We start from the raw sequence: 56,076 nt of genomic DNA, 5'->3' as shown, positions 1-56,076 counted from the left end.
GGTGGTCGTGGCGCTTGCCGGCCACGCCGTCCTTGGCGGCGTCGAAGCGATCTACATTCTGAACCTCGTCGATCATCCGCCGCATCCGGTATCGCCGACATCGCCTCATATCGCGCGTCGGGCGATGTTCCTCAAGCAGCCGCCGGCGGCTGCGCGCCGGGCAAATCTCGTTGTCGTCCGCGCCAACGGTTCATCCCTGCATCCGCGCTGGTTCGACGGGCTCGACGACAATACGCGCACCTGGGATCTCTGCGTAAGCTGGTACGGCGACGAAACCCCCGACGCATCGGTTTCGCCGGAATACCTGACCCATGCGCCGAACCAACGGAAATTCAAACCGATCTTCGATCTGTTTTACGAAGGCAGCCCGCTTTGGGATTACGATCGCATCTGGTTGCCCGATGACGATCTGCTATGCAGCGGATCGGATTTGAACAAGATGTTCCATTTGTCGCGCAAATACGGGCTCGATCTGGCTCAGCCATCGCTTCGCCAGGAGCCCGGTTGCCACATCAATCATCCGATAACCGCTCAGCGCCAAGGGGGCGACGTCCGCTTCGAACCCTTCGTCGAGATCATGTGCCCGCTCTTTTCGCGCCGGGCACTGCGCATTTGCGTCGGCAGCATCAAGGATGCGGTTTCGGGCTATGGCCTGGATCATTTGTGGCCTTCATTCCTTGGCCGGCCCGCGGCGCGCATGGGCATCATCGATGCGGTCGGTATCGTTCATACCCGGCCGATCGGCGCGAGCTATGACGTCCGGTCTGCAATTGCCGAGCAGGCGGCGCTCTGGAATGCCTATGGGTTTACCTACACGAGAATTCCAGGCGTGAACTGATGCGCCCAGCTGTGTGGCCATGTGTCGTGGGCGCAGCCGAGCCAGCAAGCTGATTTCCTTTCCAATCCCGGGGACCTGAAAGTTTCATGATCGATTTTTCCAACATTGACCTGCTGATCGTCGGCGCAGGTTTCTATGGCGCGACGATTGCCGAGCGGGTTGCGAACCAACTGCAAAAGAATGTTCTTCTGATCGATCGCCGCAGTCATATCGGCGGTAATGCCTATAGCGAATTCGACAGCGAGACCGGGATTGAGGTTCACCGTTACGGTGCGCATCTTTTCCATACGCCGAACGAAACGGTCTGGACCTATCTGAATAGGTTCACCGGATTTACCGATTACAAGCATCGGGTCTATTCGACCTATCGGGATCAGGTTTATTCGATGCCGATCAATCTCGGCACCATCTCCCAGTTCTTCAACCGGCGTCTTTCTCCGGCCGAAGCGCGGACGCTGATCGCGGACCAAGCGGCCGAGATGGCAGGGCGCAACCCGGCGAATCTGGAAGAGAAGGCGATTTCCCTGATCGGTCGGCCCTTATACGAGGCGTTCATCCGCGGCTACACCGCAAAGCAGTGGCAGACCGACCCCCGCGATCTGCCGGAGCATATCATCACGCGGCTGCCGGTCCGCTACACCTACGACAACAGATATTTCAACGACAAATACGAGGGTCTGCCGGTCGACGGATATACGGCGATCTTCGAGCGGATGCTGAAGCATCCCAAGATCAATATCGCCCTTGGTGTTGATTTCTTTTCGCTGAAATCCTCGCTGCCGCCGAATCTACCGATCGTCTATACAGGGCCGATCGATCGGTATTTCGACTATTCGGAAGGGGAATTGGGCTGGCGCACGATCGATTTCGAACAGGAGACCGTCAACACCGGCGATTTCCAGGGCATGGCGGTCATGAACTATGCCGATGAGACCATCCCCTATACGCGCATCCTCGAGTTCCGCCACTTCAATCCCGAAAGAAGCTATCAGACGGAAAAGACCATCATCGTAAGGGAATATTCGCGCTCGGCGCAGCGAAAGGATGAGCCCTATTATCCGATCGACACCCGGCAGGATAAGGATGTCTTCCTGCGATACCGGGCACGCGCGGAAGCGGAAACCAACGTCCATTTCGGGGGACGGCTCGGCACCTACCGATATCTCGACATGCACCAGGCAATCGGCGCGGCCCTGAAGGCGTTCGAGAGCCGCGTCGTTCCGCATTTCACCGAGGGCCGTATCCTCGGCGGCGAAAAATAGGCTTTGAGCTGAACTCAGAGGATCAGCATGTACATCGTTTTCGGACGATGCCATCATTCGAGATGTGGGCGGAATGACCATCTAAAGGACATTCCGCCCGATTGTTTTTATCCCCGGCGACGGCGCTCGCGCGTCGGGGCGGCGCCACCTTCGTTGGCGGTCTTGTTGCGCAACGGGCCGATCCGCTCGACGATTGTTTCCAGCGTCGGGCGCGGACCGGGCGTATAGCTGTCGAGCGCCTCGCGCATGGCGGCGAGGTGGCCGCAGGAGGTGCCGCAGCAGCCGCCGATGATCTTTGCGCCGGCATCGCGGGCGAGGCGGGCGTAATCGGCCATCAGCGGCGGCGTGCCGGAATAGTGGATCTCGGCGCCGCGATATTCCGGAATGCCGCAATTGCCCTTGACGATCACGGCCGCAGCAGGATCGGCATCGGTCATGTCGAGCAGGCTCGAGAGGATATCCGATGCGCCGACGCCACAATTGGCGCCGACGGCGAGCGGGCCTTCGCCAACATCATTGGCGACACCGTGAATATCCTTCGGATGCAGGCCCATCATCGTCTTGCCGGCGGTGTCGAAGGAGCCGGTATAGGTGTAGGGCAGGCCGACCTTGACGGCGGCTTCGGCGGCGGCGCGGATTTCCTCCGGCGACGACATGGTCTCGATCCAGGCGACATCGACGCCGCCGGCCTTCAGGCCTTCGATCTGCTCGGCGAAGGCGGCAACGGCGTCCTCATAGGTCAGCGCACCAAGCGGCATTAACAATTCGCCGGTCGGGCCGACGGAGCCGGCGACGATGACCTTGCGGTTAGCCTTGTCGGCGACGGCGCGGGCGATCTCGGCTGCCTGCTTGTTCAAGCTGTGAACGCGGTCCTGCGCATGGTGCAGCTTCAGCCGGTGGCGGGTACCGCCGAAGGTGTTGGTGAGAATGATGTCGGCGCCAGCGTCGACGAAATCCTGGTGCAGTTTGGTGATCCGCTCGGGATGCTGCTCGTTCCAGAGTTCCGGCGCTTCACCGGCCTCCAGGCCCATGGCGAAAAGATTGGTACCGGTCGCGCCATCAGCGAGCAGCACGCCCTTTTCGGCAAGAAGATCGGTCAAGGGATTGGCTGTGACGGTCATGGCGTCTCCTCGAATGCGTCGGATAAGTCGGATTGAAATGCAGATATAAACATTTCTTTATATGAGTACAATGCCGGGATAAAGGCAGAGGTTACCCGATAATGCGATGGACAAGAAAAAAGCGCCCAGGGTAGGGCGCTTTTTCGCTTCACGATGGAGGTTCGTTTCAGGCGGCTGCCATCTGCGCCGCTTCATGTGTCGTCGGCGTCACCATGGCGGCAATGATGGTTTGCAGGTCGATTGCGCCGATCGGCCGGCCACCGGCATCGGTGACGACGGCAGCGGTCTGTCCGCCGTCGGTCATCTGTTTGGCCGCCATTTCCAGCGTCATGTCGCCGGATATGCGTACGCCGTGCGCCTCGCCAACAATCGGCTTCATGATCGTCTGAGCCTGGATAACGCGGCCGCGATTCACTTCCTTGACGAAGGCGGTGATGTAGTCGTCGGCAGGTTTCAGCACGATTTCCTGGCCGCTGCCCTGCTGCACGACCTTGCCGTCCCTAAGAATGGCGATCTTGTCGCCGAGGCGCAGTGCTTCGTCGAGATCGTGGGTGATGAAGACGACGGTTTTCTTCAACTCCTTCTGCAAGTCGAGAAGCACGGTCTGCATGTCGACACGGATCAGCGGGTCAAGTGCTGAATAGGCTTCATCCATCAACAGGATGTCGGCATCGTTGGTGAGCGCGCGGGCAAGGCCGACGCGCTGCTGCATGCCGCCGGAAAGCTGGTTCGGATAGTGGTTCTCGAACCCCTTCAGGCCGACGCGCTCGATCCAGTATTGGCCTTTCTTCTGGCTTTCGGTCCGGGCCACGCCCTGGATGTCCAGGCCGTAAATGGTGTTTTCGATCACCGTGCGGTGCGGCAGCAGGGCGAATTTCTGGAACACCATCGCCGTCTTGTGACGGCGGAACTCGCGAAGGGAATTTTCGCCCATCTTGCAGACGTCGACGCCGTCATAGAGGACTTCGCCGGCGGTTGGTTCGATGAGCCTGTTGATATGGCGGATCAGCGTCGATTTGCCGGAGCCGGAGAGACCCATGACGACCGTAATGGCGCCGGCCGGCATATCGATATTGATATCCTGCAGGCCGAGGACATGGCCATGCGTCTCATTGAGTTCGGCCTTGCCGATGCCGTTTTTCACCGCATCCACATAGTCGCGCCCACGCGGACCGAAGATCTTGTAGAGGCTTTTGATCTGGATCGCATGACTAGCCATGGATGACCTCCGAGTGCTTCTGGAGCCGTCTGCCGTAGGCCTGGCTCGTGCGGTCAAAAATAATGGCGATCGCGACCAGGGCGAAGCCGTTGAGGAAGCCGACAGTGAAGAACTGGTTGTTGATCGCCTGCAGCGTGTTCTTGCCAAGCCCGCCGACGCCGACCATTGAGGCGACGACGACCATGGCGAGCGACATCATGATGGTCTGATTGATGCCGGCCATGATGGTGGGCAGCGCCAACGGAATCTGCACGTTGAACAGCTTCTGCCGGTGCGACGAGCCGAAGGCGTCCGCTGCCTCAAGCACTTCCTTGTCAACGAGGCGGATGCCGAGATTGGTTAGCCGGATCATCGGCGGAACGGCATAGATGACGACAGCGATCAGGCCAGGGACCTTACCGATGCCGAAAATAACGACGACGGGGATGAGATAGACGAAACTTGGCATCGTCTGCATCACGTCGAGGGTAGGGTTGATGATCGATTGCAGCCGATCGGAACGGGCCATCAAAATGCCGATCGGCAGGCCGATGACGATCGCGATCAGGGTGCAGACGGTCACCATGGCAAGGGTCACCATCGTGTCGCCCCAGAGGCCACAGACGCCAATCAGGATCATGGAAATGGCGGTGCCGGCGACGATCTTGAGATTACGGCTGGCGGCGTAGACGACGGCCATCATGACGAAGAGCACAATGAACCAAGGCGTATTGGTGAAAAGCCATTCCAGATAGTTCAGAAACCATTGCAGCGGCTGAACCACGGCATCGATGACATTGCCATAAGCCCGCACTATTCCTCTGAAGCCATCATCGATATTCTTGCGCGCGGCGCGAATGAGAGTGTCGTCGATCGCCGGAAAATTACATAGAACATCCGGCAAAAAACTACATTGTATAGCCATGAAATTCCCCTTCTTGTCCGGTTTTGACCAGCCCGTGCGTGTGGCCTTCACGTGCGGATGGTGGGCAGCGCTGCGACCGGTTCGTCAGACTGCTGTTTATTTTTTTACACCATTTGAAGGCGCCATCCTGCGCTTGTTGCGACCTAAGGCCGCGTTACTCCGTCGATATGGGCGTCGACGCCGCGGCTGCGAATATGGAACTGGCGGCCGACGCAGTGCCGGCCGCCAGTCCACGCGTTTCATGTCAAAGCGAAGCCTTCACCTTGGTGGCTACTTCTGGAGATACCCACTTGGTCCACATATCGGGGTAGGTCTTCAGGAAGTATTTTGCGCCGTCTTCGTTGGTGCCCTGATTGTCCGTCATCCAGGCCAGAACCTTGCCGACCGTGCCGTTGTCCCATTTGCGGGTCTTGACGTAATCCATGGCAATACCTGCCTTGGAGGCAAACGCCTTGGTCACGACGGTATAGACGTCGGAAACCGGATAGGAGTTGACCTTCGGATTGGCGCAATCCTGGATGGCCGTGCAGGCATCCCATTCCTTCTTGTCATGCGGCACGTTGAAGCTCAGGCGCACCATCTCGTACTTGCCGAGGATCGCGGTCGGAGCCCAGTAGTAGCCGAGCCAGCCGGTCTTCTTTTCGAAGGCGTTGGCGATCGAGCCGTCGAGACCAGCGGCCGAGCCGGTGTCCACCAGCGTGAAGCCGAGCTTCTCGGCGCCAAGCGCCTTATAGAGATTGGCCGTGGAAATCTGGCAGTTCCAGCCCGACGGGCAATTGTAGACTGCGCCCTTTGAGGAATCTTCCGGGGCGGGGAAAAGTTCCGGATGCTTCAGCGCGTCCTGAACGGTCTTGATATCCGGATGGGCGTCGGCCATGAATTTCGGAATCCACCAGCCTTCGACGCCGCCGTCGCTGAGAAGGGGGGCGGCCTCGATCAGGCGGCCTTCGGAAACGGCCTTGTCGAGCGCGGTGCGCACGGCATTGACCCAGAGTTCGGGCGCGACATCGGGCTCGCCCTTCTCGTCCATGGAGGCGAAGGTCGGCTGCGTGTCGCCGGTGACCAGCGTCACGTTGCAGCCATAGCCGTTCTGCAGGATGATCTTGTCGACCTGCGCGGCGACGCCGGCGGACGCCCAGTTCATTTCAGCAATTGACACGTCGCCGCATTCCGCAGCCTGCGCCGAGCCAGCCAAAGCATAGGCACCAAATGCAAAGATGGCGGAAGCAATGAGCTTCTTCATTGGATAATGTCTCCCAGTTCTCGTTAAGTTACGGGAATCGACTCCAGCAGACATGATGCCTGCCGATCCCCCGTCAGCGTGGTCGCACCACAACCGTTCACTCGCCGCTGACGACGTCTGTCCGGTCCCCTGTTTTTCAGTCGTGCGCTTGCTCTTTATGCGGCTACGAACCATGTCGCGACCGTGCTCTTTTTCGCATCGACAGGATGCAGCCTAAGGATTTGAGTGAAGAAATCAACCTGCCGTCGACCGTGCGGGCTTACCACGCCTTGTCGAAAAGCTTATATAAGCGCTTGAATTAGCCTGTTTTCTGCTATTCATGGCTGTAAAATGGTTATGGAAGAGGCAAGCGAACCCGTAGCGATTAAACATCGCTAAAATATCGCGCCCGGCAAAGACCTTTTTTATTCCATTCGCGCCGTTTTCAGTCTGTCGAGGCAAGCCGAAAAAAATTCAAAAAATTTTCGGATTCATCCTTATTTAAGCTCTTAATAACCCTCCGGTAACGATGTCCGGCTATCAATCTGGACGTGGCGGGGGACAAACCTGCCTCTCCGGATCAGGTAGTGCGTACCGGAGGAAGCGAGCCTTGCAGTGTGAAATGCAAGCGAGCCGGCGTTTTTGGCAAACCGCGTCGATCTGGAGATCGCGCGGTTTTCGCGTTTTGGGCTTAGGCTAACGGTCTCAGGCAGAATCGATATAGGATATTCCCGAGGTGCGGACGGACCACGGCGCACCTGAATGGCGGAAACAGCAAAGCCGCCTATGCTCTCGCATGGCGGCTTGATGTGCGGTCGGTTGGCGGCCTTGACGGCCTATCAACCGACGCTGTAGGTGCGGATGAAACCGATCGGGCCGAAGCGGGTATCGAGCTGCTGCAGGCGGCTCTCGGGGCGGCGCGACGGCAGTTTCGAATTCCAGGCGATCTGGATGGAATTCTTGTTGTTGAAGATGAAGAGCATCGGGGTTTCCTCGGGCCGGATCGACCGGCATTCGTTGTTTGATTGGCGACGGAGATAATCCTCTTCAGTGCGCCGAACAATGGATGAAGTCGTCATCGAATGTCGCAAATAGAGTATGTGAGGACGTGATGCTTTTTTGCCTCGCAGATCCGGCTTTTCGCTGTTAATCATCGCGGCAGAATCAAGGCGAAACCAGGGTTTTCGGTCGTAGTGCCATATCGGAGCGATAACGGATGACGAAGGCGATCATGCTGCAGGGGACCGGCTCCGATGTCGGAAAAACGGTATTGGTCGCCGGACTCTGCCGGCTGTTTGCCAACAGGGGCGTTCGGGTGCGCCCTTTCAAGCCCCAGAACATGTCGAACAATGCCGCGGTCGCCGAGGACGGCGGCGAAATTGGCCGGGCGCAATGGCTGCAATCGCTGGCCGCGCGCGTGCCGTCATCGGTGCATATGAACCCGGTGCTGCTGAAGCCGCAATCAGAAACCGGCAGCCAGATCATCGTGCAGGGCAAGGTCTGGGGGCAGGCAAAGGGCAGGGATTACCAGGCGCTGAAGCCGCAATTGCTCGGCGCCGTGCTGCAAAGCTTTGCGACCATGCGCGCCGGTACCGATCTGGTGATCGTCGAGGGCGCCGGTTCGCCGGCCGAGATCAATCTCAGGAAGGGCGATATCGCCAATATGGGTTTTGCCACCCGCGCTAATGTCCCGGTCGTGCTCGTCGGCGATATCGATCGCGGGGGCGTGATCGCTTCGCTGGTTGGCACCCATCATATCCTGCCCGAGGAAGACCGGCGGATGATCCGTGGCTACCTGATCAACAAGTTTCGCGGCGATATCTCGCTGTTCGGCGAAGGGGTGGATGCCATTGGGGGCTTCACTGGCTGGCCTTGCTATGGCGTCGTGCCCTGGCTAAAGGCGGCGGGCCGGCTGCCAGCCGAGGATTCGGTCGTGCTGGAGCGGCTGGCGCGCGGCTCGGATGGCGCGTTGAAGATCGCAGTGCCTGTCTTGCCGCGCATCGCCAATTTCGACGATCTCGATCCGCTGCGCGCCGAGCCCGATGTCGATCTCGTCTTCGTGCGCCCTGGCGAGCGGTTGCCCGCGGACGCAGGACTCGTAATCCTGCCGGGCTCGAAATCGACCATCGGCGACCTGATGGATTTGCGGGCGCAGGGGTGGGATCAGGATATAGCTGATCATGTCCGCCGCGGGGGCCGCGTCATCGGCATTTGCGGCGGTTATCAGATGCTCGGCCGCGTGGTGCATGATCCGCTCGGCATAGAGGGATCGGTGACGGAGATACCGGGGCTTGGCCTGCTCGATGTCGAGACCGAGATGGCGCCGGAAAAGACATTGCGCAACAGCGTGGCTTTTTCCAGGGAATACGACGCACCGCTCTCGGGCTATGAAATCCATCTCGGCGTGACTCGCGGCACCGATTGCGACCGGCCCTCGACGATGATCGACGGCCGGCCGGATGGTGCGCTTTCCAGCGACGGCCTGATCATGGGCACCTATCTGCACGGGCTTTTCACCAGCGACGCCTACCGGGCAAAGCTGCTTGCAAGCTTCGGCCTGACCGGCGAGCGGATGGATTACCGCGCCGGCGTCGAGGCGGCTCTGGACCAGATTGCAACGGAGCTGGAAGCGGTGCTTGATCCGGCCTGGCTCGACAGCCTCGTGTACTAAATTTCGCCCGACACTTCGCGGCGGCGGCGGTCGAGTTCTTCGCTGTAGCGGCGCAGCGTATAGCTCTCGGTGAGCAGGCCGATCACCTTGCGCTCGATCAGGTCGTTGATCACCACCAGTGCTTCGCTTTGCGTCTGGTCGAACAGGGCGGCGGCCTGCTTGGCGTTCATCTGCGGCTGCAGGAAATCGTTGCGATGGCGGATGAAATCGGCGAGGCCGTGTTCCTCGTCGTCCTTCTCGACCGGGCTCGCATAAATGTCCGGCATCAGCACCATGCCGGCATATTTCTCGTCCTTGTCGATAAGAATGACGCGCTGCGCCGAGCCGATCGGAAAGCGGTGACGAAATTCCTCGATGCTCGTGTTGACATCAGCCGTGTGGACGTCCGGGCGCATCATGCGGACGACCGTCAGATTGCGGATCCAGCCGACATCATGGGCGCTGCGGATGCTTTCGCCGCGCAGATGGAAGCGCCATGTTGCGAAGGAATAGCCGAAGGTGGTGCGCACGACGAGCGACGAGGTAATGACGGCGGCGAGCACCAGGGCGGTGATCGGAAAATCGCCGGTGATCTCCAGCGCCAGGAAGGTCATGGTCAAGGGGCCGCCGATGATGGCGACGGCAAGCGAGCTCATGCCGACCACGGCATAGACGGCCGGCGTCAGTGTGGCGTGATCGAAATAGGGGCCGCAATAGGCGAAGATTTTGCCGAGCAGCGCGCCCATGAACAGCGACGCAAAGAACAAGCCGCCTCTGAAACCGGATCCGATCGACACGGCAGAGGCCAGTGATTTCAGGATGAAAAGTCCGGCCAATGCGCTGAGGGTCACATTTGTCGACAGGTTGAGATGCAGTGCGCCGTGGCCAGCCGACAGAACCTGCGGCGAGATCAGCGCCAACAGGCCGACGACAAGGCCGCCGAGCGCGGGGCGGAAGGGCGGTGCGATGGAACTCTTGCGTGCAAACTCTTCGACCCAGGCGACGCCTTGCATGATCAGGATGCCTATACCGGCGCAGAAAGCACCGAGCAGGACAGCCGGAAGATAGTCGGCAGGGACGATCGCACCGAAATGATCGATGTCGATGGCGAAGTCGTCACCGGCGAGCAATCTTGCGATCATGGTCGATATCAGCGCTGAGACGACGACCGGCGTCAGGGTGAGGATGGAATAACTTCCGATAATCAGCTCGAAAGCGTAGAAGGCGCCGGTGAGCGGCGCATTGAACGCGGCGGCGATGGCGCCGGCAGCGCCGCAACCGACGAGCATGCGCAGGTCGGCGCGGCGCATCTGCATCTTATAGCCGAATTTCGACGCAATGCCGGCGGCAAGCTGCGTGTAGCCAGCTTCAAGCCCGACCGACGCGCCGAAACCGTTCGAGATCAGGTTTTGCACCGCAACGAGGATACTATCGGTGAGCGACATACGGCCACCGTGCAGCGCATTGGCTTCGATCGGGTCGACCATCGGCTTCTTGCGCGTGCGCGACAATATATAGAGCAAGATGCCGAGGATGATGCCGCCGGCTATGGGCGCGATCAGAAGCACCGACTTGTCTGGTATAGCTACCGCTGCCGAACTCAGGCGCTCATAGTCGGTGATCCCATAGATGGCGCTGTGAAGCTTGCGCGAGACAAAGCTCATCGCTGTTACGGCGCAACCGGAGACTATTCCCGCCAGGGCGCCGGCGAAAACCAGCCCCAATTCGCCACGACGCAGCAATGCCCTGAACCGACCAAGTTCGAATAGGGCGGAGAAGACGCCGAGGCGGCGCGGTTGGAATTTCTGCAACATGGGGAACAGACGACAGTTTTTTGCTCAAAGCTACGTGCTTGGCTTCTATAAACTCCTAACATCAAAGAAATACGGCAAAAAGAGCGCCAAACCGCTGCGACTTTTATGCATATTTCGCCGTTAGGACAGCCGATGTCGTATCGGCCGGCCTTGATTGACTTGCCGGGACCGAAAGCCTAATCATTGCGGCATAACGAATGGTTCCCGAGCGGCGATCTGTCGCATGGGATGAAAAGGGAATGTGAAGGGGCGGACCCAACTCGGGCGTTCTCATCACAGCCGACCCCGCGACTGTAGAGCGGTCAGGGTCTTTCATCCGGTTTGGGGGGTATTTTGCTGATGGTCCGCGTGGTGCGGGCAGGTGAAAGCAGCTTCGAGCCGGAAAAGCCACTGGCGTGGCATCATGATCAACCAGGGCTGGACGCCTCTAATTCTACGAATCGTCCGCCTTTTCATGATGTTTGCCGGGAAGGCGAGGGAGATCCGCTGGTGCAGGAGCGGAGGCGACCGATTTCGGTTTGCCCCGCTTGCTGCGCCTCATCCGCGAGCCAGGAGACCTGCCATACGTGCCGGGCACAAGGCCCACCCCAGGGACGGATGTCTCGGCTGCCAGCACGGAGGTTGTCATGGCGCGAAATGAATTTTGGGCGCGCAGGCGCCTGCTTTGCGGCTTTGGCGGCATCGCGCCCGCGGTCGCCTTTGTGTCGGGGCGGAAATAGCCGATGCTATCCTCACCGTCCCGCGCCGTTCTTGTTCTCGGCGGCGCACGCTCCGGTAAATCCCGATTCGCCGAATCGCTGATCTCGGATACCGGCCTCGATCGTCATTACGTGGCGACGGGCCAGGCCTGGGACGACGAAATGCGCGATCGCATCGCACAACATCGCGCCGAACGGGGTGATCTTCTCTGGACGACGCATGAGGAGCCGCTCGATCTTACGGCGCGGCTGGCGGCGATCGACGGCGAGGACCGCGCTGTTCTCGTCGATTGCCTGACGCTTTGGGTCACCAACCTGATGATGGCCGAGCGCAACATCGCGGCGGAATTTTCCGCTCTCACAGAATTTCTACCAGGCGCAAAGTCGCGCCTCGTCCTCGTTTCCAATGAGGTCGGGCTCGGCATCGTGCCTGAAAACCGTATGGCACGCGAGTTTCGCGATCATGCCGGCCGGTTGCACCAGATGCTCGCGGCGGCAAGCGCCGAAGTCTATTTTATCGCGGCGGGGCTGCCGCTGAAAATGAAGGGTTGATCTGCATGAATCAGGAAAAAATTCCCGCCACCGTCATCACCGGCTTCCTTGGCGCCGGCAAGACGACGATGATCCGCAACCTCCTGCAGAACACCGGTGGGAAGAAGATCGCCCTGATCATCAACGAGTTCGGTGATCTTGGCGTCGATGGTGACGTGCTGAAGGGCTGCGGCGCGGAAAACTGCACCGAGGACGACATTATCGAGCTGACCAACGGCTGCATCTGCTGCACGGTCGCAGACGATTTCATCCCAACCATGACCAAGCTTTTGGAGCGTGATGCGCGTCCCGATCATATCGTCATCGAGACTTCCGGTCTGGCGTTGCCGCAGCCCCTCGTCGCTGCTTTCAACTGGCCGGATATCCGCACCCAGGTCACCGTCGACGGCGTCATCACCGTGGTCGATAGCGCCGCTGTCGCCGCCGGCCGTTTTGCCGATGATCACGATGCTGTCGAAGCCCGTCGTGTCGAAGACGAATCGCTTGATCACGAAAGCCCGATCGAGGAGCTGTTCGAGGATCAATTGCACTGCGCCGATCTTATCGTTCTCAACAAGACCGACCTGATCGATGTCGCTGGCCTTGGTCGCGTCCGTACCGAAGTTGCCTCTCGCACCGCCCGCAAGCCGACGATCATCGAAGCGAAAAATGGTGAGGTTCCGGCCGCCATCCTCCTCGGCCTCGGCATCGGCACCGAAGGCGATATCGCCAACCGCAAATCACATCACGAGCTGGAACACGAGGACGGCGCACCGCATGATCATGACGAATTCGACAGCTTCATCGTCGAGCTCGGCCCGATCGCCGATCCGCTTGCCTTTATCGAGAACTTGAAGGGCGTGATTGCCGAACACGATGTCCTGCGCCTCAAGGGTTTTGTCGATGTGCCCGGCAAGCCGATGCGCTTGCAGATCCAGGCCGTCGGCAGCCGCATCGACCATTATTTCGACCGCGCCTGGACGCCGGGCGAAGAGCGTCAGACGCGGCTTGTGGTGATTGGGCTGCACGAGATGGACGAGGAGATCGTGCGCAAGGCGATCGAGCAGTTAGCTTGATTTTGTATCATGTCATGATACATTGGATATACTGCTTAGGCGGAAGTTGAGATAGCGGTGATCGTTTCATACAAGGGGAAGTTCGCCGAAGCTGTGGCCTCAGGAAACGTGCCAAAGGGCTTTCCAGCCGACCTCGTTCGTTCCGCGCAACGCAAGCTGACGATATTGAACTATGCGGTTGTGCTGGACGACCTGCGATCGCCTCCCGGCAATCGGCTGGAGCGTTTGCAAGGTGATCGTTCTGGCCAGTATTCGATCAGAATCAACGATCAATGGCGCATTTGCTTCCTATGGACCGAAGCTGGACCGCGTGATGTCGAGATCGTGGATTATCACTGATGGAGCGTAACATGACCGAGACCAAACTTCCGCCGATCCATCCGGGTGAAATCTTGCGGGAGGAGTATCTGAAGCCATTGACGATGAGCGCCGGTGCTTTGGCGAAACATCTTAACGTGCCTCGAACGCGTATTGAGAGGCTGGTTTCGGAGGACACCGGGGTCACGGCGGATACGGCACTTCGGCTCGCGCGGTTTTTCAGCACGACGCCAGATTTCTGGATGGCGATGCAAACGGGTTATGATCTCGCGATCGCGCAAGCGGAAAAGAGCGATGTATTCGCGGCCATCAAGCCGCTTGAAGCGGCTTAAATCAATGAAACGAATTGGGGCGGCATGCATCTCCTCCTAGCCCAAAAGGGAACGATCAGCGACGGTGAGGAGGCGATTGATCTTGGCCAGTCGCCGGGCGATATCCTGTTTCTGTCGGCCGCCGATACGGAGCTTGCGGCGATAGCTGCCGCCCATGGGCAGGGGGAAGCCGCCTATTCGTTGCGGCTTGCGAGCTTGATGAGCCTCAAGCATCCGATGTCCGTCGATACCTATATCGAACGGACGGCTCGGCATGCGAAGCTGATTATCGTCAGGGCGCTTGGCGGTGCCAGCTATTTCCACTATGCGCTCGAGGCGTTGCATGCCTGCGCCGTACGCGGCGGTGCGCTTATCGCGGTACTTCCGGGAGATTCCAAGCCTGATCCCGGGCTGACGCCGTTCTCCAATGTTGCGCTCGAGGACCTCAACGCGCTTTGGTCCTATCTGATCGAAGGCGGCGACGCGAATTCTCGTGACTTTCTCGGCTACGCCGGGGCGTTGCTGTCGGGCGCCGAAAAACCGGCGCCGGCCGCTCCGTTGATGAAGGCGGGGATCTGGTGGCCGGGCAGGGGCGTGATTGGGACCGAGGAGTGGAGAAATATCTCAGCATCTTCGATGGTAGCGGGAGAGGGATTTGAACCCCCGACCGTCGCTATTTCGTTCTATCGTGCCCTCGTGCAGAGCGGTGAAACCAAGCCGGTCGAAGCCATGATAGAGGCGCTGATCACCGAGGGCATGCGGCCATTGCCGGTCTTTGCCTATAGCCTCAAGGATCCGGTTTCTGTCGGTATTCTCGAAAGCGTTTTCGGCGAGCTGAAGCCCGATGTCGTGATCAACACGACCGGTTTTGCCGTTTCGGCGCCGGGCGCGGATCGGCAGCCGACCGTATTGGAGGCGAGTGACGCCGTCGTGCTGCAGGCGATCTTTTCGGCTTCATCGCGAGAGGCTTGGGATGCTTCGTCACAAGGGCTTTCCGCACGTGATCTCGGCATGAATGTCGCGCTGCCGGAGGTGGATGGGCGCGTACTGGCTCGTGCCGTCTCCTTCAAGGCGGCGGCGCGTTATGACGATCGTGTCGAGGCCAATATCGTTGCCAGCGAGCCGGCAGCCGACCGCATGCGCTATACCGCCCGATTGGCGGCCAATTGGGCGGGATTGCGCAAAACGCGCCCGCGAGATCGGCGCGTGGCGCTCGTCATGGCCAACTATCCGAACCGCGACGGACGGCTTGGTAACGGCGTCGGGCTCGATACGCCGGCGGGCACGATGGAAGTGCTGAAAGCGATGCAGGCGGCGGAGTATCCGGTTGCCGATCTGCCTGCCGATGGCGATGCGCTCATGCGGCACCTGATGGACGGGCCGACCAATTCCGGCCACGACGGAAAGGTCGTGCGCGAGACCATTTCTATAAGCGAATACAAGAATTTCCTCTCATCTCTTCCTATTCAGATTCAGGACGAGATTACTGCGCGTTGGGGTGATCCGGAGAGCGATCCCTATGTTCGCGAAGGTGCCTTTGCACTGCCCTTCACCCACTTCGGCGACGTGCTGGTGGGTATCCAGCCAGCGCGCGGCTATAATATCGATCCGAAGGAAAGCTATCATTCGCCGGACCTCGTGCCGCCGCATGGCTATCTCGCTTTCTATGCATTCCTGCGCCGGTCTTTCGGCGCGCATGCCGTCATTCATATGGGCAAGCATGGCAATCTCGAATGGCTGCCGGGGAAAGCCCTGGCGCTGTCAGAAACCTGCTATCCCGAAGCGATTCTCGGGCCGTTGCCGCATCTCTATCCGTTCATCGTCAATGATCCAGGCGAGGGCACGCAGGCCAAGCGCCGCGCGAGCGCCGTGATCATCGACCACCTGACCCCGCCTTTAACACGCGCCGAAAGCTACGGCCCGCTCAAGGACCTCGAAGCGCTGGTGGACGAATACTATGAGGCTTCCGGCGGCGATCCTCGCCGTATTCGGCTGCTGCGCAAACAGATTCTCGATCTGGTCGCCGATATCGGCCTCGATCAGGATGCGGGCATTGCCCAGGGCGAAGGTGAGGATGAGGCGCTGAAGAAACTCGACGCCTATCTCTGCGATCTCAAGGAAATGCAGATCCGTGACGGACTGCATGTTTTCGGCGTCTCGCCGTCCGGAAGGCTGCTCGCGGATTTGACGGTGGCCCTGGCGCGTGTACCGCGCGGCTTGGGTGAGGGCGGCGATCAGAGTTTGCAACGGGCGATCGCGCGGGATGCGTTGAAGCAGCCTATGTCGTTCGATCCTCTGGACTGCGATATGGCGGACGAATGGCTCGGCCCGCGCCCCTCTATCCTGCAAGACATCTCCGATGCGCCCTGGCGCACGCAAGGCGACACTGTCGAACGTATCGAGTTGTTGGCCGCTCAACTTGTCTCACCCGGGATGGTCTGTCCAGAGAGCTGGGTAAACACCCACATGGTTCTTGAGGGGATTTTCTCCCAACTGCAGCCGTCCATTCTCGCGTGCGGCGATGCGGAGATTGCCGCCTTGATAAAAGGCCTCGACGGCCGGTTTGTGCCGCCAGGCCCCTCAGGGGCGCCGACACGCGGTAGGCCGGATGTTTTGCCGACGGGTCGGAATTTCTATTCCGTCGATAGCCGCGCCGTGCCAACGCCGGCGGCCTATGAGCTGGGCAAGAAGTCGGCGGAGCTGTTAGTCCGCCGCTACGTGCAGGATCACGGTGAGTGGCCGGTTTCCTTCGGGCTGACGGCCTGGGGCACGTCGAATATGCGCACCGGCGGTGACGATATTGCCCAGGCGCTGGCCTTGATCGGTGTCAGGCCCGTCTGGGACATGACCTCGCGGCGGGTTACCGGCTATGAGATCATTGCGCCGGCAAAGCTCGGGCGGCCGCGTGTCGATGTGACGTTGCGAATTTCCGGCTTCTTCCGCGATACCTTTCCGGAGCAGATCGCGCTGTTCGACAAGGCGGTCCGCGCGGTCGGGGCATTGGATGAGGATGCCGTAGACAATCCCATCGCGGCACGCATGCGCGGCGAGATTAGGCGGCTGGAGGCGGCAGGGCTGGACGAGGCTTCGGCGAGCCGGCGAGCCGGTTACCGTATCTTCGGTTCCAAGCCCGGCGCCTATGGAGCCGGACTGCAGGCATTGATCGACGAGAAGGGCTGGGAGCGTCGCGCCGATCTGGCGGAGGCCTATCTCGTCTGGGGCAGCTATGCCTATGGCGCAGGCGAGGACGGGAAAGCCGAGCGCGGCGTGTTCGAGGAGCGGTTGCGCTCGATTCAGGCAGTCGTACAGAATCAAGACAATCGAGAGCACGACCTGCTGGACAGCGACGGTTACTACCAGTTTGAAGGTGGTATGGCGGCTGCTGCGGAGCAGCTCGCGGGCGCTCGTCCGTCGATCTATCACAACGACCATTCCCGCCCGGAAAAGCCGGTTATCCGCTCGCTGGAAGAGGAGATCGGCCGTGTCGTGCGCGGCCGTGTCGTCAATCCGAAGTGGATCGATGGCGTGATGCGCCATGGTTATAAGGGCGCCTTCGAGATTTCAGCCACGGTCGACTACCTCTTCGCTTTCGCCGCAACCACGGGCGCCGTGCGCAACCATCATTTCGAGGCGGTCTACCAGGCCTTTGTCGTCGATCCCCTGGTTCGCGATTTCATGGCGGAGAAGAATCCGGCGGCTTTACGAGAGATGCAAGAGCGTCTGCTCGAAGCGATCGATCGCCAACTCTGGACGCCACGTAGCAATTCGGCACGCTTCGATCTGGAGACTTTGACTGACAAGGAGGTCGTAGCTTGAGTGCGGTCGACGATCTTCTTCAAGCCTTCCAGCGCTATGTCGCTTCGCGGAGCGATCCCATATTGAGGCGTTTCATTGCAGGCTTTGATTGGCGGATGGGCGGGCGGTTACTTGCGGCACGTAGTCTGCCGGTCGTGAGTTATCTGAACGATCTCCACCGGCCAGCCGACGTCGCGGAAAGTGAATTGTTTTCCAGCCTCGTAGGTGCGGCAGACGCATTGCACTGGGCGCAGACCTATAACATCACTGATTTCGGCGCCGATTTTCTGCAGAGATACGGTTGGGTCGAGCTTTTCGGCACGCGCGGCCACTTCGTCAGCGATGAAATGGCCGGCGGCTTTCTGCTGCTTGGACCGGACGTGCATTATCCGGATCACCATCACCTCGCCGAGGAAATCTATATTCCGCTGACTGACGGTTCGCTGTGGAGCAAGGACAGTCAAGTCTTCCTGCCGCGCTGGACAGGCGAAATCATTCATCATCCCTCGGATATTCGCCATGCGATGCGAACCGAGGGGATACCGCTGGTGGCGCTTTATCTTTGGCGTGGCGGGCCACTGGCGCAGAAATCGACAATTGCAGGGAGAGCAGAATGAGCGAAGAACCAGCCGAAACGGGCACTGAAGCACCGAAGAACGATGACGCACGCCATGCCGACAAGATGGCCAAGAAAAAGGCCGCGCGCGACAAGATCATGGCAACGAAGACGGACGAGAAGGGACTGATCATCGTCCATACCGGCAAGGGCAAAGGCAAGTCGTCATCCGCGTTCGGCATGATTTTCCGTCACATCGCTCACAGGAAGCCGTGCGCAGTGGTGCAGTTCATCAAGGGCGCGATGTGGACCGGCGAGCGGGATCTGATCGAAAAGCATTTCTCCGATATCTGCCAGTTTCATACCATGGGCGAGGGGTTCACCTGGGAGACGCAGGATCGTGCCCGCGACGTGGCGGCCGCTGCGGCAGCCTGGGAGAAGGCCAAGGATTTGATTCGCGACGAGCGCAATTCGATGGTGCTTCTCGATGAGATCAACATCGCGCTCCGCTATGATTATCTCGATATCAACGACGTCCTCGACTTCCTGAAAACGGAGAAGCCGTACATGACGCATGTCGTTTTGACTGGCCGCAACGCCAAGGAAGAGCTGATCGAGATCGCCGACCTCGTCACCGAGATGGAGCTGATCAAGCATCCGTTCCGCTCCGGCATCAAGGGACAGCCGGGCGTCGAATTCTGAGGAATTAGAGAAGCGAGGCGCTTCGGTCCGCGGCGGCGATGTAGATCTTCGGATCGCCGATGCGAAAGGTTGCCGGCTGGAGTTCTGCCGCGCGGATGCGATCGACGCGGAAGGTTCTGATGTCATCCCGCAGGTGATCCCAGGTGATGAGATACCAGACGGGCGCATTCAAATAGAGGAATTGCGGCTCGATCCGGCGGCTGGTGACAACGCCGTCGCCGGCCTCGTAATCGATGATCACCTGCCGCTGCTCGAAGAAGGCTTGGGATATCAGCGCAAGATTGGCGCGGCTCGGCGGCACATAGCTGTTGACGACATTGAGCGTTGCCGGCGCACCGACGATGATGCGCCGGCGCAGGTCGCGGATGCGGCCCTGATAGCCTTCGGTGAAGGCGGCGGAGACCTTGCGCTTGATCGACGTCAGATGCTGCAACAGCAAGGGCGAGCCGACTTTTTCTGCGATAGTGATGCTGAGCAGCAGGTCGATCGTTTCGAGATGATCGAGATGCAGCCGGCCGAGCGACCAGCTACGATGCAATTGCATGCCACCGCCGCGGCCGCGGTCGGCATCGATCGGCAGGCCACTTTGGCGCAGTAGCGCAATGTCGCGGTTGAGGGTGCGCAGGCTGACGCCCATCTCGGTAGCGAGCTCGGCGGCTGTCGCGTGCTCACGTTCGCGAAGCAGCCCTTTCAGCTCTTCCAGCCTGTTCAGCCTTGTTCCATCTGCCGTGCGCGCCATCGCTGAAATATGTCGTTATCTGTCCTATTAAGCAATAAGCAACGGGCATTTGACTGAACCCGAGGAAAGACGATGACGGGAAAAGTTATGGAATGGGCGCCGTTCAAGCTCCGCGCCAATGTATCCGAAGGCGCACTTCTGGAAGCGGCTGCGAGAATGCAGGATCGTTTTCTGATGCAACAGCCGGGCTATCTCAACCGCGAACTGGTGCGCGGCTGTGACGGCAGCTATGTCGATGTCATCTGGTGGCGCTCTCATGCTGATGCGGTGGCCGCTCTGCCGAAAGTGCATGCGAGCAAGGATTGCCTCAACTATTTCGATCATATGCAGATCGATGCCGCCAATGCCGGCACCAGCGTGCTGCATTTCGAACAACTGCGAAGCTTTTGAGGGGATGGCATGGCTGAACGCCTGAAGGATCGCTTCGGTGCCGAGGTGCCGGCCCGGATCGCCGAAATGATCGGTGCGGTGCATCCGGCATTCGACCGGAAAGGCTCCGTTGCGGCGACGCTTGGTGGATACGAGCCGCTGGAACTGATGGATCGTGGGCGAGCGATAGCGCGCACGCTCAAGGTGTTTTTGCCGGGAGATTATCCTGAGGCGATCGATATTCTCGTTCGCTCGCTGGGTCCGGAAATGAATGGCAGCGACAATTTCGGCATGACGCCGTTTCTTTATCTGCCACACACGATCTTCGTTGCCGACAACGGCATCGATCACTTCGAGCCGTCCATGCGGGCGCAATATGAGCTGACGAAGCGCTTTACCGCTGAATTCTCGGTCCGCACCTTCCTCGACAAGAGGCAGGAGGAGACGTTGGAGCGGCTGCGTATGTGGGCCAGCGACGCCAATGTGCACGTCCGGCGGCTGGTGTCGGAAGGTACGCGGCCACGTCTTCCATGGGCACAACGGCTCCGCGCCTTTCAGGCTGATCCGGCGCCGGTGCTTGAGCTATTGGAGTTGCTAAAGGATGATCCGGAGCTTTATGTCCGCCGCTCCGTCGCCAACAATCTCAACGATATCGGCAAGGATCATCCTAGCGTTCTCATAGAGACGGTGCGCCGCTGGAGCGTGGATGCGCCTGAGGAGCGTCAGCGCCTCATCCGTCATGCGCTGCGCTCCGCCGTCAAGCGCGGCGAGGCGGATGCGATCGGGGCCATGGGTTATTCCGCCGCCGAAGGCATTCGCGTCGGCAGTGCGGAGATAATGCCGGCGAAGGCGCAGATGGGCGACATCGTCCGCATCGGCTTTTCCCTCGTCAACGAGGGAGAAGCTGCGCAGTCTCTGCTCGTCGATTTTGCCGTGCACTTCGTCAAGGCAAACGGCATGGCAAGGACAAAGGTCTTCAAGCTGACATCAGTATCCTTGGCGCCCGGTGAAACGGCACAATTCTCCAAGGCATTGCGCCTGGATGACCTGACGACGCGCAAACATTATCCTGGTCTCCATCGGATCGATGCAATGGTGAATGGCGTGGCGATGCAAGTCGGGGAGTTCGTGTTGGGCCAGTAAGCGCCTCAAAGCCGCCTGATACTAGAACCCCAGCCAGACGCGAACAGGATTGGTCGGGTCGGCCAGGAGCTTGATGGCGAAGGCGATGCAGACGACGACCAGCAGCGGCTTGATCAGCCTTGCGCCGATGCGCATGGCGAGTCGTGAGCCGGCCTGAGCGCCAAGGAACTGGCCGAGACCCATGGTGAGGCCGACCTTCCATAGGATGACGCCGGAGAAGATGAAGACGATCAAGCTGCCGAGGTTCGAGCCGAAATTCAAAAGCTTCGTATGAGCCGTCGCTTTCAGCATGCCGAAGCCGACGAGCGTGACGAAGGCGAGCATGAAGAACGAGCCGGTACCAGGTCCGAAGGCGCCGTCATAGAAGCCGATCAGCGGCACGAAGGTGAACCCGAAGAGCGTTGCGCTCATGCGGCCGTGTTTTTCGATATCGTTGAGATTGGGCTTGAAGGCGAAATAAAGCGCGATGGCGATCAACAGGAACGGCAAGATGATGCGCAGGACATCGCCGGGCATGATCGTCGCCAGCGCAGCGCCCAGCATGCCACCGATGACAGCCATCAGGGCCATCGGCAATTGCGTGCGAAGCCGCACATGGCCCTGGCGGGCATAGGCAATAGTCGCCGAGGCGGCACCAAAGATTGATTGCACCTTGTTGGTGCCGAGCGTCTGCAATGGCGGAATGCCGGCAAGCAGCATGGCTGGTACGGTGATAAGTCCGCCCCCGCCGGCAATGGAGTCGACAAAACCGGCAAAGAAGGAAGCGGCGAAGAGCAGAAGCAGCAGGTGAAGGGTGATGTCTTGCAAGGGCGGGGAACTCGACGGCGTGAAGTTGAGACGTCTTCTGGCACTGCAAACACATTAGGGCAATTGCTGTAGGGACACACCGGGCGAAATTGACGGGCAGGGGGGTGGACACGAACGCGCGACAAAGGAGACTATGCCCAATCATAACCGCCGTCGCTGAGGCCCCATGACGACTCTTGATCCTTTCACCCCCCGCTACATCCTCGGTCTCGGCTGCGAGCGCGGTACGGACTGGAACGATGTGCGCCTGCTTGCCGAACGGGCCGTGCGGGAGGGTGGGATAGAAGTCGCGGAGGTCCTTGCGGTCGCCTCCATCGATACGCGAAGCAACGAGCCCGCAATCGTAGAAACGGCCGCTCATCTTCAATTGCCGCTGCATTTTTTCGACGCGGCCACCCTGGAGCGCGAGACGCCTCGTCTGAAGAACCCGTCCGAACTCGTCTTTGCGCGTGTGGGCTGCCACGGTGTCGCCGAGGCGGCCGCACTGGCGGCGGCCGGACCCGTTGCGGAGCTTGTTCTTCCGAAAATCAAATCCGATTTTGCTACCGCCGCAATTGCGAAAATCGGCTGAATTTTCGGCTGATTGGCATCGATTTGCCGCAATCTGTGGCGAATTCGCACGAGATTGTATCCGATATTGCAGAAATGGCGTCTGCGGCTATGGTGAGGCATTTCGCTGAGCACGGCTCTCGTGCGCCCCGGTGATTTCGGAGCATGATCCCCAAAAACTGCGGCGCAGCCTTTGGACAAGATCAAGCTGGTCAAAAGGATAACAAGGAAAAATCATGCACAAGGTCATTTACGACACGGACCCTGGCGTCGACGACGCCATGGCGCTTCTCTTCCTGCATCGCCATCCGGATATCGATCTTCTCGGCGTCACCACCGTGTTCGGCAATGCTTCCGTCGACACGACGACGCGCAACGCGCTGTTTCTGAAGCGCGAATGGAACATTCCGTGCCCGGTCGCCCGCGGCGCCAGCGTCACGTTCGATCCGTCGCGAAAGGAGCGGGATTGGCCTACCTTCGTGCATGGGCATAATGGTCTCGGCGATATCGAAGTGCCTGAAACGATCGATCTGGCGACCGATCCGCGTCCGGCGCATCAATTCATCATCGATACAGTCCGCGCCAATCCGGGCGAGGTGACCCTTGTCGCAGTCGGCCGAATGACCAATCTGGCGATGGCCCTGAAGCATGATCCGGAGATCGCCAAGCTGGTGAAAGACGTCGTCATCATGGGCGGCAATTTCTATGTTCCGGGCAACGTCACGCCGGTGGCGGAAGCCAATATTCACGGTGACCCGGAAGCCGCCGATGCCGTCATGACCGCAGCCTGGAAGGTCGTAGTCGTCGGCCTCGACGTGACCGCGATCACGACGATGAGCCGCAGCTATCTCGCCGACATGGCAAAGGCGGGGGGGCCGTCCGTGCAGTTGCTGGCCGACCTGTCTCAATCCTATATCGATTTCTACAGCCATGCGGTCGACGACGGCATGATGGTGCATGATAGCTGCGCCTGCGTCTATGTCGTGGCGCCGGAGCTGTTCGATACGATCGAAGGTTCTGTACGTGTCGTCTGCGGCGGCATTGCCGACGGCCAGACGATCGTCAAACCGAACGGGCGCCATTTTCCGCCGAACGAATGGGACAATCTGCCGAGCCAGATCGTTTGCACCGGCATCCGTTCACAAGCGGTGATCGATCTGATCCGCGATGTGATTCTCGGCAAGTGAACCGCTGAGGACAGAGGGAGAGGACGGCTGCGCTGCCCTCTCCGAAAGCGTCTTATTCGCAAGATTTTTTATTTTATAATATTATCAGATCGTTGTGCCGACGCCCTGGCAGTTCGAGTCGGAGATTTCAAGCGATACGTTGGCTTCTTTCCGGTGTCTTCGTCGTCTTGGGAAAAGCGAATAGCGCAGCATCGCCGCTGCTGAGACCCGATTTATCCTATCATTCCACGAGGGAAATGAGAGTCGAGCCGGAGCGGCCTTATCCCATTCTCAAGATTGCAATTTTGCCCATCCGGGCATAGGACAGGTGGGATGAACGATACCGCATTTTCCAATCTGCCGGCGCTGGAGCCGGGCTCCGTCTGGCTTGTTGGCGCCGGGCCGGGTGATCCAGGGCTTTTGACCCTGCTGGCGGCCAAGGGACTGGCGGAAGCCGATATCATCGTCCATGACGCGCTCGTCAACGAGGACTGCCTGAAACTCGCCCATCCCGGTGCGATACTGGAATATGCGGGCAAGCGCGGAGGCAAGCCGTCTGCCAAGCAGCGGGACATTTCCCTGCGTCTTGTCGAGCTGGCCCGTGCGGGCAAGCGCGTGTTGCGGCTGAAGGGCGGCGATCCCTTTGTATTCGGGCGCGGTGGCGAAGAAGCGCTGATGCTGGTCGAACACGGGATCCCGTTTCGCATCGTGCCGGGTATTACCGCCGGCATCGGCGGTCTCGCCTATGCTGGCATTCCCGTTACCCACCGCGACGTCAATCATGCCGTCACCTTCCTGACTGGCCACGATTCCTCCGGCGTCGTCCCGGACGGGATCAATTGGGAAGCGATCGGCAAGGGCTCGCCCGTTATCGTCATGTATATGGCGATGAAGCATATTGCGCAGATCAGCGCCAATCTCATTGCCGCTGGCCGTTTGGCCGACGAGCCGGTCGCCTTCGTCTGCAATGCCGCGACGCCGGCGCAGCAAGTGCTGGAAACGACGCTCGGGCAAGCCGAAGCCGATGTCGCCGCATCCGGCCTGGAGCCGCCGGCAATCGTCGTGGTCGGCAATGTGGTCAAGCTGCGGCCTTGCCTCGACTGGCTGGGCGCTCTATCCGGCCGCAAGCTCCTGCCGGAGACGGAGGTGCGGGCGGGAACCGGTCATAAGGTGCCGGCATGAGCGGCTTGCTGATCGCCGCGCCGGCTTCGGGCTCGGGCAAGACCACGGTCACGCTCGGCCTCCTGCGAGCGCTGCGGAAAAGGGGGATTGCGGTGGCCCCAGGCAAAGCCGGTCCCGACTATATCGACCCTGCCTTCCTCGCCGCTGCTAGCGGTTCGCCCTGCCTCAACTTCGATCCCTGGGCCATGCGCCGCGAATTGATTTCAGCCAATTCGGCGCTTCATCGTGGCGGCGGGCGGATGCTGGTCATCGAAGCGATGATGGGATTGTTCGACGGGGCGGCGGATGGTTCGGGCACGCCGGCCGATCTCGCCGCTTTCCTTGGACTCTCCGTCGTGTTCGTGGTCGACGCCTCGCGGATGTCGCAGTCGATTGCTGCGCTCGTCAGCGGCTTTGCCAATTTTCGCGCCGATGTCCGTATCGCCGGCGTCGTCCTTAACCGCGTCGGCAGCGACCGGCATGAAGCGATGCTGCGCCGGGCCTTGGAAACCGTGCGCATTCCCGTGGCCGCCGTCATTCGCGGCGACAAGGGACTGACGTTGCCGGAGCGGCATCTCGGGCTGGTGCAGGCGGGAGAACATGCAGGCCTGGAGGCGTTCATCGAGCACGCGGCGGATACGGTCTCCAAGGCATGCGATTTCGGGCTGCTGCTGCGCGCCGCACACCAGAATCTCGTTCGGCCATCGGCCGCCAACATTGCCCGGCTGATGCCGTTTGGGCAGCGCATCGCCGTGGCGCGGGATATCGCTTTTGCCTTCTGCTACGAGCATATGCTGCTCGGCTGGCGCCGGCGCGGGGCGGAGATTTCGTTTTTCTCGCCGCTTGCCGATGAAGCGCCGGCTGATGATGCCGACGCCATCTATTTGCCCGGCGGCTATCCGGAATTGCATGCGGGCAGGCTCGCGACCGCATCCCGCTTTCAAGGGGCAATGAAGGCAGCCGCAGCGCGGGGTGCGCGAATCTATGGCGAATGCGGTGGCTACATGGTGCTTGGCGAAGGATTGGTGGATGCTACCGGCATGCGTCATGAAATGCTCGGGCTGCTGCCTGTCGTCACCAGCTATGAAAAGCGCCAGCGGCATCTCGGCTACCGGCGCGTGGTGCCGCTTGACGGTTCTTTCTTCGACCGACCGATGACGGCGCATGAATTCCATTATTCGACCATTGTCTCGGAAGGTACGGCGGATCGGCTGTTCGCTGTCAAAGACGCGCTGGGGGACGATCTTGGTACGGCCGGGCTGCAGCGCGGCAATGTCGCCGGTTCCTATATGCACCTGATCGATCTTGCCGGTGACGCCGCATGACGAACAGGATCGTACACGGCGGCGGCATCACTGCGGCGGCTCGTCTTTACGGCGGGCAACCGGAGGACTGGCTCGACCTATCGACCGGCATCAACCCCAATCCTGTTGCCTTGCCGGAAATTTCCGTTTCGGCCTGGCATCGGCTGCCGGATCAGCATCTGGTGGAACAGGCGAGGGCGGCGGCGAGAGTCTATTATCGCAGCGGGGATATCCTGCCGTTGCCTGTCCCAGGTACGCAGTCGGTGATTCAGCTACTGCCGCGACTTGCATCGGCAAGCGGTGTGGCCATCCTGTCGCCAACTTATGGGGAATATGCCCGCGCCTTTGCGCTGGCGGGTCTGCCCGTCTGCAAGATTACGGGGATCGATGATCTCACTCCCGAACAGAAGCTGGTCATCGTCGTCAATCCCAACAATCCGGATGGCCGAACTCTGTCCGTCGACCGGCTACGGGAATTGCACGACCGGCTGCAGCCGCGCGGCGGCATGCTGGTGGTCGACGAAGCATTTGGGGACATGGAGCCGGAAAGCAGCCTGGCGCCTTATGCTTCCTCCATGCCGAATCTCATCATTTTCCGTTCCTTCGGCAAATTCTTCGGGTTGGCTGGTCTGCGCCTCGGTTTCGTTATCGCGCAATCCTCGATCCTGGAGCGTTTCGAGGATTGGCTCGGCCCGTGGGCCGTTTCCGGACCGGCGCTTTCATTGGCCGCCTCGTTGATGACCGGTGACACAACCTCCATCCGCAACCGCATTCTCGATCGCAGATCGGCGCTGGATGCGGTCCTTCGCCAAGCCAGGCTTCAGGTCGCCGGCGGCACGGGGCTGTTCGCGCTGGTTGCCGATGATCGCGCGAGCGACATATATACGCATCTCTGCCGCCATCATATTCTTGTCCGCAAGTTCGACTATGCGCCGAATTGGCTGCGCTTTGGTCTTGCCCCAGACGAGGTGACCGATCGCAGGCTTGCCGGGGCGCTCGAGGCTTATTCGATATGACGATCGACGAACATCTGCTCATCCTCGTTCTGGCATTGCTGTTGGACCGCCTCATCGGCGATCCGGACTGGCTATGGCAGCGCATGCCGCATCCCGTCGTGCTGTTCGGCAAGGCGATTTCCTTTTTCGACGGTCATTTCAACATCAAGGGCCTGCCTGGTCTGGTGCGACGCCGCAATGGCGTGATGTCGATTGTCGCGCTGCTTTTCGGCGCGGTCATAGCCGGCCTCGCCGTGCACGGGCTGCTCGCCTTCTTCGGCTGGCTCGGCATCCTGGCCGAAGCAGGCCTTGTGGCGATCTTCCTGGCACAGAAGAGCCTGGCCGATCATGTCGGCGAGGTATCGAAGGCGTTGCGCAGCGAGGGGCTCGACGGTGGACGCCGCGCCGTATCGCGCATTGTCGGTCGTGATCCCGAAACGCTGGACGAACCCGGCGTTTGCCGCGCCGCGATCGAGAGCCTTGCCGAGAATTTTTCCGACGGCGTGGTGGCGCCGGCGCTCTGGTATGCCGTGTTCGGCCTGCCGGGCCTGTTTCTCTACAAGATGCTGAATACGGCCGATTCGATGATCGGCCATAAATCCGAGACCTATATCGATTTCGGCTGGGCTGCGGCCCGGCTGGACGACATCGCCAACTGGCCGGCCGCGCGGCTGTCGATCCTGTTCATTGCCGCCGGCGCGCTCGCCAAGAAGGGGATTTCGGCACTCGGCAATACGATCCGCGTGGCGGTTCGCGATGGCGGGCTGCACCGCTCGCCGAATTCCGGCCGGCCGGAGGCGGCGATGGCAGGCGCCTTGGATATCCAGCTTGCCGGGCCGCGCGTCTACGGCGGCGAGGTCGTTCGCGAGCCGATGATCAACGGTTCCGGCCGCGATATCGCCACCGTCAGCGATGTCGACAGCGGCATCTCGATCTTCTATTCGGCATGCACGATGCTGACGCTTATCGCCTTCGCGGCATTCCTGTTGTTGTTGTGATTGGCCACGCTTGCGTTAACGAATTGGTCACTATCTGTATTAATTTAGTATAATCAGAGAGCTGGTAGTTATTCCCTCCATCGGAATTGTTTCGAAAAGAAGCAAACGGTGGAGGGGCGAAATGAAGCGAATAACGGCGGCCGCTGCCGCATGTCTATGCATGCAGTTTCATGTTACAACAGCGCAGGCTGGAACTGTTCTCGCCAGTGTTGATCTTCGGTCGCAGACGATGACCGTTTCCGAAGACGGCGTTTTCAAGTATCGCTGGAAAGTATCAACGGCCCGCAGAGGTTATGTAACCCCTACCGGCTCCTATACTGCGAAGTGGTTGTCGCGCGATCATCGCTCGAAGAAATACGACAATGCGCCGATGCCCTATGCGGTCTTCTTCAACGGCGGCTACGCGGTGCACGGCACCTATGAGCTGAAGCATCTCGGCCGGCCGGCATCGCATGGCTGCGTTCGTCTGGAACCGCGAAACGCCGCGACCTTCTTCTCGATGGCATCGCAGGTGGGGCTGAGCAACACGCGCATTATCATCAACCAGTGACCACGGTTTGCTCATTGCACCAGCGATCTGGCTGGGATTGCAACTAATTTGCTTGGCTTTGCCACTAAGCCGCAATGCTGCCGTATCTTGCTCGCATGCCGGCCGCTGTTCCGGCAATTGCGCACCGGAAGTATCTTTGCTGTTTAGGCAACAGTGCTTCGCCAAATTACCGGGGTCTCGGGTGGAAACCATTGGCTTTTGGAATGGATTTCCCTATGAGGAGGGTTGAATTATCATTTCAAGAGGTATGGGCGTGACTGCTACATTCGACAAAGTTGCCGACATCATCGCTGAGACAAGCGAAATCGACCGTGAAACGATCACGCCAGAGAGCCACACGATCGACGACCTCGGCATCGACAGCCTCGACTTCCTGGACATCGTCTTCGCCATCGACAAGGAATTCGGCATCAAGATTCCGCTGGAACAGTGGACGCAGGAAGTCAACGAGGGCAAGGTTTCGACCGAGGAATATTTCGTCCTCAAGAACCTCTGTGCCAAGATCGACGAATTGCGCGCCGCCAAGGGCTGAGCAACGTCCTTGCTTTTTTTGACGCCCAGCCGCCCTTGAAATATGGCGGCCGGGCGGTTTCATTCTTAACTATCGTATCCTGCCCGGGCCAAACCGCGTCACCGGGTCGGATCGGAGGCGTTAATGCTGCTGGAATATTTCCAGATGATTGACCGGGTCGAGTCGGTCGATCTCACCAAGGGCCTTTTGAAGGCGCATTCGGTCGTTCCGGCCAAGAGCCCCGTTTTCGAAGGTCACTTTCCGGGCATGCCGCTCGTTCCCGGCGTCCTTCTGATCGAGACCATGGCGCAGGCGTCGGGCATGCTGGTGCTCGCGGCAACGAAATTCGCCTATATGCCGTTCCTGATGTCGGTCGACGGCGCCAAGATGCGTACCTTCGTCGAGCCAGAAGCAAAGCTCGACATCGAGGCGGAACTGGAGCATGACGGCTCGGGCTTTGCGGTGACAAAGGCGCGGATCACGATTGCCGGCAAGAAGATCTGCGATGCGCAGTTGAAGCTGCGCACCATGCCGTTTAATGAGGTGCCGCTCGCCGATATCGTGCGCAAGCGGGCAGGCGAGGTCGGGCTTCTCGACGCTATCGCCGCTAATGGCTGACGTTTCCGGCTTGCATGGCGCCGCATTCTAAGAGGATTGATGAATGAGCAAGGCTCAGAATGATGTGGTGATCACGGGTATCGGCATCGTCACCTGTCAGGGTGTCGGCAAGGATGCGCATGTCGCCCTGCTGACATCGGACAAGGTGCCGCCGACCATCGTCGAGACCGAGAAATTCAAACCCTATCCCGTGCATCCGCTGCCGGAGATCGACTGGTCGCAACAGATCCCAAAGCGTGGTGATCAGCGCCAGATGGAAAACTGGCAGCGCATCGGCGTTTTCACTGCCGGCCTGGCGCTGGATGATGCCGGCTTCAAGGACGATCTGGACGCTTGCGGCAGCATGGACATGATCGTTGCGGCCGGCGGCGGCGAGCGCGACATCAATGTCGATACATTGATCGTCAACGAAGGTCTGAAGCGCAACGACCGCGAATTGCTTCTGAACGAGAAGCTGACGACCGAGCTGCGTCCGACGCTGTTCCTCGCCCAGCTTTCCAATCTGCTCGCTGGCAATATCTCCATCGTCCACAAGGTCACGGGTTCGTCGCGTACCTTCATGGGCGAGGAAGCTTCGGGCATCTCGGCCATCGAAACTGCTTTCCATCGCATCAGGTCGGGCGAATCGAGCCATGCATTGGTCGGCGGTGCGTTTTCGGCCGAGCGTCAGGACATGATACTGCTGATCGAATCAGTGAACGCGCATGCGATCGGCGACTGGCATCCGCTTTGGTCCCGCAAGCCTGAAGATGGCGGCGGTATGATCATGGGTTCGCTCAGCGCTTTCCTCGTGCTCGAATCGCGCGCCCATGCCGAAGGCCGTGGCGCGCGCATCTACGCAACCATCGACGCCATCGAAGGCGATCGCGGCAGCCGCGATAGCGGCAAGTTCGAGGCCCGGTTGGAGCACTTGCTCGCGCCCGCCAAGGACGCGCAAGGCGACAGCACGGTCGTCTTCTGCGGCACGACTGCGATCCCAGATCTCGCGACGCGCGAGAAGGCCGTTCTGGAAGCGCAGTTGCCCGGATCGGCCATTCGGGGCTATGCCGGCGTTTCCGGCCACGGCCTTGAAAGCCAGTTTCCGCTTGGGCTCGCCTTTGCCGCTCTGGCGGTCGCCAACAAGGCCAAAGTACCGCCTTTCGATGCCACGCATGAAAAGCCGATGACTGCCGGCGCGCAGAAAGCGGTCGTCACGACCGTTGGGCATGTGCGCGGTGAAGGCGTCGCCGTACTTTCCGCCGAAGCGTGAGGAGTTAGGATCATGACCGCATCCGCCTACAAGGATCATCTCGGCCGCCCGATCGTCGCCGTTACCGGCATGGGCATCATCACGTCACTCGGCCAGGGGCTGCAGGACAATTGGAACGCGCTTTCCTCGGGCACGTCCGGCATCCACGGGATCACCCGCTTCCCGACCGACGGCCTTTCGACGCGCATTGCCGGCACCGTGGATTTCATCGATATTCCGGTACCGAACGCGGTCGAGCGCTCCTATGCCTTTGCTCGCGAGACCACGATCGAGGCGCTCGCCCAGGCAGGCATTTCGGGTGATTTCAACGCGCCGCTTTTCCTCGCCGCACCGCCGATCGAGCCGGAATGGAGCGCACGCTTCGAGCTGGCCGACCGCTCGCCGCCGGCCGATCATCCGGCCGATGCCTATGAGCGCTTCCTCGCGGCAATGCGTGAGCGTCCCGATCCGGCTTTCCACGAGGCAGCCCTGTTCGGCGCCATTTCAGAGCGTCTTGCCGACCGTTTCGGTACACGCGGCCTGCCGGTGACGCTGTCGACGGCCTGTGCATCGGGCGTTACCGCGATCCAGCTCGGCATCGAGGCAATCCGCCAGGGTCGCACCACGCGGGCGCTGACAGTCGCGACGGATGGTTCGCTCAGTGCCGAAGCGCTGATCCGCTTTTCGCTGCTTTCGGCATTGTCGACGCAGAATGACCCGCCGACCAAGGCGTCCAAGCCGTTCAGCAAGGACCGCGACGGCTTCGTTATCGCGGAAGGTGCCGCAACGCTTGTGTTGGAATCGCTGGAATCTGCTATTGCCCGCGGCGCAAAGATCCTTGGCATCATGAAGGGCGCCGGCGACAAGGCGGATTCCTTCCATCGCACCCGCTCGTCGCCGGACGGCGGCCCGGCGATCGCGACGATCCGCGCTGCTCTTGCCGATGCGGGAATGGCTGAAACCGATATCGGCTATATCAACGCGCACGGCACGTCGACGCCGGAAAACGACAAGATGGAGTACGGATCCATGTCCGCCGTCTTCGGCGAGCGGCTTCCGTCCATTCCGGTCTCGTCGAACAAGTCGATGATCGGCCATACGTTGACGGCCGCCGGCGCGGTCGAAGCGGTGTTCTCGCTGCAGACCATGCTGACCGGCACGCTGCCGCCGACCATCAATTACAACAATCCCGATCCGTCGATCATTCTCGACGTCGTGCCGAACAAGAAGCGCGAAAAGCAGGTGGGCGCCATTCTTTCGAACTCCTTCGGGTTCGGCGGACAGAACGCCAGCCTTGTCATGGCGCTTGAACCGGCTTAATCGGACCTTTGAACAAAAAGACGTTACTGCGCCCGAGAGGCGGGGGATTTTGCCATGCGCGCTTTGCAATTGATCGACGACCGCAAACTTGAGATCACCGATCTACCGGAGCCTGAAGCTCCGGGCGCGGGTGAGGTTACCCTGCGCGTGAAGGCAGTCGCCCTCAACCATATCGACGTATGGGGCTGGCGTGGGATGGCGTTTGCCAAGCGCAAGATGCCGCTGGTGATCGGCGCGGAAGCGGCCGGTGTCGTCGAGGCGATCGGACCGGGTGTTGCCAACGTACTGCCCGGCCAGCTCGTATCGATCTACGGTGCCCGCACCTGCGGTCTCTGCCGCCACTGCCGCGAAGGCCGCGACAATCTCTGCGAACATGTCGGCGGCGTGCATGGCTTCCATCTCGATGGCTTCGCGCAGGAGAAGGTCAACCTGCCGGCGCGCCTGCTGGTTCCGGCGCCTCCCGGTGTCGATGCGATTGGCGCTGCTTTAGCACCCGTTACCTTCGGCACGGTCGAGCATATGCTGTTCGACAATGCCAAGCTGGAGCCCGGCGAGACGATCCTTGTCCACGCCGGCGGCTCCGGCATCGGCACGGCGGCAATCCAGCTTGCCAAGAAGATCGGCTGCACTGTCATCACCACCGTCGGTTCCGACGACAAGATCGAGAAGGCCAAGGCGCTCGGCGCCGATCACGTCATCAACTATCGCACCGACCGTTTTGAAGGCGTGGTGCGCAAGCTGACGAAGAAGAAGGGCGTCGACGTCGTCTTCGAACATGTCGGCAAAGATACCTGGGCCGGCTCGATGCTGTGTATGAAGCGTGGCGGGCGTCTCGTCACCTGCGGCTCGACCTCGGGCGTCTCCACCGACATGAACCTGATGATGCTGTTCCAGCAGCAGCTAAAGCTGCTCGGCTCCTTCGGCTGCCGGATGGAGAACATGGCGAACGCCATGCAGAAGATGGCGCGTGGGCTGGTATATCCGGTCATCGACACTGAAGTGAGCTTTGGCGATATCGACCGGGCGCTGGAGCGGATGGAATCGCGCCAGATCTTCGGCAAGATCATCCTCAAGATGGATTGAGCGGCGTGAAGCTCGTCCTCACCCGGATCGTGCTTGCCGTCAGGCATTTCCGCCAATGGCTGATTGCGCAGATCATCTTCGGCTTCCTAAATTTCCTGAAGCTGTTCCCCGCCGATGGCGGCATCAACTTCGCCGACTGGCTGACCCGGAAAATCGGGCCGCATACGAGCCGCCACAAGCTGATGCTGACCAATCTGCGCAACGCTTTTCCTGAGAAGAGCGAGGCGGAGATCGCGGAGATTGCCTTGGCGAGCTGGGGCAATATGGGGCGGCTGGCGGCGGAGTATGTCTTCCTCGATCGGCTGTTTGATTTCGATCCGTTTAGCGAGAAGCCGGGCCGCGTCGAGGTATCCGGCATTCCGATCTTCCTCGACCTCAGGGACAATCCGCGGCCGTTCATCGTCTTTACAGGACATACGGCAAATTTCGAATTGCTGCCGGTTGCAGGCGCTGCCTTCGGGCTGAAGGTCACCGTGCTCTTCCGTCCGCCGAACAATCCCTATGTGGCAGAGAAGGTTTTCGATTTTCGCGCCAAGCGCATGGGCAATCTCGTACCCTCGCATGCGGGATCGTCTTTCACCTTGGCCAGGCAATTGGAAGCCGGCGGCGGGGTTGGCGTTCTGGTCGATCAGAAGTTCCGAAAGGGACTGAAGACGCTGTTCTTCGGTCGCGACGTCAAAACCAATCCGCTGCTGCCGAAGCTGGTTCGTCAGTTTAATTGCGAAGTTTATCCGGCTCGTTGCATCCGGCTGCCCGATAATCGCTATCGACTGGAGATCGAACCGAGACTGGAGATGCCGCGCGATGCTCGCGGCAATCTGGATCTGCCTGCGACGGCGCAGCTTCTGAACGACAAGGTAGAGAGCTGGGTGAGGGAATATCCCGAGCAATGGCTGTGGTATCACGACCGCTGGAATATCAAAAAGACTCTTTTCTAAGTAATTACTTAAATAAAACAATTCGTAGCAGAATGAACCATCTTAAGCCTTCTTAGGCTCAAAATTAGACCTTCGGTAAGTCCTGCCTTTCGAAAAATTCGCCTTTACCGAGAACTTCATTTCACCCGGATTGAATGTGAGGGTAAGTCATGTTATTGCATTTGCAAGAAAGCTTGGTGAGATAGCGGGCGCCAGGCTGAATATCCTTGTTTATGGTAGCGTCGGGAATGAGGCCCGAAGCTGAACCATGGGCAAGGACAGGAGGGCAATTTGCTGGCACTCTTTCATGCCTTCTCCATGAAATGCACCCAGATTCAAAGGGCAATCAAGCTGGGTGACGATGAACTTGTCGGTTCGCTCGATCGCGAGTTGGAGCCGCTCGTTACAGCGATCCTGGCTTATAAAGCCACCAGCCTTCTCGAAATGTATATGCAATTGCAATTTATGAGCAATCTCATCCGCGAGGAATCGGATGACCGCTCACGAGTAATGCGCAATTCCGCGTCGCTATCGTCACTGATCGATCGCTATTTCGGCGGCGCCAGTGAGGCCGCGGCGGAGGTGCTGATGGCATTTTCCACAGGAAAGAACCAGCACGAAGCCGAGGTCGCCGGGTTCGACGAGGACAATGTTCTGAACGACGTTATCCTCGATAGCCTGCCGGATCGTGTCGCGGTGATTACGCGCGACTATCGCTATCTCTATAGCAACGCGGCCAATTCCGAATTTCTGGGGTCTAAGCCGATCGAGCTGGTCGGCCGGCATATTGCAGAATTCACCGGTTCCGAATTGTTTGAAAGCACCTTCAAGACCAAGCTGGATGCCTGCTTTGCCGGCGAGACAGTCGATTGCCTCTATCCGGCCTATCGTCCGAAGGAGGCCAACAAGACCTTGCATTGCCGAATGACGCCGCTACGCGCCACCAAGTCGAGAGGCGAAGTAATCGGCGCGCTGGTGGTGGTGCATGAAGTCAGCGTCGTTCCGGCGAACATGCTGGTGGCCTGATCGGCCGTTTTGGTTCCAAACGATAATCTTTCGATAACGCCCGCATTGTGCGGGCGTAATTCGTTTGTCTTTTCCCTACCATCGTCGAAAGCCGTGACAGCGAGCAAATGGCTCGCTCTCTTCGTCGATCTATTGCCGCTTCAGGAAAGGCAGGTCTTCAGGGAATTGGCGATGCTGCGCATCAGGTCGAAATAGAGATCCGGTCCTTGCGTCAGCGTCGCCGCTTCCGGATCGAGCACGCCCGATTTGGCGGATGTGCCCTCGATGACGACATTGACCAGCTTTGGTTCGAATTGCGGCTCGGCGAAGACGCAGGTTGCGCCGAGATCGGCGACCTTGCCGTGGATTTCCGCCACCCGCTCCGCGCCGGGGATGCTTTCCGGGCTGACCGTGATCGAGCCCGCGACATGCACACCGTAGCGGCGCTCGAAATATTGATAGGCATCGTGGAAGACGATGAAGGGCTTGTTCTTTACCGGCGCGATGGTCGAGGCGATTTCCGAGTCGAGCGCGTCCAGCTTGTCGTCCAGCGCTTTCTGGTTCGCCTCGTAGGTTAGCGCATTGGCGGGATCGGCCGCGACCAATGTCGTGGTGATCTCGGCCGTCATTGCCTTGGCATTGTGCGGATCGAGCCAGAGATGCGTATCGAACGCGCCGTGATCGTGTGTATCACCTGCGTCCGCAGCCGGTTCGTCGCCGTCGTCATCCGCTTCGAAAGCGCCGCCCTGGCGGAATTTCAGTTTGGTGATGCCAGGCGCCTTATCGAGTTCGACCACGAGGGCGTTCGAGCCGAGCGCCGAGAGCGGCTTTTCCAGGAAAGCCTCCATGCCGGGACCGACCCAGAAAACCACTTTGGCGCCTTCCAGCGCCCGCGCATTCGAAGGCTTCAGCGCATAGGTGTGCGGCGAGGCCGCGCCTTCCACGATCAAGTCCGGTGTGCCGACGCCTTGCATGATCGCGGCGACGAGGGAATGAACCGGCTTGATCGATACCACCACTTCCGGCGGATCGCCCGCGAATGCCGGGGCGGCGAAGAGCCCAGAGATTAATAAGGAACCGGCGAGGGGGAGAAGGGTCTTTGGCAGGATCATGCGATATTGCCCTTGAATGGGTTCTGTTATGTTATTACATCAATTGCGTTATGCTATAACGTGTGCGATAGCAGGACGCAACAGCGCAAATGGAAATTTCATGCTTTCTTCCGTGGACAATAAGAGCCGGCCCCTCGTGTCGCTCCATGATGTCGGCGTCCGCCGTGGTGGCCGTTGGCTGGTGCGCGGCGTCGATTTTTCGGTGAGCCGGGGCGAAATCGTCACCCTGATCGGCCCGAACGGTTCCGGCAAATCCACCAGTGCCAAGACCGCCATCGGCGTGTTGAAGCCGGATGAGGGCAGCGTCGATCGCATCGCCGGGCTCAAGGTCGGTTATGTCCCGCAGAAACTTGCCATCGACTGGACGCTTCCGCTGAGCGTACATCGTTTGATGACATTGACCGGACCCTTGCCGGAAGCGGAGTTGAAGGCGGCTTTGGAGGCGGTGGGCATCGCCCATCTCGCCAAGGCTGAGGTGCAGCATCTCTCCGGCGGTGAATTCCAGCGGGCCTTGCTGGCGCGTGCGATTGCCCGCAAGCCGGACCTACTGGTGCTGGACGAGCCGGTACAAGGCGTCGATTTCAGTGGCGAGATTGCGCTTTACGATCTCATCAAATCGATCCGCAATTCTGAAGGTTGCGGCATTCTGTTGATCTCACATGATCTGCACGTCGTCATGGCCGCGACGGACACCGTTGTTTGCCTCAATGGCCACGTCTGCTGCCGCGGTACGCCGCAGGCGGTGACCCAGAGCCCGGAATATGTCAGGCTGTTCGGCACGCGAGCCGCGCAATCGCTGGCGATCTACAGCCATCATCACGACCATACGCATCTGCCTGACGGCCGTGTGCAGCATGCCGACGGTTCGATCACCGATGATTGCCGTGCCGATGACGGTCATCACGGTCATGGCCATCACGATCATCACGACCATGATCATGCCCACCACGATCATGATCATAATGCCGCAGGGGAACGCCATGTTTGACGATTTCTTCCTGCGTGCCCTTATCGCGGGCGTCGGGCTGGCACTGACCACCGGTCCGCTCGGCTGCTTCATCATCTGGCGGCGCATGGCCTATTTCGGCGATACGATCTCACATTCGGCATTGCTCGGCGTGGCGCTGTCATTGCTCTTCCAGCTCAATCTGACGCTCTCCGTTTTCGCTGTCGCTGCGGCCGTTTCGATCCTGCTCCTGTTCCTGCAGCGCCGTCAGGCGCTGTCGGCGGACGCCTTGCTCGGCATTCTGTCGCATGCAACGCTGGCGATCGGCCTGGTGATCGTCGCTTTCATGAGCTGGGTAAGAATCGACCTCATTGCTTTCCTGTTCGGCGACATTCTTGCCGTCAATCGTTCGGATATTGCCCTGATCTGGGGCGGCGGCATTCTGGTGCTGGCGGCCATTGCCTGGCTTTGGCGGCCGCTGCTCGCCTCCACCGTCAATCCGGAGCTGGCCGAGGCGGAGGGACTGCAGCCGGAGCGGGCGAAGCTGTTTTTCATGCTGCTGATGGCCGTCGTTATCGCCATTGCCATGAAGATCGTCGGCATCCTGCTGATCACCGCGCTGCTGATCATCCCGGCCGCCACGGCACGCCGCTTTGCCGCGACGCCGGAGATGATGGCCGTCTTTGCTTCGCTGGTCGGCGCTATTGCTGTCGTCGGCGGATTGTTCGGCTCGCTGCGTTACGATACGCCTTCCGGCCCGTCGATCGTGGTGGCGGCGCTCGTTCTGTTTATCATCAGTCTGCTGCCCCTTGCCCGCAGGGCCGGCGCGCCGGCGGCGCAACAGGGAGGACAGGGATCATGACCACTCCGATACTGACCAAGAACCAGTCGCTCGTTTTCGATGTCCTGACCAAGGCGGAGGCGCCCCTCAGCGCCTATACCATTCTCGACAAGCTGCGTGACCATGGTTTCCGCGCACCGCTGCAGGTCTACCGGGCGCTGGACAAGCTCTTGGAATATGGCGTCGTCCATCGTCTCGAGAGCATTAACTCCTTCGTTGCCTGTGCCCATCCGGATGAGAATTGCCATAGCCACGGCCTCGTCGCCTTCGCCATCTGCGAAAGCTGCGGCCAGGTGATCGAATTCCACGATCATGAAGTGGATCACCGGCTGATGGACTGGCTGAAATCGCAGAAGTTCAAGGCCGAGAAGTCAACCATCGAAATCCGCGGTCATTGCGCGAGCTGTGCCGCTTGAATGTCGGCGTGGCGCGATTCTAAAGCCGCGCGCACTTTTGAAAAATGCCGCCTAATCCAGCCTCTTGAGGTCGCGGGCAAAACGCTGCCAATTGGCAACATAGTTGCGGGCTGAACGGCGCAGGCCTTCGATGGCAGCTTCGTCCAGTGTGCGGATCGCCTTGGCGGGAGCGCCGACGATCAACGAGCCGTCCGGAAATTCCTTGCCCTCTGTCACCAGCGCGTTGGCGCCGACCAGACAATTCTTGCCGATCTTTGCGCCGTTCAACACGGTCGCGCCCATGCCGATCAGCGAATTGTCGCCGATGGTGCAGCCGTGGATGATGGCATGGTGGCCGATCGTGCAGCCTTCACCCATCGTGGTCGGGAAGGCAGGATCGGTATGCACCATCGCCCCTTCCTGAATATTGGTGCCTTTGCCGACGACAATTGGCTCATTGTCGCCGCGCAGGACCGCGCCAAACCAGATACCGACATCCTCGCCGATCTCCACCTTGCCGATCACACTTGCGTCGGGCGCGATCCAATATCGGCCGGGATCTGGCGTCTTCGGCACCAAGCCGGAAAGGGCATAGAGCGGCATCTCGCTTCTCCTCGATCAAATGACGTTCAGCACCAGCGTCGCGACGCCATCGACGGCGCAGGTGATCCTGTCCCCGCGCGCCACCGGTCCGACGCCGGCCGGCGTGCCGGTCATGATGACATCCCCAGGCGCCAGCGTGAACTGCTTCGAGAGCTCGGCGATGATTTCCGGTACCTTCCAGATCATCTGCGAGAGGTCACCCCTCTGCGCCGACTCGCCGTTGCGCATCAGCCAGATGCCACCCTTGTCGGGATGACCAACCTTAGTTGCCGGGGCGAGAGGGGAAATGGGGGCGGAGTGTTCGAAGGCCTTGCCGACTTCCCAAGGGCGGCCGAGCTTCTTGGCTTCGCCCTGCCGGTCGCGGCGGGTGAAATCGATGCCGACGGCATAGCCGTAGATGCAGTCTAGCGCTCTCTCGGCCGGAATGTCGGCGCCGCCGCTTTTCAGCGCGATCACCAGCTCGACCTCATGATGCACATCCGACGACAGCGGCGGATAGGGGAAATCGCCTGATGGTAACAGATTGTCCGGGTTCTTCTGGAAGAAGAAGGGCGGTTCGCGGCTGGGGTCGTGGCCCATCTCAATCGCATGGTCGGCATAGTTGCGGCCGACGCAATAGACGCGGCGCACGGGGAAGAATGCGGTTTCGCCTTCGATCGGCAATAGGACGGGTGCGGGCAGGGGAATGACGGTGGCAAATTGTTCGGTCATGACAATCTCTTCGCAAAATTCGTCTGCTGCCAGAAGAACGCTGTCTTCCGACTCCAGTGTCAGCCTAGCATCAATGGAGCGGAGGGGAAAACCGACCAATGGAAACGTTTTGGTGTAAAGCGTGGGCGGAGGCGTTTTCCCTGCTCCGGACGATGTCGGATATCCGCCGTAAGCCTTAGATTCGCTCATCTGTGCAGATAAAGGGAACTATGGCATAACTAGGCCATGGCTATAAATGTCTTGGGGGTCCATACCGATCAGGTCAGGACGGAACAGGCGTCGGGCAATTCGCTTGCAGCCGCCTATTCTGTAGCCGTCTTCTGCTGGGTGCTGTCGTCCGGCGTTTATATCGCCGCAAAATGGGTCTCTCACGAAATGCCGCCCTGGGCGCTCTGCTTCTGGCGCGTGCTGATCGCCTGGGCCATCCTGCTACCGATCGTGCGCGGGCATTTTAGCGCCATGGTTGCGCTTGTGCGGGCTCGTCCACTGGAATTGCTTTGTATTGGCGGCACCGGGCTTGCGATCTGTCAGGGGCTGCTTTTCATCGGCCTCGAACATGCGGATGCCACGACGGCCGGCATCATCATGGCTCTGATCCCCATCCTCACCATGATCCTTGCCCGCCTGATTTTGGGGGAGCCAATGGGAACCTGGCAGGTGACGGGATCGATCATCGCTTTCCTCGGCATCGTGATCATCGTCGTCAAAGGCAGCCCGGCGGCATTGATGCGCCTCGATATCAATCCAGGGGAGTTGTGGATCGTCGCCGGCTCTTTCTGCTTCAGTCTCTACACCGTCCTGCTCCGCCGTGCGAAATTCGATATAGAGCGTCTTCCTCTTTTGGTGCTGCTTCTTGGCGCCGCGGTGCTTACGGCGTTGCCGTTCTATCTCTGGGAGCTTGCGTCCGACGAGCGCTCGACGCTCAACGGCAACGGGCTGATCGCGCTCGCCTATGTGGCGATCCCCGGCGGGGCCATGACCTATTACCTCTTCAATCGGAGCGTCGAGGCGCTGGGTGCGGCCCGGGCCGGCATGATGCTCTACCTCCAGACAATCTTCACCGCCATACTCGCCTACCTGCTTCTCGGCGAGCAGTTGCAGTCCTATCACCTCGAAGGCGCTGCGATCATCGTCGTCGGCCTGCTGCTTGTCACCCTGCTGAAGCCGAGGACCAAAACCGTGGCGGCAAAGCCCTGATGCGCTAGTGGGAGTGGTGCAGGCGGACAGCCTCCATGTTGCAAGCCCGTTTTCCCGCCGAAAATCAGATTTACTCTGTTTTCGGTAGGACGACCGTTTCGCTGCACTCATCCTTTTCGATTATTGCGGCATCGAAAATAATATATATAGTTGCAATAGTAGTAGGAGGAGGCGATGATAGAAAGACCTTACAAATCAGAAGAAGAGCGAGAAAGCGAGCGTCAAAGATACATGGAGTATGCGGCGATGCTGTTGAAGCAGCGTCGTGAGGAATTGGATTTCTTGGATCGGATTCTTGAAAAGGGCGGGAAAGACGAAGCGATGATAGTCCTCGCGAAGCTCTCACCTGGCTTCTTGCCGACCGTTCCTGTCTTGGATCCCGATGGTCGCTTCTTCTTGGCAGGCCCCGGCGGTTTTATTCCGGAACCTTTCTTCGAAAAATGCGCGGACTGTCCACACTATCGCGTAACCGGGTGAGAACGTGCGTACAACGATGGAAGAGATATTTGTTCGCGCTACTTATATCAATCTTGACCCAGCAAAGTCGGACTACGGTCTGGATCTATATTTTGAGCGCTCCGGCACGTCCGCGACGAACGCTGAGGTTGAGGCGCTTCGCTCAGATTACGAGCGCACGCTCAATATTTTGAAGCAACTCAGTGTCACCACGGCTGAATTCAAGCATATCTTGAATCAGCTCCTTGCAGGCGCGCAGGTAGGACTGGTTGGGAAGAACTACAACATACAGGACGGTAGAGGGCAGTTGGATTCGATCCAAAGGCAAATGTTAAAATTCGGCAGAACGAACCGCGATATCTATCTTTGGACGCTGGCGAAGACGGCATTTGTAATTTTTCTGGCGACTCTGGTTCTTTGTGGCCTCCTGTATTTTGTGGTCCCGCGCTATCTTTCCGATCAGGAGATGTTAGCGGCCTATCGTTCTGCGCTGGCGTGGATTGTTCCGATTTGTTTGCTTCATCCAGGCGCGGCCCTTGGGGTGGTCTTTGTCGGGTTTGTAATCAATCGGACGATAACTTTCGAGAAAATCGCACAGTTTGATCCTTATTATTTTTCGCCTCCGCTAAGATTTCTCTATGTAAGCGTCGTGGGTTACGTCCTTTTCGCGGCGCTTTGGTTCAAGCTGGTAATGCTTGGACTGGGTGGATATCTTTTGAACGACGTGAGAACTGAACCTGCGGCTGGTCTTCTTATCGGGCTGGTGTGTGGTGTCAGCGAGGCATTGGTGGTTGAACTGCTGCTAAATCGACTCCGTCCGGTAGAGCGGAGCAATTCGCACCCATAGCCGTCAGGTATTTCGGGTCGGAGTTTGACCGCCGAATCTCCCTTTGTGCAGCTATTTCTTTGATTGTCGCGCTTAATGCGGTTTTGAACTATATAAGGCCCGGAAGGGCTGTTTGCCGGCCTATGCGTAGATGTGGTAGTGCCGATGATGGTGCTACAGATTTCAGTACTGTTGCTATGGTGTCGCGCTGTGGTCCTGAAAGACGGTCGAAAAAGAGTTTAAAGGTATGAAAACAGCCTCCGACGAAAAAGCGAAGGGCGGCGGAGCTTCAAGCACTTCGGGCTATTTTGGCAAGCCCGTTTTCGCCGTCGCACCGATGATCGACTGGACGGATCGGCATTGCCGGTATCTGCATCGGCAGATCAGCCGGCATGCGTTGCTCTATACCGAGATGGTGGTGGCGGATGCGATCATCCATGGGCCGCGCGACCGGCTGCTGGGGCATGATGCATCCGAGCATCCCGTGGCGCTGCAAGTCGGCGGCTCCGATCCGGCCAAGCTTTCGGAAGCGGTGCGGATTGCCGGGGCTTATGATTATGACGAGATCAATCTGAACGTCGGCTGTCCTTCGGATCGCGTGCAGTCCGGTACGTTCGGGGCCTGCCTCATGCTGACGCCGGAGACGGTGGCGGAATGCGTTGTGGCGATGAAGAGGGTTTCCAAGGCGCCCGTGACGGTGAAATGCCGGATCGGTATCGATGAGCAGGAGCCGGAGCTGGCGTTGCCGGAGCTGATCACCCGCGTGCTCGAGGCCGGCGCCGATGCGATCTGGATCCATGCCCGCAAGGCCTGGCTGAAGGGCCTGTCGCCGAAGGAAAACCGCGAGATCCCGCCGCTGGATTACGACATCGTCTACCGGATGAAAGAGCGTTGGCCGGACGTCTTCATCGGCATCAACGGCGGCATCCAGACGCTGGATCAGGCCGAAGCGCATCTTGCCCATGTTGACGGCGTCATGCTCGGCCGCGCCGCCTATCAGAACGCTGCTATCCTCGCCGATGTTGACCACCGCTTCTATGGCGAACCGTCCGTCGAGCCGGATTGGAATGCCCTGCGCGACCGGATGATGGCCTATACGGAGCGCCACATTGCCCATGGCGGCCGCCTGCAGCATGTCGCCCGCCACATGGTCGGTCTTTTCACCGGCCTGCCGGGCTCCCGCCGCTACCGCCAGATTCTCTCCACCGACGCTAACAAGCCGGGGGCGGGGACGGAGGTGATTGCAGCGGCATTTGCAGCGGTGGATTTTGCCGGCGAGGGTGAACGGGTGAGCGCTTAGCGCCTTGGGAATATGCCAACCCGCCCTCGTCCTTCGAGGGTCGCTTATGCTCCCACCTCAGGTGAGGGCTGATCGATTGGGTCTTGCGGCAATTGCAAAGTGATCTTGGGAACAATTACGAAGCCTGCTCTACCCTCATCCTGAGATGCGGAAGCCGTAGGCTGTAGCCTCGAAGGACGAGGGTGCCCGATCTGCCTGCAAACGCAAAAAAACGGCGCGGTTTTCACCGCGCCGTTCGAAACCTTATCCGGCTTCTCAACTAAGACTTAGGAAGCCTTGATGTTGACAGCCTTCGGGCCCTTGCCCATGCGATCCGGCTCGGTGTCGAAGGTGACCTGCTGGCCTTCGCGCAGCGACTGGATGCCAGAAGCCTGAAGAGCGGAGATGTGAACGAAAACGTCCTTAGCGCCGCCGTCCGGGGTGATGAAACCAAAACCCTTGTCCTGGTTGAAGAATTTTACGATGCCCTTGGTGGCCATTGGGATAGTCCTTTTCCCTACAGTCTGATGTCTGCCCGAGCTGCCCCGAGCGGTTTAGCCTTTGCCCTACGCAAAGACCAGTCGAGAAGTCACGTACGGGGAAAGAACGTCTACGCAGAGGATAAACCTCTGTAGGCTGCCTCGCGCAGTCGGCATTGCCAAATCAGTCCAGTCACCGGCATGCAAATGCCCGAGCGGGTGTATGGGTGACAGGATTTGCGACAAAAGGCAAGGGGCAATATTGGGGCGAAGCGGGAATGAGGCCGGATAGGGGGGAGATTTCAAGGGGTTGGGGAGGTGATGCTTATGCCGTTGATGGCCGTTATTGTTTCACTTTGACACTACAATACGGCGAAAATTACCCGTATACCGATCAATGACGTAGCTTCGATGACAACTATTTGCGATGAGTCACTCGAAATGAAATGGCGCGGATTATCGCCGCGCTGGCAAATCCCAAACCCGATAGAGGTTATTGAGCGCATCCGCTGTGCGGCATTCGACGACTGGCAAACCGGATTCCTGGAGAATTTTTGCATATTTGACGCCACTGTCGCGAGTCTTCACGAGAATCCAGTGAATCATTTCCCATTTGATGCTGTCCTGGGCACCTTCGAGATGTCCCGCGCGGTCCGAGCGGTTGATCAGCGTGCGCTTGAGATAGCGGGAAAAGCGTAGCCAGTGATTGGACGTTAGGAGAATGGCGCCGGTAGCACGGGCCAAACGCTGCGGCATCAGGCGCGAGTAGTTGCCTTCCATAACCCACTGCTCTCCCAGAATTGCCGCATCGTGAAGCGCGGCGAACTCTGCTTCGGGGCGCGGCTGCCAATCCGTATAGGGCAGATGATGAAGTTGATCGAGATGGACGGCCGGAAAACCAAGCTTTTTAGCAAGGGCGACCGCCAACGTCGATTTCCCCGCATTGGAAGGGCCAACAACGACAACGCGCTCGCCAAGGGAGTGCAAAGGCAACATGAGGACACCGGTCGGGAAAATTGAGATGACCTCAACTGGCTGGAAAACGATGAGTTGTCAACGACCGGCGGGCTCGGTCCCTCAATGGTAGCATCTTCGCCAATTGCGCCGCAGCTTTCCGCACGCCGGGCCGCTCTCAAACCACTTCGATTTTGAAATCCGCGCCTTCCCACCGCTGCGTATCCGTCCAGAAGAGTGTGAAGATGATCGTGCCCGGGCCGAGCGCCTTCGTCGGTATGTCGCAGATGTGCATGCCGAAACCCGTAGTGTGAGATTGGCTGTCGGTGAAGCTGGACCAGCCGTCGGTGGACCAGTGCACCTGCGCTGGTTCCGGCAGTTCGATGCGCAGGGCGCGGCCTGCCGGCATACGCGCGCGCTTGTTCGTCGGGCGCCAGGCGAAGGGCGCGGGTGCCGGCTTGGCGCCGACGTAGCGGGCGAAGGTCTGGGGCGGCATATCGAAGACTACGCCGTCACGGATCGAGCGCAGCAGCTTGATGTGTTCCGCGTGGGCCCAGACCAGAGGCATGGCGCTGCCGGAGGGGCGACCGAGAAAAAGCTCGCGTTCGGGCACGTTTTTGCTGTCCCAGATCTGCTCGGGCAGGAGCCCGCCTTCGCTTGCCGAGGCTTCCAGTGCCGTCAGCAGGCGCTTCGCCTCATCCGGCCGCCCGGCGGCGAGTTCATAATGTGCGCGCTCGCCCGTCAGCAGCGGCCATAGCCGGCCGACACCGCTGCCGGCGAAGGGCGCGCCGCCGGTGCGCTCGCCGTAGCCGTCGTCATTGTAGCGGTACCAGTAGGGTCCGGTGGAGAGGTCGCGCCGCAATTCCGAATCGATCGCGGCGATGGTGCCGAGGATGCGCGGATCGTCGGCGGCCCTGAGGCCGAAGCGCACCAGCGCCAGCGCGTCCGGGCTGATAAGCAGGTCCGCCTCCAAGACTTCGCTGGCGTCATCGCGATTGCGGATTGGGATGAAGTCACGCCTCAGTGACGAGCTGCCATCCGTGACCGAGGCGATGCGCACGTAATAGCCTTCGATGCCGAGGCTACGCGATAGTTCCGTATCGGTGGCATAGGTCCATTCCTCGATGCGCTCGTTCCAGCCATCGGCCACCTCGCGCAGATATTGCGCCGCCGCCAGCCGGCCGGCTGCTTCCACCGCATCGGCCGCCGCGAGCAAGCCGGCGATCTCGACGGCGAGCGTGAACGGCGAGTAGCCGGCATCCTCCTCCCAGCGATCCTGTTGGGTAGCAGGGCCGTTTCTGACAATATAGGCGGCCGCCGCCTCGATCATCGGCAGGTACCGGCCGCTCTCCGACGCGTCGATCGCGCCGGCGCGCAGCAGCATGTCGTAGAGCAGGATGGGAAAGGCCGTCTCGTCCATCTGGATGCCGTACCAATAGGGCCGGCCATCGAGCCACGCATTCTGCACCCAATGGCCATCCGCCTCTTGGATCGCCGAGAGATAGTCGAGCACGGAGCGCGCGTCGGCCTTGGCGCCGGCGGCAAGCAGCCCGCCGGCCGTTTCCACGAGATCGCGCGTCCAGACCAAATGATAGCCGCCGAGGTCGTCGTCGCTCTTATTGAAACCCCACGGAATGGACAGGCTGGCGATGATGGCGCCGGAGGCATCGTCGCGGTGAGTGGCAAGCACGCCGGTACTGACGCGGTATCGGTTTAGCTGGCTGGGGTCGTGGGGTTCGTCCAGGGCAAGCAGGCTGGCCTGCCACTCCCGCCAGCCACTGCGATAATGTTTCAGCGCCGGCTCGACACCTTGTTCCAAGCTGAGGACGGCGCGGAAGGCAGCTTCTTCCGGCTGCGTGCCGAAGCCGATGGCGATCAGCGCGCGCCCTTCGTTCGCCTGGATATCGAGCGTCCCCGACAGCGCGATGTTGCCGGATGCAGCGTAGCGGTACTCCTCCTTCAGCCCTTGGCCGCGCGACAACGTCTGCCAACCGTCGGAGAAGCCGACATAACCTACGGAGCGCGCCAGCCAGGGCACCGAGGCGGCGACGGCGAGCACCCGCCCGGAACCCTCGGCGAAGAGCATCGGCCTGCCTTTGAAGTCACCGTACCAGCCAGTGTTGTCCGCGCCGCCGTTGACCAGATGCGGCGCCACGAGGGCATGCAGTCGGTAGTCGGAGAGATCGCCGATGAGCGCCTGGAAGTAGACTTTCTGCAGCACCACCTCACGCTCTGGGTCCGAAAATATGGTCTTGGTGATGCGATAGCGACCGTCGCGGGCGGTATTGACGAGGCGGAAAGCCGGAACGCCATCCTCGATCGCCTGCACGCGATGATCGGCATCGCGCTTCTCCTCGGAAAAATAGCCGTCGGCCGTCACGATGAAGCCGAAATCACGGACGCAGGCCATATCGAGCCGCGGCGCGTAGATCTCGTTGAGGATGCCATGGCTCGCCGTGAACCAAACGCTGCTCGCCGTGCTGACGGCAGTGCCGACCGCGCTCTTGTCGCTCGAGGTCCAGCGAGGCTCGATGCCCGGGGCCCCGGGCGGGTCTATGGAACCGGGTGGCAGTGTCGGATAGGCCAAGTGTCGATCCTCCGCTCAGTATGCGTTCCTCTTCGGAGCCATCCTGGATTGAATTTAAGCGATCCGCAATACGCCCCGGACTTGACAGCGAGTGCCGATCTTGCGCCCCATAGGCGTGGGAGCGACGAAGGGCAGGGTCTAAAGCGCATCGCGATCTCTGGGATTCGCTCCTTGCGCTTTGGGCCTTTGATTTTGCGCATGTCGTTATCGCAAAACCGCTGTGCGCTTTTGCGCGGCATGCCTTAGGGAGGAGCGCTAGACATGGATGACATGACGGAAGAACCCGCAGCAGAGCAAACACGTCACCACAGCAAGCCGAAGGCGCATGCGGCGCCTGCCCGCCGCACCGTGCTTGCCGTCGATATCGGCGGATCGCATGTGAAGGTGGAACTCAGTAGCGGCGGCGAGCGGCGAGCAGTCGAATCGGGGAACAAAATGACGGCGGCCAAGATGGTGGACGCGCTGCGCGATCTCACATCCGACTGGCACTACGACCTCGTCACCATGGGATACCCCGGACCCGTGGTCGCCCACCGCGCCGCAGCCGATCCGTTCAATCTTGGACCGGGATGGAAGGATTTCGATTTCGAGGCAGCGCTCGGCAAGCCCGTGCGGATGGTCAACGATGCGCTGATGCAGGCGATCGGCAGCTACGAGGCGGGCCGCATGCTCTTCCTTGGTCTCGGCACCGGCCTCGGCTCGGCCATGATCGCCGACAACGTCTGCATGCCGCTGGAACTGGCGCATATGCCCTACCGAAAGGCGACCTTCGAAGATTATGTCGGCGAACGCGGCCTGGAGCGACGGGGCAAGAGCAAGTGGCGAAAATCGGTATTCGACGTCGCCGAGCGCTTGGACAGGGCCCTGCTGCCGAACTACATCGTCATCGGCGGGGGCAATGTCGAACGGCTCAAGGAACTGCCACCGAAGTGTCGGCGGGGCAATAACGATAACGCGTTTCGCGGTGGTTTCCGGGTCTGGCTGGATGACAGTTTGCGGTTTTGAGGGGAGGCAAGACCGGCGGACTTAGGGTATCGGCGGTGCCTCCAGCGATGTCTAATTGGGCATCACACGGTATACGCATGCAATTCCCTCGACGCCCCGGAGAGGAGCCTCGAAGGCAACCAGTCTTTGACCGGCGAGGAGTTGGCTGACACCCGGCGCCGAAAACAGCGCTTCGGAAATGCATATTTCCCCCGCGTCAGCCAGCGACTGCACGCGTGCGGCAACATTGACGGTCTGGCCGAAATAATCGAGGTTTTCGTTCAAGCTCACGGCGATCGAGGGGCCGCAATGGGCTCCGATCTTCAGGATGAGGCTCGGGTCGCCATGCGCGGCATTGTAGCGCTCGATGACCCCCAGAATGTGCAGCGCAGCCGAGACAGCATCCGCCGGACGAGAGAAGGCAGCCATCACGGCGTCGCCGATCGTCTTGACGATCGCGCCTGAGTGCTCCTGCACCGTCGCACCGAGCAGTGCGAAATGCTCGCGAACCAGCGCATAGGCATTGAGATCGCCAAGCCGCTCATACATGGCGGTCGATCCCTTGAGGTCCGTGAACAGGAGGGTCACCTGACGGATGCCTAGACCTTCCTTCTCGTCGACGTTTTCCGAGCGGAACAGGCGCCGAAATGTCTGTCGGGCCAGCAGCATCCCGCCCGACATGTAAGGATCGAAGTCGAGGACCGGCTTGATTGTCTGCGCCAGGATTTCAGGCGGCCAATTGATCAGCAGCAACGAGCCACGCACGGCACCGGAGTTCTGCACGTCGATGATGACAGGGCCGGGCGGCATTGCCGGCAGCGAAGCGGAAAACCGCTGCCCGTCATATCCGATCCGGAGGTGCGTCGGCTCCGTTACCGGCTCGCCTATGACCGGCAATGCAAAACTGGCCTGGGTCTGGACATTGATGCCCGCCAGGGCGCCGGGACCGAGCTCCGCCCTCAACGTCGTGACCGAGCCAGGCGGCAGAAAAGAGAGTCCACGAACCAGTCCCTGCAGGACATCGAGAAAGCGGACCTGTTGGCCGGGTATTCGCGCGTCGCTCAGGAATCGCGCCTTCCAGTGAAAATCCTCGACTGAGAGCGAGCCGGGATCATGAAAAGGCAGCCGGCGGAGGTGCGGCGACACCGTGAAGGTGACTTCGATGAAGTCATCTAGGTTGGTTTCGCCGCTGACGTCGCACAGACCGCAGACATAGTGGGTCTTCAACGTTCGCAGCGCGCCGAAACTGTCGAGCACCATGCCGGATTGCGGGCACACCACGTCCCAGCTCATCTCGAACAATCCGCTTCGGGTGGCATGGAGAAACAGATCGATGCTTTCCGCCTCCGCAATGGCGCGGTCACGAGCGAAGGCGAGGGGATTGAGGCGGTAGAGAGACAAGTCGTCACCGCTGCGGATCAGCGTTTCGAATTTGGAGATGACTCGCGGACTCCAAGACCGGGCCTGCTCGATCTCGATGATCTTGCTTTCAAGGAGCCTTTCCTGAACGTCAGTCATGTGGCACCTGCGCTTCAGCTATCGATCAGGTTTGGCCACATACTGGGACCTGTCTTGGCTATTTGAGACTATAGCAAAGAATGGAGCGCGCGTCCGCTGAGGATGTCTGTGCTGCCGACGGTCATTTCATCGAGTGTGTTCTTGCGGAAGGGGGCATGCCGGCGTCGCTACCGGGACTTCGTCATCGGCGATGGCAATATCGACCGGCTCAAGAAACCGCCGCCGCAAATGCCCGAGAGGGTATGTGGCTCATGGATTTACGACAAGAGGCAAGGGGCAATATCGGAGCGAGGGGAGGGTGGTGCGAGATAGGGCGGGAGTTTCAGAGGGTGGGAAAATGCTGGCAATCTTTGAGTTCACATTAGCAAACTCGACAAATACATCTTTCAGCATCAATCATTTTTATTGCGAATCCCGCAGGAGTTGCTTTGAATGGTGACAAAAGGGAGAAGACGAATGTATGTCAGCCATATTGGGATAAAAAATTTCCGAGCCCTATCAGACATCAACGTTGACCTGAGTCCGCATATCAATGTCATCGTGGGGCCAAACGGCGTTGGAAAAACTACTATTTTGCAGGCAGTTCGATTGGCAAAAGCTCTCGCTGCGCCAAGGACCCAAAACGAAGCAGCACAGGTTCTTATTTCTTTAAGCGCTGCTTCGCCACATTTTCCTCAGCGCCTATTCTTGGACGGGTTGGCGAGAGACCATTCTCAGATAGTCGAGATCCGCACAACTTACACACTAACTGCTGAAGAGATTGCCGGCTGTGAGAGTTCCATTCTTCCAATAACTCAGAACTTTGTAGCGGCAAGGCTCGGACTAAATTTCGCTAACCCTGCTCAGCTCTTGCAGTTTATGCAGTCCCCTGAAGGGGTGGAGACAAGTAAGAGGGTTAGTGAGGACCTCAGGAATCTTTTCCGTCGCTTAAAAACCGACCCCACGTTGCTGGTGGGAATTTCATTTCAGCCCGCAACTGGAGAGCTACGCGTAATCGATCCGATAGCGGGCGTTGTGCTTGCCTTTTTGGATCAGCGGTTGCCGCCATCTCAGTCGATATTCTCCTATTTTCCTGCTGATCGCGCTCTGCCTGTCGGAGAAACGAATCTTCAACTGGGGGGACCGGATGCGCAACAACAGCTTGAGATGCACAACTCACAACCGCAACTGAAGTATCAAAGACTGAAGAACCTGATTATCAACGCTATGGTCCTTGAGGGGACTGAAGATGGGACAAATACAGTCAAACAAGAATTTGAAACGATATTTACGGAACTTCTTAAAGGAAGGCGCATCGAATCTATTCGTGTGAATGACCTGGGATTACTATCCGTCATGACACGAGAACTGACAACGGAGAGACTAATCGAGTTAGATAGCTTAAGCAGCGGCGAGAAAAATATTGCGCTCACGTTTTTGATAGTCGCGAAATCGCTAGCCCCTCATGGGATCGCTTTATTCGACGAGCCAGAATTGCATCTTAATCCTGCAGTTAGCCGGGATTTGCTGACGTTCATGTTGCGACAATACTCTAAGCCCAGGGGAGTTCAGTTCCTTATGTGCAGTCATTCTCCCGAGATTCTTTCAGGGGCTTTTTCTAATGATGAGTGCGCGCTTCTTCATCTCAAGTCACCCACTGATATAACTCGCGTTAGTAAAGCCGCTCGACATGAATATGCGGAGGCCCTGAACCGGCTCGGAACGTCTGTTAGCGAGTCACTACTTTACCAAGGTACTATTCTCGTCGAGGGAACCACAGACGTAAGGTTCTTGGAGATAGCTTTTCCCGATTACGCTCGTAGATTCAAAATCAAAGATCGCGGAGGACGCCGCGAGGTCGAAAAAACCATTTCGGAGCTACAGTCGCTTGAAATTCAAGGGCAAAAAGTTGCTCCCATTTACCTAATTTTTGACCGCGACGAGGAAATCACCACGCTTAAAAGCTCCAACGCTGTGCGTGTGCTCCAATGGAAACGTCGATCGATAGAGAATTATATGATGGGCGCGGATGTTCTATCCGAAATCTTACGAAACGAGGATTTGACCAAAAATACAATCGAAAGCGCCGGAGAGGTCAACAATTTGGTGCGGGAAATCGCCTTTGAACAACTCGATGCGATAGTTGCGCGCGAGGTCTATAACTCTTACGGTTTTCAAAATAGCTCGCTTCAGAAAGATGATCTTGCTGAATCCGGCTCAGATGCAATTGCTACAAAACTTTCTGAGCGGTGGGTAGCGGCCAGAGCGTCTATGCCCGAGATCTCTCCGGTGGAGTGGAAAATCGAATTTCTTCATAAGTGTTCTAGGCGTCGAGATGAACTTCGATTGCAGTGGGATGCGAAGTGGCGCGAACTTTGTGATGGTAAGAAATTGCTTTCAGATTTATATCGGCGACTGCAACTAAAGCGGTCAGAGGCAAATTTCTATGATGTTATCGCGCGAACAATGCGTGATTTGGAGTCAGAGGACTGGGCTATCGTACGCGGGCAATTGGAGGAACTTATCCAGTCTTAGATGAAGTTACTTTTGCATGCATTTCCAGCCTACCACGCGGTCTTGAAATAATGTAGTGACTGATGTCTGGCGTAGGCCAACAGCGAAGTCGCTAGTGACTTCTACCTCTCCGGCCGCCCCGTCTTACCCTTCGTCCGACCCTTCCGCTGCTTCTCATCCACCGCATCCTCATAGGACCCGACACCCGGCTTTCCCTGATAATCGGCTTGTCCGGCACCTTGCCGAGAACCGGTTTTTCCGTCCTGCCGACGGTGATTTCGTTGAGGGTATTTTTGCGGAAGACGGGCGTGCCGGCCATCGACGGCCAGCACGGCGGGAAGCAGCACGCGTTCAGACAAGGCGTTTGCCCTGGGCATCGAGTACCTGCTCGCCGTCTTCCTTGGTGAAGGAGCCTTTATGGGTGTCGGGCAGGATATCCAGAACGACCTCGGAAGGCCGGGCAAGGCGTGTGCCGATCGGCGTGATGACAAATGGGCGGTTGATCAGGATCGGGTCCTTCAACATGGCATCGAGCAACCGATCGTCGGTCAGGTCCGGATTGTCGAGGCCGAGTTCGGCATAGGGTGTGCCTTTCTCGCGAATTGCCTCGCGGACGCTCAAACCTGCATCCGCAATCATCTTGACGAGCTGTTCGCGGGTCGGCGGATTTTTCAGATATTCGATGACAGTCGGCTCGATGCCGGCATTCCGGATCATCGTCAGCGTGTTGCGCGACGTGCCGCATTGCGGGTTGTGATAGATGGTGACGTCCATGGTCATGGGGCGGATTCCGTTTCTGTAGGAGTTTGAGGATTGCGGGCTTCCATCAACAGCCAGCTAGCGAGCATCGATGCCAGCAATGCGCCCAGGACTTCCGCGACGATAAAGCCTGGCAGATCGACCGGACGGATGCCCGAAAAGGTGTTTGTCAGCGAGCGGGCGATAGCGACGGCGGGATTGGCGAATGAAGTGGAAGCCGTGAACCAGTACGCGGCCGTGATATAGAGACCGACCAGCCAGGGCACGGTTTCGGACCGAAACCGCAGGCCGGCGAGGATCACGAAGATGAGGCCGAACGTGGCCGTTATTTCAGCAAGCCATTGCGCGCCGCCGGCACGGATGGTGGTCGAGGTTTGAAGCAAGGGCAATTCGAACATGGCATGGGCAAGAATGGTTCCGACAATGCCACCAAGGATTTGCGCGACGATATAGGTCAGAGCCGACATTGCGGTCAGTCCGCGACGGAGCGCGAAAACCAGCGATACGACCGGGTTGAAGTGAGCCCCGGAAACCGGCCCCAGCACAGTAATCAGCACGACAAGGATCGCACCCGTCGCAAGCGTGTTAGCGAGCAATGCAAGCGCCGTATCAGTCGTCAGCCTGTCCGCCATGATGCCCGAACCGACGACGGTCGCAACCAGAAGTGCCGCGCCGAGGGCTTCCGAGGCAAGGCGGCGCGAGAGAGGAAACAAAGTCATAGCTTCAGACCACAGACCAAATCGGGACGTTCATTGAACTTTTTCCTCTGCGGGCGCGCAGCAGGCGGCAACCTTGGCCGTTGGTGCACAAATTTCGGGATTGCCCCCGCAGCAGTCTTCCATCAGGAAACGCACGAGGCCGCTCAGCGCATCGTAATTGGCGGTGTAGATGATGGAGCGAGCTTCACGCTGCTGGTTGACGAGGCCGGCTCGATCCAGTTCCTTAAGATGGAACGAGATGTTCGAAGGCGATACTTCGAGCTTTTCCGCAATTGTTCCTGCCGACATGCCGTCCGGACCGGCAACGACGAGCATGCGGATGATCTGTAGTCGGGTCTCCTGCGAGAGCGCACCGAACGAAGCGAGAGCTTGACGTTCATCCATAATTCAATAATCCTTGAAATGTTGAAACGATGGGTATCTCAAATGAATGCGATCGACAAGGTCCAATCTTCGGATATCAACCTTGGCCTTTTGCTTGAGACATTGGCAGCTTCCCGCGATCTGCCCCTTGTATTCCGCTATGAGGGCCGGTCGGTGAAGCCGGGCTATCATGTCACCGAAGTCAAGGCGGGGCAGTTTTCAGCGCTGGACTGCGGGGCCAATCCGGAAGCATGGGCAGAGATTTTCGTGCAGCTCTGGGATATCGAGGAAGGCAACCGCACCTATATGCTTGCGGGCAAGTTCGCTGCCATCATTCGCAAGGTTTCCGAGCATGTTCAGCTTGATGGCTCGGCGAAGCTGACCTTTGAGGTAAGCGATGGTGTGCAGCCGATGCGGCTCTATTGCGCATCGACTCCTGTCATCTGCGATGGTGCGCTATATGTCGAACTCGTTCCCCGCGCGGCGAGTTGTAAGCCGCGTGACCGGTGGCTGGCTGAACAGGCTCAAGTGGCGGCCTGCTGCGGATCGGCGGCTGCTGCCAAGTGCTGCGGGTAGTCCATGCGATGACCGCAATGAGCCGCAAGTTGCCACTGGAAAACTGAAATCCGCTTACCTCCCAGGCCGCCCCGTCTTGCCCTTGGGCCGGCCCTTCCGCTGCTTCTCATCCACCGCATCCTCATAGGAGCCGACGCCCGGCTTCGCGCGGATGATCGGCTTGTCCGGCACCTTGCCGAGGACCGGCTTTTCCGTCCTGCCGACGGTCATTTCGTCGAGGCTATTCCTTCGGAAATAGCCTCGAGTTCTTGCTTGCTCGGATTCGCTATCTTGCCCGGCTGTGCCGGACAAGGCGTCCGAACTGGTTTTTTTGCGGAAGAGGGGCGTGCCGGCGTCGCTGCCGGGGCCCATTTCGTCGAGGGTGGGCTTGGCGAAATAAGAGCGCTGCGCTTCCTCCTCATGGTTCGAGACGGCCCTGCGGGCCTCCTCACCATGAGGGTTGCCTCTACCTCCCGATGCGGCGCCTGCTCCGTCCTCATCCTGAGGTGCGGAGGCTCCTGAGTTTGTCGAAGGGGACCGGGGCCTCGAAGGATTGGGGCGGCCAATTTTGCCGCCTTCAATGTTCCTTGCCTCTTCGCGGGCCATCGGGTCGTCCATGACGGCGAGTTCGGCGGCTTTGAGGCGTTTGATTTCGTCGCGCAGGCGGGCGGCTTTTTCGAAGTCGAGGTCGGCGGCGGCGTCGCGCATCTGTTTTTCCAGCGCGTTGAGATGGGCCTGCAGGTTGTTGCCGACGAGATGGCCGCCATCGGCAAAGCCCTTGCCGGAGGCGCCGCCGATATCGGCGCGGACGTGGTCCTT

The 56,076-nt window shown here is 59.4% G+C and carries 55 protein-coding genes, 1 pseudogene and 1 riboswitch (2 of these 57 running past the window's edge); of the genes and pseudogenes, 36 read left to right on the top strand and 20 right to left on the bottom strand.

Annotation, left to right across the window (positions count from 1 at the left end):
- Positions 1 to 838, top strand: the 3' portion of a protein-coding gene (locus PH547_RS03065; protein WP_104823391.1) for a DUF707 domain-containing protein. 302 nt of this gene lie to the left of the window's left edge; only the last 838 of its 1,140 coding nucleotides appear in the window; the start codon falls outside the window, past its left edge; the stop codon is at positions 836 to 838.
- Between the two features lie 86 nt (positions 839 to 924).
- The gene (glf, locus tag PH547_RS03060) at positions 925 to 2,100 is read left to right on the top strand and encodes a UDP-galactopyranose mutase (RefSeq protein WP_104823390.1); all 1,176 of its coding nucleotides are present in this window, start codon (positions 925 to 927) and stop codon (positions 2,098 to 2,100) included.
- 107 nt (positions 2,101 to 2,207) lie between these two features.
- On the opposite strand, the gene bmt is transcribed toward glf, so the two are convergent.
- The 5 genes from bmt to PH547_RS03035 form a co-directional block, all read right to left on the bottom strand.
- Entirely contained in the window at positions 2,208 to 3,221 is a 1,014-nt protein-coding gene (bmt, locus tag PH547_RS03055; RefSeq protein WP_104823389.1) for a betaine--homocysteine S-methyltransferase, read from the bottom strand.
- Between the two features lie 166 nt (positions 3,222 to 3,387).
- Positions 3,388 to 4,440, bottom strand: a complete 1,053-nt coding sequence (locus tag PH547_RS03050; protein ID WP_104823388.1) for a quaternary amine ABC transporter ATP-binding protein — start codon at positions 4,438 to 4,440, stop codon at positions 3,388 to 3,390.
- Positions 4,433 to 5,344, bottom strand: coding sequence for an ABC transporter permease (locus tag PH547_RS03045; protein ID WP_104823387.1), 912 nt, complete (start codon positions 5,342 to 5,344; stop codon positions 4,433 to 4,435). Before PH547_RS03045 ends, PH547_RS03050 begins: the two co-directional genes overlap by 8 nt.
- A gap of 244 nt (positions 5,345 to 5,588) precedes the next feature.
- On the bottom strand, positions 5,589 to 6,587 hold the full coding sequence (locus tag PH547_RS03040; protein WP_104823386.1) for an ABC transporter substrate-binding protein: 999 nt from the start codon (positions 6,585 to 6,587) through the stop codon (positions 5,589 to 5,591).
- Between the two features lie 818 nt (positions 6,588 to 7,405).
- Positions 7,406 to 7,549, bottom strand: coding sequence for a hypothetical protein (locus PH547_RS03035; protein ID WP_162950158.1), 144 nt, complete (start codon positions 7,547 to 7,549; stop codon positions 7,406 to 7,408).
- 233 nt (positions 7,550 to 7,782) lie between these two features.
- On the opposite strand from PH547_RS03035, the gene PH547_RS03030 reads away from it, so the two are divergent.
- Complete coding sequence (locus PH547_RS03030) at positions 7,783 to 9,237, top strand: cobyric acid synthase (protein ID WP_104823385.1); 1,455 nt, start codon at positions 7,783 to 7,785, stop codon at positions 9,235 to 9,237.
- Here PH547_RS03030 and PH547_RS03025 read toward each other — a convergent pair.
- The gene (locus PH547_RS03025) at positions 9,234 to 11,030 is read right to left on the bottom strand and encodes a chloride channel protein (RefSeq protein WP_104823384.1); all 1,797 of its coding nucleotides are present in this window, start codon (positions 11,028 to 11,030) and stop codon (positions 9,234 to 9,236) included. The genes PH547_RS03030 and PH547_RS03025 overlap by 4 nt on opposite strands.
- Before the next feature lie 181 nt (positions 11,031 to 11,211).
- A riboswitch (cobalamin riboswitch) is annotated at positions 11,212 to 11,609 on the top strand.
- A gap of 143 nt (positions 11,610 to 11,752) precedes the next feature.
- Here PH547_RS03025 and cobU point away from each other — a divergent pair.
- Genes cobU through cobO form a run of 7 tightly spaced genes read left to right on the top strand, consistent with a single transcriptional unit; the run spans position 11,753 to position 19,017 of the window.
- On the top strand, positions 11,753 to 12,280 hold the full coding sequence (cobU, locus tag PH547_RS03020; RefSeq protein ID WP_104823383.1) for a bifunctional adenosylcobinamide kinase/adenosylcobinamide-phosphate guanylyltransferase: 528 nt from the start codon (positions 11,753 to 11,755) through the stop codon (positions 12,278 to 12,280).
- Between the two features lie 5 nt (positions 12,281 to 12,285).
- The gene (gene cobW / locus PH547_RS03015; protein WP_104825123.1) at positions 12,286 to 13,335 is read left to right on the top strand and encodes a cobalamin biosynthesis protein CobW; all 1,050 of its coding nucleotides are present in this window, start codon (positions 12,286 to 12,288) and stop codon (positions 13,333 to 13,335) included.
- Between the two features lie 57 nt (positions 13,336 to 13,392).
- On the top strand, positions 13,393 to 13,674 hold the full coding sequence (locus tag PH547_RS03010; protein WP_104823382.1) for a type II toxin-antitoxin system RelE/ParE family toxin: 282 nt from the start codon (positions 13,393 to 13,395) through the stop codon (positions 13,672 to 13,674).
- Between the two features lie 11 nt (positions 13,675 to 13,685).
- A complete protein-coding gene (locus tag PH547_RS03005) occupies positions 13,686 to 13,985 on the top strand; it encodes a HigA family addiction module antitoxin (RefSeq protein ID WP_285167363.1) in 300 nt (99 codons plus the stop codon).
- Positions 13,986 to 14,009: 24 nt separating this feature from the next.
- Complete coding sequence (gene cobN / locus PH547_RS03000; RefSeq protein WP_285167362.1) at positions 14,010 to 17,780, top strand: cobaltochelatase subunit CobN; 3,771 nt, start codon at positions 14,010 to 14,012, stop codon at positions 17,778 to 17,780.
- Positions 17,777 to 18,376: a dimethylsulfonioproprionate lyase family protein gene (locus PH547_RS02995; RefSeq protein ID WP_285167361.1), complete on the top strand. Its 600-nt coding sequence runs from the start codon at positions 17,777 to 17,779 to the stop codon at positions 18,374 to 18,376. Before cobN ends, PH547_RS02995 begins: the two co-directional genes overlap by 4 nt.
- Positions 18,373 to 19,017, top strand: a complete 645-nt coding sequence (gene cobO / locus PH547_RS02990; protein WP_283050813.1) for a cob(I)yrinic acid a,c-diamide adenosyltransferase — start codon at positions 18,373 to 18,375, stop codon at positions 19,015 to 19,017. Before PH547_RS02995 ends, cobO begins: the two co-directional genes overlap by 4 nt.
- A gap of 4 nt (positions 19,018 to 19,021) precedes the next feature.
- Here the strand turns inward: cobO and PH547_RS02985 are convergent, their stop codons facing one another.
- Positions 19,022 to 19,756, bottom strand: a complete 735-nt coding sequence (locus PH547_RS02985) for a helix-turn-helix transcriptional regulator (RefSeq protein ID WP_285167360.1) — start codon at positions 19,754 to 19,756, stop codon at positions 19,022 to 19,024.
- A gap of 72 nt (positions 19,757 to 19,828) precedes the next feature.
- Between PH547_RS02985 and PH547_RS02980 the strand changes: the two genes are divergently transcribed.
- The gene (locus PH547_RS02980) at positions 19,829 to 20,146 is read left to right on the top strand and encodes an antibiotic biosynthesis monooxygenase family protein (protein WP_283050810.1); all 318 of its coding nucleotides are present in this window, start codon (positions 19,829 to 19,831) and stop codon (positions 20,144 to 20,146) included.
- 9 nt (positions 20,147 to 20,155) lie between these two features.
- Positions 20,156 to 21,268, top strand: coding sequence for a DNA alkylation repair protein (locus PH547_RS02975; RefSeq protein ID WP_285167359.1), 1,113 nt, complete (start codon positions 20,156 to 20,158; stop codon positions 21,266 to 21,268).
- A 21-nt stretch (positions 21,269 to 21,289) separates the two neighbouring features.
- Here the strand turns inward: PH547_RS02975 and PH547_RS02970 are convergent, their stop codons facing one another.
- Positions 21,290 to 22,075, bottom strand: coding sequence for a TSUP family transporter (locus PH547_RS02970; RefSeq protein WP_104823375.1), 786 nt, complete (start codon positions 22,073 to 22,075; stop codon positions 21,290 to 21,292).
- A gap of 166 nt (positions 22,076 to 22,241) precedes the next feature.
- Here PH547_RS02970 and PH547_RS02965 point away from each other — a divergent pair, with 166 nt between their 5' ends.
- From PH547_RS02965 to PH547_RS02900, 14 genes are all read left to right on the top strand, one after another.
- Positions 22,242 to 22,646, top strand: a complete 405-nt coding sequence (locus tag PH547_RS02965) for a cobalamin biosynthesis protein (protein WP_283050808.1) — start codon at positions 22,242 to 22,244, stop codon at positions 22,644 to 22,646.
- A gap of 214 nt (positions 22,647 to 22,860) precedes the next feature.
- The gene (locus PH547_RS02960) at positions 22,861 to 23,811 is read left to right on the top strand and encodes a nucleoside hydrolase (protein ID WP_283050806.1); all 951 of its coding nucleotides are present in this window, start codon (positions 22,861 to 22,863) and stop codon (positions 23,809 to 23,811) included.
- A gap of 312 nt (positions 23,812 to 24,123) precedes the next feature.
- The gene (gene cobA, locus PH547_RS02955; RefSeq protein WP_285167358.1) at positions 24,124 to 24,972 is read left to right on the top strand and encodes a uroporphyrinogen-III C-methyltransferase; all 849 of its coding nucleotides are present in this window, start codon (positions 24,124 to 24,126) and stop codon (positions 24,970 to 24,972) included.
- Positions 24,969 to 26,276: a cobyrinic acid a,c-diamide synthase CobB gene (locus PH547_RS02950; RefSeq protein ID WP_285167357.1), complete on the top strand. Its 1,308-nt coding sequence runs from the start codon at positions 24,969 to 24,971 to the stop codon at positions 26,274 to 26,276. Before cobA ends, PH547_RS02950 begins: the two co-directional genes overlap by 4 nt.
- The gene (cobD, locus tag PH547_RS02945) at positions 26,273 to 27,271 is read left to right on the top strand and encodes a threonine-phosphate decarboxylase CobD (RefSeq protein WP_285167356.1); all 999 of its coding nucleotides are present in this window, start codon (positions 26,273 to 26,275) and stop codon (positions 27,269 to 27,271) included. Before PH547_RS02950 ends, cobD begins: the two co-directional genes overlap by 4 nt.
- Positions 27,268 to 28,248 (top strand): adenosylcobinamide-phosphate synthase CbiB, encoded by a 981-nt coding sequence (cbiB, locus tag PH547_RS02940; RefSeq protein WP_285167355.1) that lies wholly within the window; start codon positions 27,268 to 27,270, stop codon positions 28,246 to 28,248. The genes cobD and cbiB overlap by 4 nt, the downstream gene beginning before the upstream one ends.
- 121 nt (positions 28,249 to 28,369) lie before the next feature.
- Positions 28,370 to 28,798: a L,D-transpeptidase gene (locus tag PH547_RS02935; RefSeq protein WP_104823368.1), complete on the top strand. Its 429-nt coding sequence runs from the start codon at positions 28,370 to 28,372 to the stop codon at positions 28,796 to 28,798.
- Positions 28,799 to 29,045: 247 nt separating this feature from the next.
- Complete coding sequence (locus PH547_RS02930) at positions 29,046 to 29,330, top strand: acyl carrier protein (protein WP_003495848.1); 285 nt, start codon at positions 29,046 to 29,048, stop codon at positions 29,328 to 29,330.
- Positions 29,331 to 29,453: 123 nt separating this feature from the next.
- Entirely contained in the window at positions 29,454 to 29,927 is a 474-nt protein-coding gene (locus PH547_RS02925) for a 3-hydroxyacyl-ACP dehydratase FabZ family protein (RefSeq protein ID WP_104823367.1), read from the top strand.
- Between the two features lie 43 nt (positions 29,928 to 29,970).
- Positions 29,971 to 31,176 (top strand): beta-ketoacyl-ACP synthase, encoded by a 1,206-nt coding sequence (locus PH547_RS02920; RefSeq protein ID WP_104823366.1) that lies wholly within the window; start codon positions 29,971 to 29,973, stop codon positions 31,174 to 31,176.
- Positions 31,177 to 31,188: 12 nt separating this feature from the next.
- Positions 31,189 to 32,475 (top strand): beta-ketoacyl-ACP synthase, encoded by a 1,287-nt coding sequence (locus tag PH547_RS02915; protein WP_104823365.1) that lies wholly within the window; start codon positions 31,189 to 31,191, stop codon positions 32,473 to 32,475.
- A 54-nt stretch (positions 32,476 to 32,529) separates the two neighbouring features.
- Positions 32,530 to 33,558, top strand: coding sequence for a zinc-binding dehydrogenase (locus tag PH547_RS02910; protein ID WP_104823364.1), 1,029 nt, complete (start codon positions 32,530 to 32,532; stop codon positions 33,556 to 33,558).
- Between the two features lie 5 nt (positions 33,559 to 33,563).
- Entirely contained in the window at positions 33,564 to 34,496 is a 933-nt protein-coding gene (locus PH547_RS02905) for a lipid A biosynthesis lauroyl acyltransferase (RefSeq protein WP_104825121.1), read from the top strand.
- Between the two features lie 270 nt (positions 34,497 to 34,766).
- On the top strand, positions 34,767 to 35,501 hold the full coding sequence (locus PH547_RS02900) for a PAS domain-containing protein (protein ID WP_104823363.1): 735 nt from the start codon (positions 34,767 to 34,769) through the stop codon (positions 35,499 to 35,501).
- Between the two features lie 140 nt (positions 35,502 to 35,641).
- On the opposite strand, the gene PH547_RS02895 is transcribed toward PH547_RS02900, so the two are convergent.
- Positions 35,642 to 36,592 (bottom strand): zinc ABC transporter substrate-binding protein, encoded by a 951-nt coding sequence (locus PH547_RS02895; RefSeq protein WP_285167354.1) that lies wholly within the window; start codon positions 36,590 to 36,592, stop codon positions 35,642 to 35,644.
- A gap of 100 nt (positions 36,593 to 36,692) precedes the next feature.
- Between PH547_RS02895 and PH547_RS02890 the strand changes: the two genes are divergently transcribed.
- From PH547_RS02890 to PH547_RS02880, 3 genes are read left to right on the top strand one after another with little or no spacing between them, the layout of a single operon-like run.
- Positions 36,693 to 37,580, top strand: a complete 888-nt coding sequence (locus tag PH547_RS02890) for an ATP-binding cassette domain-containing protein (protein ID WP_199773474.1) — start codon at positions 36,693 to 36,695, stop codon at positions 37,578 to 37,580.
- Complete coding sequence (znuB, locus tag PH547_RS02885; protein WP_285167353.1) at positions 37,573 to 38,400, top strand: zinc ABC transporter permease subunit ZnuB; 828 nt, start codon at positions 37,573 to 37,575, stop codon at positions 38,398 to 38,400. The genes PH547_RS02890 and znuB overlap by 8 nt, the downstream gene beginning before the upstream one ends.
- On the top strand, positions 38,397 to 38,795 hold the full coding sequence (locus tag PH547_RS02880; protein ID WP_104823359.1) for a Fur family transcriptional regulator: 399 nt from the start codon (positions 38,397 to 38,399) through the stop codon (positions 38,793 to 38,795). Before znuB ends, PH547_RS02880 begins: the two co-directional genes overlap by 4 nt.
- A gap of 51 nt (positions 38,796 to 38,846) precedes the next feature.
- Here PH547_RS02880 and PH547_RS02875 read toward each other — a convergent pair whose 3' ends face one another.
- Both PH547_RS02875 and PH547_RS02870 read right to left on the bottom strand, forming a co-directional pair.
- Positions 38,847 to 39,377 carry a gamma carbonic anhydrase family protein gene (locus PH547_RS02875; protein ID WP_285167352.1) on the bottom strand — a complete coding sequence of 177 codons (531 nt, stop codon included), beginning with the start codon at positions 39,375 to 39,377 and terminating at the stop codon, positions 38,847 to 38,849.
- A 15-nt stretch (positions 39,378 to 39,392) separates the two neighbouring features.
- Entirely contained in the window at positions 39,393 to 40,088 is a 696-nt protein-coding gene (locus PH547_RS02870) for a fumarylacetoacetate hydrolase family protein (RefSeq protein ID WP_104825120.1), read from the bottom strand.
- A gap of 225 nt (positions 40,089 to 40,313) precedes the next feature.
- Here PH547_RS02870 and PH547_RS02865 point away from each other — a divergent pair, with 225 nt between their 5' ends.
- From PH547_RS02865 to dusA, 4 genes are all read left to right on the top strand, one after another.
- The gene (locus PH547_RS02865; protein ID WP_285167351.1) at positions 40,314 to 41,285 is read left to right on the top strand and encodes a DMT family transporter; all 972 of its coding nucleotides are present in this window, start codon (positions 40,314 to 40,316) and stop codon (positions 41,283 to 41,285) included.
- A gap of 174 nt (positions 41,286 to 41,459) precedes the next feature.
- Positions 41,460 to 41,762, top strand: a complete 303-nt coding sequence (locus tag PH547_RS02860; RefSeq protein WP_285167350.1) for a hypothetical protein — start codon at positions 41,460 to 41,462, stop codon at positions 41,760 to 41,762.
- Positions 41,763 to 41,766: 4 nt separating this feature from the next.
- Positions 41,767 to 42,588 (top strand): hypothetical protein, encoded by an 822-nt coding sequence (locus PH547_RS02855; RefSeq protein ID WP_285167349.1) that lies wholly within the window; start codon positions 41,767 to 41,769, stop codon positions 42,586 to 42,588.
- A gap of 226 nt (positions 42,589 to 42,814) precedes the next feature.
- On the top strand, positions 42,815 to 43,867 hold the full coding sequence (gene dusA / locus PH547_RS02850; protein WP_285167348.1) for a tRNA dihydrouridine(20/20a) synthase DusA: 1,053 nt from the start codon (positions 42,815 to 42,817) through the stop codon (positions 43,865 to 43,867).
- Positions 43,868 to 44,133: 266 nt separating this feature from the next.
- On the opposite strand, the gene PH547_RS02845 is transcribed toward dusA, so the two are convergent.
- From PH547_RS02845 to PH547_RS02835, 3 genes are all read right to left on the bottom strand, one after another.
- Positions 44,134 to 44,346 (bottom strand): cold-shock protein, encoded by a 213-nt coding sequence (locus PH547_RS02845; RefSeq protein ID WP_028752932.1) that lies wholly within the window; start codon positions 44,344 to 44,346, stop codon positions 44,134 to 44,136.
- A gap of 435 nt (positions 44,347 to 44,781) precedes the next feature.
- Complete coding sequence (locus tag PH547_RS02840; protein ID WP_104823355.1) at positions 44,782 to 45,321, bottom strand: AAA family ATPase; 540 nt, start codon at positions 45,319 to 45,321, stop codon at positions 44,782 to 44,784.
- 136 nt (positions 45,322 to 45,457) lie between these two features.
- Positions 45,458 to 47,866, bottom strand: coding sequence for a glucan 1,4-alpha-glucosidase (locus PH547_RS02835; RefSeq protein WP_285167347.1), 2,409 nt, complete (start codon positions 47,864 to 47,866; stop codon positions 45,458 to 45,460).
- A 261-nt stretch (positions 47,867 to 48,127) separates the two neighbouring features.
- Between PH547_RS02835 and PH547_RS02830 the strand changes: the two genes are divergently transcribed.
- The gene (locus tag PH547_RS02830) at positions 48,128 to 48,871 is read left to right on the top strand and encodes an ROK family protein (protein ID WP_285167346.1); all 744 of its coding nucleotides are present in this window, start codon (positions 48,128 to 48,130) and stop codon (positions 48,869 to 48,871) included.
- Between the two features lie 51 nt (positions 48,872 to 48,922).
- Here the strand turns inward: PH547_RS02830 and PH547_RS02825 are convergent, their stop codons facing one another.
- Positions 48,923 to 50,368 carry an adenylate/guanylate cyclase domain-containing protein gene (locus PH547_RS02825; protein WP_285167345.1) on the bottom strand — a complete coding sequence of 482 codons (1,446 nt, stop codon included), beginning with the start codon at positions 50,366 to 50,368 and terminating at the stop codon, positions 48,923 to 48,925.
- Between the two features lie 456 nt (positions 50,369 to 50,824).
- Between PH547_RS02825 and PH547_RS02820 the strand changes: the two genes are divergently transcribed.
- The gene (locus PH547_RS02820) at positions 50,825 to 52,882 is read left to right on the top strand and encodes an AAA family ATPase (protein ID WP_285167344.1); all 2,058 of its coding nucleotides are present in this window, start codon (positions 50,825 to 50,827) and stop codon (positions 52,880 to 52,882) included.
- Positions 52,883 to 52,983: 101 nt separating this feature from the next.
- Here PH547_RS02820 and PH547_RS02815 read toward each other — a convergent pair.
- From PH547_RS02815 to PH547_RS02800, 4 genes and pseudogenes are all read right to left on the bottom strand, one after another.
- Positions 52,984 to 53,174, bottom strand: a pseudogene (locus PH547_RS02815) (hypothetical protein); the annotation flags it as partial.
- 38 nt (positions 53,175 to 53,212) lie between these two features.
- The gene (gene arsC / locus PH547_RS02810) at positions 53,213 to 53,641 is read right to left on the bottom strand and encodes an arsenate reductase (glutaredoxin) (RefSeq protein WP_285167343.1); all 429 of its coding nucleotides are present in this window, start codon (positions 53,639 to 53,641) and stop codon (positions 53,213 to 53,215) included.
- On the bottom strand, positions 53,638 to 54,339 hold the full coding sequence (locus tag PH547_RS02805) for an aquaporin (RefSeq protein WP_285167342.1): 702 nt from the start codon (positions 54,337 to 54,339) through the stop codon (positions 53,638 to 53,640). The genes arsC and PH547_RS02805 overlap by 4 nt, the downstream gene beginning before the upstream one ends.
- 30 nt (positions 54,340 to 54,369) lie before the next feature.
- Positions 54,370 to 54,723 (bottom strand): ArsR/SmtB family transcription factor, encoded by a 354-nt coding sequence (locus tag PH547_RS02800; protein WP_104823346.1) that lies wholly within the window; start codon positions 54,721 to 54,723, stop codon positions 54,370 to 54,372.
- A 42-nt stretch (positions 54,724 to 54,765) separates the two neighbouring features.
- Between PH547_RS02800 and PH547_RS02795 the strand changes: the two genes are divergently transcribed.
- A complete protein-coding gene (locus tag PH547_RS02795; protein ID WP_104823345.1) occupies positions 54,766 to 55,278 on the top strand; it encodes a DUF6428 family protein in 513 nt (170 codons plus the stop codon).
- Between the two features lie 54 nt (positions 55,279 to 55,332).
- Here PH547_RS02795 and uvrB read toward each other — a convergent pair whose 3' ends face one another.
- Positions 55,333 to 56,076, bottom strand: partial view of an excinuclease ABC subunit UvrB gene (uvrB, locus tag PH547_RS02790; protein ID WP_285167341.1) — the final stretch only. Its footprint extends 2,247 nt past the window's final position; the window shows 744 of its 2,991 coding nt (coding positions 2,248-2,991); the start codon falls outside the window, past its right edge; the stop codon is at positions 55,333 to 55,335.

It is taken from the genome of Rhizobium cerradonense (genome assembly GCF_030182455.1).
Classification (GTDB): domain Bacteria; phylum Pseudomonadota; class Alphaproteobacteria; order Rhizobiales; family Rhizobiaceae; genus Rhizobium.
The sequence above is the reverse complement of the archived record's forward strand: the minus strand, read 5'-3'. Positions and strand labels throughout refer to the sequence as shown.

Excerpts from the sequence above, each read along its gene's own strand:
- glf (WP_104823390.1), top strand. The coding sequence starts at position 925 with ATGATCGATTTTTCCAACATTGACCTGCTGATCGTCGGCGCAGGTTTC.
- bmt (WP_104823389.1), bottom strand. The coding sequence starts at position 3,221 with ATGACCGTCACAGCCAATCCCTTGACCGATCTTCTTGCCGAAAAGGGC.
- PH547_RS03050 (WP_104823388.1), bottom strand. The coding sequence starts at position 4,440 with ATGGCTAGTCATGCGATCCAGATCAAAAGCCTCTACAAGATCTTCGGT.
- PH547_RS03045 (WP_104823387.1), bottom strand. The coding sequence starts at position 5,344 with ATGGCTATACAATGTAGTTTTTTGCCGGATGTTCTATGTAATTTTCCG.
- PH547_RS03040 (WP_104823386.1), bottom strand. The coding sequence starts at position 6,587 with ATGAAGAAGCTCATTGCTTCCGCCATCTTTGCATTTGGTGCCTATGCT.
- PH547_RS03035 (WP_162950158.1), bottom strand. The coding sequence starts at position 7,549 with ATGCTCTTCATCTTCAACAACAAGAATTCCATCCAGATCGCCTGGAAT.
- PH547_RS03030 (WP_104823385.1), top strand. The coding sequence starts at position 7,783 with ATGACGAAGGCGATCATGCTGCAGGGGACCGGCTCCGATGTCGGAAAA.
- PH547_RS03025 (WP_104823384.1), bottom strand. The coding sequence starts at position 11,030 with ATGTTGCAGAAATTCCAACCGCGCCGCCTCGGCGTCTTCTCCGCCCTA.
- cobU (WP_104823383.1), top strand. The coding sequence starts at position 11,753 with ATGCTATCCTCACCGTCCCGCGCCGTTCTTGTTCTCGGCGGCGCACGC.
- cobW (WP_104825123.1), top strand. The coding sequence starts at position 12,286 with ATGAATCAGGAAAAAATTCCCGCCACCGTCATCACCGGCTTCCTTGGC.
- PH547_RS03005 (WP_285167363.1), top strand. The coding sequence starts at position 13,686 with ATGACCGAGACCAAACTTCCGCCGATCCATCCGGGTGAAATCTTGCGG.
- cobN (WP_285167362.1), top strand. The coding sequence starts at position 14,010 with ATGCATCTCCTCCTAGCCCAAAAGGGAACGATCAGCGACGGTGAGGAG.
- cobO (WP_283050813.1), top strand. The coding sequence starts at position 18,373 with ATGAGCGAAGAACCAGCCGAAACGGGCACTGAAGCACCGAAGAACGAT.
- PH547_RS02985 (WP_285167360.1), bottom strand. The coding sequence starts at position 19,756 with ATGGCGCGCACGGCAGATGGAACAAGGCTGAACAGGCTGGAAGAGCTG.
- PH547_RS02980 (WP_283050810.1), top strand. The coding sequence starts at position 19,829 with ATGACGGGAAAAGTTATGGAATGGGCGCCGTTCAAGCTCCGCGCCAAT.
- PH547_RS02975 (WP_285167359.1), top strand. The coding sequence starts at position 20,156 with ATGGCTGAACGCCTGAAGGATCGCTTCGGTGCCGAGGTGCCGGCCCGG.
- PH547_RS02965 (WP_283050808.1), top strand. The coding sequence starts at position 22,242 with ATGACGACTCTTGATCCTTTCACCCCCCGCTACATCCTCGGTCTCGGC.
- PH547_RS02960 (WP_283050806.1), top strand. The coding sequence starts at position 22,861 with ATGCACAAGGTCATTTACGACACGGACCCTGGCGTCGACGACGCCATG.
- cobA (WP_285167358.1), top strand. The coding sequence starts at position 24,124 with ATGAACGATACCGCATTTTCCAATCTGCCGGCGCTGGAGCCGGGCTCC.
- PH547_RS02950 (WP_285167357.1), top strand. The coding sequence starts at position 24,969 with ATGAGCGGCTTGCTGATCGCCGCGCCGGCTTCGGGCTCGGGCAAGACC.
- cobD (WP_285167356.1), top strand. The coding sequence starts at position 26,273 with ATGACGAACAGGATCGTACACGGCGGCGGCATCACTGCGGCGGCTCGT.
- cbiB (WP_285167355.1), top strand. The coding sequence starts at position 27,268 with ATGACGATCGACGAACATCTGCTCATCCTCGTTCTGGCATTGCTGTTG.
- PH547_RS02935 (WP_104823368.1), top strand. The coding sequence starts at position 28,370 with ATGAAGCGAATAACGGCGGCCGCTGCCGCATGTCTATGCATGCAGTTT.
- PH547_RS02930 (WP_003495848.1), top strand. The coding sequence starts at position 29,046 with ATGGGCGTGACTGCTACATTCGACAAAGTTGCCGACATCATCGCTGAG.
- PH547_RS02925 (WP_104823367.1), top strand. The coding sequence starts at position 29,454 with ATGCTGCTGGAATATTTCCAGATGATTGACCGGGTCGAGTCGGTCGAT.
- PH547_RS02920 (WP_104823366.1), top strand. The coding sequence starts at position 29,971 with ATGAGCAAGGCTCAGAATGATGTGGTGATCACGGGTATCGGCATCGTC.
- PH547_RS02915 (WP_104823365.1), top strand. The coding sequence starts at position 31,189 with ATGACCGCATCCGCCTACAAGGATCATCTCGGCCGCCCGATCGTCGCC.
- PH547_RS02910 (WP_104823364.1), top strand. The coding sequence starts at position 32,530 with ATGCGCGCTTTGCAATTGATCGACGACCGCAAACTTGAGATCACCGAT.
- PH547_RS02895 (WP_285167354.1), bottom strand. The coding sequence starts at position 36,592 with ATGATCCTGCCAAAGACCCTTCTCCCCCTCGCCGGTTCCTTATTAATC.
- PH547_RS02890 (WP_199773474.1), top strand. The coding sequence starts at position 36,693 with ATGCTTTCTTCCGTGGACAATAAGAGCCGGCCCCTCGTGTCGCTCCAT.
- znuB (WP_285167353.1), top strand. The coding sequence starts at position 37,573 with ATGTTTGACGATTTCTTCCTGCGTGCCCTTATCGCGGGCGTCGGGCTG.
- PH547_RS02880 (WP_104823359.1), top strand. The coding sequence starts at position 38,397 with ATGACCACTCCGATACTGACCAAGAACCAGTCGCTCGTTTTCGATGTC.
- PH547_RS02875 (WP_285167352.1), bottom strand. The coding sequence starts at position 39,377 with ATGCCGCTCTATGCCCTTTCCGGCTTGGTGCCGAAGACGCCAGATCCC.
- PH547_RS02870 (WP_104825120.1), bottom strand. The coding sequence starts at position 40,088 with ATGACCGAACAATTTGCCACCGTCATTCCCCTGCCCGCACCCGTCCTA.
- PH547_RS02865 (WP_285167351.1), top strand. The coding sequence starts at position 40,314 with ATGGCTATAAATGTCTTGGGGGTCCATACCGATCAGGTCAGGACGGAA.
- PH547_RS02860 (WP_285167350.1), top strand. The coding sequence starts at position 41,460 with ATGATAGAAAGACCTTACAAATCAGAAGAAGAGCGAGAAAGCGAGCGT.
- dusA (WP_285167348.1), top strand. The coding sequence starts at position 42,815 with ATGAAAACAGCCTCCGACGAAAAAGCGAAGGGCGGCGGAGCTTCAAGC.
- PH547_RS02845 (WP_028752932.1), bottom strand. The coding sequence starts at position 44,346 with ATGGCCACCAAGGGCATCGTAAAATTCTTCAACCAGGACAAGGGTTTT.
- PH547_RS02840 (WP_104823355.1), bottom strand. The coding sequence starts at position 45,321 with ATGTTGCCTTTGCACTCCCTTGGCGAGCGCGTTGTCGTTGTTGGCCCT.
- PH547_RS02830 (WP_285167346.1), top strand. The coding sequence starts at position 48,128 with ATGGATGACATGACGGAAGAACCCGCAGCAGAGCAAACACGTCACCAC.
- PH547_RS02825 (WP_285167345.1), bottom strand. The coding sequence starts at position 50,368 with ATGACTGACGTTCAGGAAAGGCTCCTTGAAAGCAAGATCATCGAGATC.
- PH547_RS02820 (WP_285167344.1), top strand. The coding sequence starts at position 50,825 with ATGTATGTCAGCCATATTGGGATAAAAAATTTCCGAGCCCTATCAGAC.
- arsC (WP_285167343.1), bottom strand. The coding sequence starts at position 53,641 with ATGACCATGGACGTCACCATCTATCACAACCCGCAATGCGGCACGTCG.
- PH547_RS02805 (WP_285167342.1), bottom strand. The coding sequence starts at position 54,339 with ATGACTTTGTTTCCTCTCTCGCGCCGCCTTGCCTCGGAAGCCCTCGGC.
- PH547_RS02800 (WP_104823346.1), bottom strand. The coding sequence starts at position 54,723 with ATGGATGAACGTCAAGCTCTCGCTTCGTTCGGTGCGCTCTCGCAGGAG.
- PH547_RS02795 (WP_104823345.1), top strand. The coding sequence starts at position 54,766 with ATGAATGCGATCGACAAGGTCCAATCTTCGGATATCAACCTTGGCCTT.